We start from the raw sequence: 55,999 nt of genomic DNA, 5'->3' as shown, positions 1-55,999 counted from the left end.
TGGGCCGCGCGCGGGCGCGACGACCGGCCGGTGCGCGCGAACCGGATCCGCAAGTCCGTGGGCGCCGAGCGGACCTTCTTCGAAGACAAATATGGGGAAGGCGATCTCCTGGCGGCGCTGGAGACCGTGCTGGAGGCGCTGATGGAGCGCGTCCAGCGATCGGGCGCGGCGGGGCGCACCGTGACGCTGAAGGTGAAGTTCGCGGATTTCCGGCAGATCACGCGGGCGAGGAGCTTTTCCCTGCCGGTTTCCGCGCGCGATCCGATCGGCGAGGCGGGACGGGGGCTGCTGCGCGCGCTGCTGCCGATGCCGCAGGGCGTGCGGCTGCTGGGTCTGGCGCTGTCGTCACTGGAGCGGGATGGCGACGACGATGCCGAGCAGCTCGGGCTGGAACTCTGACCAGCTCCGCATTCCCGCGTGCGGTGGGACCCCATGCGTTCAGCGTTGCGGGCGCCGGGGGCGGAACGGCCAGTCCGTCACGCCGCCAGCATGGAGCGCCCACCAGATGATGAGCGGCTGTGCCAGCAGGCGGGGGACATGATACCACCAGCCAAGGCCGGTATCCGTGCCGAGATCGTTGATCGCATGCTGCACGTTCGCCGGCCACACGCAGAGCGCGTAGAGCGCGAGCATCACCCCCGCGAGCCGGCGGGTGCGTGGAATCATCAGCCCGATCGCGCCCGCCATTTCGCACAGGCCGGTGGCGATCACCGTTTCGCGCGGGAAGGGCACCCAGGGGGGCATGATCCGCAGGAAGATATCGGCCCGCGTGACATGGAGGATGCCGGCCGCGCCATAAGCGGCAGAAAGAAGCGCGCGGGAGAGGGGATGATCGAGGTGCTGCATGGCGTGGCATCCTGAGGGCGCAAACGGGGCGGCGGGGCCGTCACGCCCACCCCGCCGCCGCATGCTGCCCGAAACGGGCGCCATGATCCATTCTGCATATATGGCTTTCGCAAGTCCGCAAATTCGCATTTGAATGCGGCGGCCACAGGCTACAAACGGGCCTCCACGGTTTCCCGAGAGGTGTGTGATGCTGGCGATACTTCAGAAGCTGGAGGAGAAGCGGGCGCAGGCGGCGCTCGGCGGCGGGCAGGCGCGGATCGACAGCCAGCACAAGAAGGGCCGCCTCACGGCGCGCGAGCGGATCGACGTGCTGCTGGATCCGGGCAGCTTCGAGGAACTCGACATGTATGTCGAGCATAATTGCGTCGATTTCGGGATGCAGGATCAGGTGGTGCCGGGCGACGGCGTCGTCACCGGATCGGGCACGATCAATGGCCGGCTCGTCTTCGTCTTCAGCCAGGATTTCACGGTGTTCGGCGGATCGCTTTCGGAGCGTCACGCACAGAAGATCTGCAAGATCATGGACATGGCGATGAAGGTCGGCGCGCCGGTGATCGGCATGAACGACAGCGGCGGTGCACGCATCCAGGAAGGCGTGGCCAGCCTTGCCGGCTATGCCGAGGTTTTCCAGCGCAACGTGCTGGCATCGGGCGTGGTGCCCCAGATCAGCCTCATCATGGGGCCGTGCGCGGGCGGCGCGGTCTATTCCCCGGCGATGACCGACTTCATCTTCATGGTGAAGGATTCGAGCTTCATGTTCGTGACCGGGCCGGAAGTGGTGAAGACCGTCACCAACGAGGTCGTCACGCAGGAGGAACTGGGCGGCGCGATCACGCATTCCACCAAATCCTCGGTCGCGGATCTCGCCTTCGAAAATGATATCGAGGCGCTGCTGGCCACGCGGGACTTCGTTGATTTCCTGCCGCTTTCGAACCGGGAGGCTGTGCCCGAGCGGCCGACCCCGGATGCATGGGACCGGCTGGACGCAAGCCTGGATACGCTGATCCCGGACAGCGCCAACAAGCCCTATGACATGAAGGAGCTGATCCGGAAGGTCATCGACGAGGGCGATTTCTTCGAGGTGCAGCCGGGGCATGCCGGCAATATCCTGACCGGCTTCGGCCGGATCGAGGGGCGCACGGTGGGAATCGTGGCCAACCAGCCGATGGTGCTGGCGGGCGTGCTGGACATCAATTCATCGAAGAAGGCGGCGCGCTTCGTGCGCTTCTGCGATGCGTTCGAAATCCCGATCATCACCTTCGTCGACGTGCCGGGCTTCCTGCCGGGCGTGGCGCAGGAGCATAATGGCATCATCAAGCATGGCGCCAAACTGCTCTTCGCCTATGCCGAGGCGACCGTGCCGAAGATCACCGTCATCACGCGCAAGGCCTATGGCGGCGCCTATGACGTGATGAGCTCCAAGCATCTGCGCGGCGATCTCAATTATGCATGGCCCACGGCCGAGATCGCCGTGATGGGCGCGAAGGGCGCCGTCGAGATCATCTTCCGCAAGGATCTGGGCGATCCGGAGAAGATCGCCGCGCGCACGAAGGAATATGAGGAGCGCTTCGCCAACCCCTTCGTGGCGGCGAGCAAGGGCTTCATCGACGAGGTGATCATGCCGCATTCCACGCGGCGGCGGATCGCGCTGGGCCTCAGGAAGCTGCGCAACAAGCAGCTCGAAAATCCCTGGAAGAAGCATGACAATATTCCGCTCTGAGAGGGCAGCATGAAGCTCGGCCGTCTGAACCATGTCGGCGTGGCGACGCCATCACTGGAGGCGTCGATCGCTTATTATCGCGACGTGATGGGCGCGACGCTGACGCACGCGCCGTTCGACCTGCCGGCGCAGGGCGTGAAGGTATGCTTTGTGGATACGCCCGGCGAGAATGGCACGGCCGGCACGCAGATCGAACTGATCGAGCCGCTGGGCGAGACCAGCCCGATCCACGCCTTCCTCGCGAAGAACCCGGCGGGGGGCCAGCATCACATGTGCTATGAGGTGCCGGACATCCACGCCGCCAGGGCCTGGTTCGAGGGGCTGGGCAAGAAGGTGCTGGGCGAGCCGCGCATCGGCGCGCATGGCACGCCGATCTTCTTCGTCCACCCCAGGGACATGAACGGCATCCTGACCGAGATCATGGAAACGCCGAAAGACGGCGAGCATTGATGACCTGTAACCTCCGTTCGGTTCGCGCAGCTTCGAGCGAAGTCGAGAAGCGATCGTCGACAGCCCTTCCCGATGGCATTCCCGGCAAGCCCGAACTCCACTCGAGGCGAACGGCTGGGGGGAGTTCGCACGCATGACCCAAAAGACGCTCGCCGACTGGCAGGCCGCCGCCTCGAAGGAGGTGAAGGGCAAGGATCTCACCTGGAACACACCCGAGGGCATCGCCGTGAAGCCGCTTTATACCGAGGCGGACACGGAGGGCTGGGAGCCCGGCCTGCCCGGCTTCGCGCCGTTCACGCGCGGCGTGCGCGCCTCCATGTATGCGGGGCGGCCATGGACGATCCGCCAATATGCGGGCTTCTCGACGGCGGAAGAATCCAACGCTTTCTATCACCGCAACCTGAAGGCGGGGCAGAAGGGGCTGTCGGTTGCCTTCGATCTCGCGACGCATCGCGGCTATGACAGCGATCATCCGCGCGTGACCGGCGATGTCGGCAAGGCGGGTGTCGCGATCGACACGATCGACGACATGAAGATCCTGTTCGACGGCATCCCTCTGGATCAGATGTCCGTTTCGATGACGATGAACGGCGCGGTGATCCCGATCCTCGCCTTCTTCATCGTCGCGGGCGAGGAGCAGGGCGTGCCCCGCGCCCAGCTGGACGGGACCATCCAGAACGACATCCTCAAGGAGTTCATGGTCCGCAACACCTATATCTACCCGCCCGAGCCGAGCATGCGGATCATCTCGGACATCTTCGGCTATACCAGCCGTGAGATGCCGAAGTTCAACAGCATCTCCATTTCCGGCTATCACATGCAGGAAGCCGGCGCGACGCAGGTGCAGGAACTGGCCTTCACGATCGCGGACGGCGCCGAATATGTGAAATATGGCGTCGCCTCGGGCCTGGACATCGACAGGTTCGCCGGGCGCCTCAGCTTCTTCTTCGCGATCGGCATGAACTTCTTCATGGAGATCGCCAAGCTGCGCGCGGCGCGCGTGCTGTGGCATCGCGTGATGACGCAGTTGGGCGCCAGGGACGAGCGCTCGAAGATGCTGCGCACCCACTGCCAGACGTCCGGCGTCTCGCTGACCGAACAGGATCCGTACAACAATGTGATGCGCACCACGATCGAGGCGATGGCGGCGATGCTGGGTGGCACCCAGTCGCTCCACACCAACGCGCTGGACGAGGCGATCGCGCTGCCGACCGACTTTTCCGCGCGCATCGCCCGCAACACGCAGCTCGTGATCCAGGAGGAGACGGGCATGTGCAATGTCGTCGATCCGCTGGGCGGTTCTTATTATGTCGAGAGCCTGACGAAGGAACTGGTCGATCGCGCGTGGGAGATTATCGAGCGCGTCGAGGCCGAGGGCGGCATGGCCAAGGCCGTCGCCGCCGGCTGGCCCAAGGCGATGATCGAACAGGCTTCCGCCGCCACCGCCGCGCGGATCGACCGCACCGATCAGGTGATCGTGGGCGTGAACAAATATCGCAAGGATCAGGAAGATCCGATCGATATTCTGGACGTGGACAATCATGCGGTGCGCGAGGCGCAGATCCGCCGGATCGGGAAGGTGAAGGCGGCCCGCGACGAGGCGGCATACCGGGCGGCGCTGGACGCGCTGCGTGAGGGCGCGCGCGGCACGGCCAATCTGCTGGAACTGGCGGTGGACTGCGCGCGGGCACGCGCGACGCTGGGCGAGATCAGCCAGGCGATGGAGGACGTGTTCGGCCGCTACGGCACCACGCCGACGCCGGTGAAGGGCGTCTATGGTGGCGCCTATGCCGATGATGCGCGCTGGGCGAGCCTGAAGGATGGCGTGATCGCCGTGGGCCGCGGCAAGGGCCGGGCGCCGAGGATGTTCGTCGCCAAGATGGGGCAGGATGGCCATGATCGCGGCGCCAACCTCGTCTCCTCGGCCTTCGGCGATCTGGGGTTCGACGTGCTGGCCGGCCCGCTTTTCCAGACGCCCGCCGAGGCGGCGAGGATGGCGATCGAGGCGGATGTCGACGTGGTGGGCGCCTCCAGCCTCGCGGCGGGGCACAAGACCCTGATCCCCGAATTGATCGGCCATCTGCGCGATGCCGGGCGCAGCGACATCAAGGTGGTGGCGGGCGGCGTGATCCCCGCCCAGGATTATCAGGCGCTGCGCGATGCCGGCGTGCAGGCGATCTTCGGGCCGGGCACGAATCTGGTGTTCGCGGCGGAAGAGGTGTTGAGGCTGCTTGGCCACAACATGCCGCCCGAAGGCATCAGCGAGGCCGCCGAATGAACGCACCCACGACTTTCCCGACGCCGACGGACCGCGAGACGATCGCGGCGCTGTTCGATCTGCCCTTCACCGAACTGGTCTTCCGCGCGGCCGAGGTGCATCGCGCGCATCATGATCCGGCGCGGGTGCAGCGGGCGACCCTGCTTTCGATCAAGACCGGCGGCTGCGCCGAGGATTGCGGCTATTGCAGCCAATCCACGTTCGCGGAATCCGGGCTCAAGGCATCCAGGCTGATGGACGTGGACGCCGTGCTCGCCGCGGCGGCCGAGGCCAAGGCGGCGGGATCGGAGCGTTTCTGCATGGGCGCCGCGTGGCGCGAGCCCAAGGATCGCGACATGGCCGCGATCGAGGCGATGGTGACAGGGGTTAAGGCGCTCGGCCTGGAAACCTGCATGACTTTGGGCATGCTGACCGACGAGCAGGCCGATCGGCTGGCCGGCGCCGGCCTCGATTATTACAATCACAATCTGGATACCTCGCCCGAATATTATGGCGAGGTGATCTCCACCCGCACCTATGCGGACCGGCTGGAGACGCTGGCGCGCGTGCGGCGGGCGGGCATCAACACCTGTTGCGGCGGGATCGTCGGCATGGGCGAGACGCGCGCGGATCGCGTGGGCTTCCTCCACGCGCTGGCGACGCTGCCCGAGCCGCCCGAAAGCGTGCCGATCAATGCGCTGGTGCCCGTCGCCGGAACGGTACTGGGCGATATGCTGGCCGATACGCCGCTCGCCAAGATCGATGATATCGAATTCGTGCGCACGGTGGCGGTGGCGCGCATCCTGATGCCGCGCTCGATCGTCCGCCTGTCGGCGGGGCGCGAGAGCATGTCGGACATGACGCAGGCGCTGTGCTTCCTCGCGGGCGCCAATTCGATCTTCACCGGCGATCGCCTGCTCACCACCGGCAATGCCGGGGGCGATGCCGACGCCGCCCTGTTCGCGCGGCTGGGCCTCAACGCCGACACCATTCAAACGACCGCCGGGGCGGCCGGATAAGGACGGACATGTTCAATAAGATCCTGATCGCCAATCGCGGCGAGATTGCCTGCCGTGTCATCCGCACGGCCCGGAAGATGGGCATCAGGACGGTGGCCGTCTATTCGGATGCCGATGCGCGCGCGCCGCATGTGGAGATGGCGGACGAGAAGGTGCATCTGGGTCCGCCGCCGGCTTCCGAATCCTATCTGCTGGCGGACAGGATCATCGCCGCCTGCAAGGCGACCGGCGCGGAGGCCGTGCATCCGGGCTACGGCTTCCTTTCCGAACGGACCAGCTTCGCGCAGGCGCTGGCCGATGCAGGCATCGCCTTCATCGGGCCGCCGCCCCATGCGATCGCCGCGATGGGCGACAAGATCGAATCCAAGAAGCTGGCCAGGGAAGCCGGCGTCAATGTGGTGCCCGGCTTCGTCGGCGAGATCGAGGATACCGAGCATGCCGTGCGCATCGCCAACGAGATCACCTATCCGGTGATGATGAAGGCCTCCGCCGGCGGCGGCGGCAAGGGCATGCGCCTCGCCTTCAGCGAGAAGGATGTGCGCGAGAATTTCGACAGCGTGCGGCGCGAGGGCCTCAACAGCTTCGGCGACGATCGCGTCTTCATCGAAAAGTTCATCGAAAGCCCGCGCCACATCGAGATCCAGGTGCTCGGTGACAAGCATGGCAACATCCTCTACCTGAACGAGCGCGAATGTTCGGTGCAGCGCCGCCACCAGAAGGTGGTGGAGGAGGCGCCATCGCCGTTCGTGAGCCCCGAGATGCGCAAGGCGATGGGCGAACAGGCGGTCGCGCTGGCGCGGGCCGTGGGCTATCATTCGGCCGGCACGGTGGAACTGATCGTATCGGGCGCGGACAAGACCGGCCAGGGCTTCTACTTCCTGGAGATGAACACCCGCCTCCAGGTGGAGCATCCCGTCACCGAATATATCACCGGGCTGGATCTGGTGGAGCAGATGATCCGCGTGGCCTATGGCGAGAAGCTGGCCTTCACGCAGGAGGATATCGGCATCAACGGCTGGGCGGTGGAGAATCGCGTCTATGCCGAGGATCCCTATCGCGGCTTCCTGCCCTCCACCGGGCGCCTCGTCCGCTATCGGCCGCCGGAAACGAGCGAGACGGTGCGTGTGGACGATGGCGTGTATGAAGGATCGGACATTTCGATGTTCTACGATCCGATGATCGCCAAGCTCATCACCTGGGGCGCCACGCGTGAGAAGGCGATCGATGCGCAGATCACGGCACTCGACCGGTTCGAGATAGAGGGGATTGGCCACAATGTGGATTTCCTCTCCGCGCTGATGCAGCATCCGCGCTTCCGATCGGGCGACATCACCACCGGCTTCATCGCCGAGGAATATCCCGAAGGCTTCCGGGGCGCGCCGACGCCCGAGAAACTGACCGAGCGGCTGGCGGCGATCGCGGCGATCGCGGGATCGGCCGAGGCCGCCCGCGCGGCGGAGATCGACCAGCGGCTGAACGGCCCGATCGTTGCCAACGCCGAATGGGTCGTCACGATGGACGGCGCCGAGCATCATGTGCTGATCGCGGGCGAAACCGCGACGGTCGACGGCCATCCGATGACGATCGAGGCGCCCTACGTACCCGGCCAGCGGCTGGTGGAGGCGCGGATCGGCGACGAGACATTGTCCGTGAAGGTGGAGCGCACGCGCAGCGGCTGGACCTTCACGGCGCGGGGCAAGAGCCACAGATTGCGCGTGTTGCCGCCGCATGTGGCCGCGCTCGCCCGGCACATGATCGAGAAGATCCCGCCGGACATGTCGCGCTTCCTGCTCTGCCCGATGCCGGGGCTCGTCACGCGGATCGACGTGAAGGCCGGCGACAAGGTGGAGGCGGGCCAGCCGCTCGCCGTGGTCGAAGCGATGAAGATGGAGAACATCCTGCGCGCCGAGAAGGCCGGCACGATCAAATCGGTGGAGGCGAAGGCCGGCGAGAGCCTGGCGGTGGATGCGGTGATCCTGGAATTCGAATGATCGCCGCTCGCCCATCTCCGGCGCGGAAAGCGGCGCGCGCGCCGCGCAAAAGGGGTGCGATCCACGCTTCGGATTGATTCGCCCCGCTCCGGCAACGCTTAGTCACTGGAGCGGATCGATTTTCTCGGCCATGCTTTGGCATGATGAGGAAAATCGATACGTGACATCATGTTGGAAGTGGACAGCCGCAGCCGCGATTGTCGCCGCGGCGCCATCCCAGGCGGCGACACCGCGCGAATTGCTGGTGCAGGCGGCGTTTCAGACGACTGACGAGGATCAGGCGCTGCAACTCGTGAATCAGGCGATCGCGCAGGCCGAGGCCGGGTTGCAGGCGAACCCGCGCGATCGCGAGGCTTATTTCCAGCACGCCATGGGCATCGGCTATCGTGCCAAGCTCACCCGCAAGCCGGGCGACGCCAAGCAATCGCGCCGGATGCTGGAGCAATATGTGCTCCAGAATCCACGCGATCCGGAGGCGCAGCTGGCGATCGGCGGATGGCATCTGGATGCGATCGCAGATGGCTTCCTTGCCGCCACCGTGCTGGGCGCGAAGAAGGATATGGGCGTGACGGGCATCGATCGATCGGTGCAGTTCGGCGGCGACCGTGCCTTCTTCAAGGGATTTGCCGCGATGATGCATATCCGGCTGGAGCCGAAGAACGTGGCCGTGGCCCGCGGGCTGGCGGAGCAGGCCGCGCGCGCGCCGACGCCGACGCCGCTGGACCGGATCGCCAAGCGGGATGCGGAGGCGATGCTGATCCCGCTGCGGGCGGGCGACGGCAAGGCGGCCGCGCAACTGGCGCGCAGGCTGCTTCCCTTCGGCAGACTGGACGATTGATCGACGATCCGGGCGGGCGGGGAACTCCGGGCGTGACGGGCCATCGCAAAAGGGCCCGGACGAATTCTCGCCCGGGCCCTGCCACGCGGATACTGACGCTACGCTACCTTACGAAAGACCGTGATCCGGATCAGAAGAAGAAGCGGTTGTAGACGGTGACCACCCGCCCGCTGCGGATATCGACCAGCACGACATCGTTGCCGTAGCGGATCCAGCGACGGCCATAGGCTGCGGCCGGCAGGCGATAGCGATAGGGATCGATCCAGTAGCGGCGGTCATAATAGCCGCGATCGAAGCGATAGCCGGGTGCGATCGGGCGATAGGCATAGCCGCGCGGGCCGACATAAGCGGGGCCACGGAACACATCCGGGCTGCGACGGCGATAATCCTGCCAATCCTGGCGATATTCGCGGCGGGCATCGCGCACGTCGCGCTGCTCGTTGCGAACTTCGCGCGGGCTGGAGCCGTTGCGGATCGCGCGATTCACGTCGCGCTGTTCCTCGCGGATGTCGCGGCGATCATTCCTGAGTTCGCGATTCTGGGCCGAGGCGATGGTCGGCACCAGAGTGGCCGCCATCAGGCCGGCAATGATGAACTTGCGCATGGATTGCTCCTCTCATGTGGCGCTGTGGGCCTGTGGCCCCGCGCGCCGATATTCGGATCCCCGGAAGGCAAGGCACGGCGGCTGGGGAAGGGCCGCCGGCGTCTCGGGCTCAGGGCTGGCGGATCACCAGAAGAAACCCGGGATGACATCGACGACCCGGCCGCTGCGAACATCGATCAGCAGCACGTCGTCATAATAGCGGACCCAGCGATAGGGGCCGTAGGCGGGCGGCAGGCGATACGCCCACGGATCATCCAGCCAATAGCTCGAACCCCACAGCAGGCTCGGCAGGACGGCGCCGATCGAATAGCGGCGATAGCTGTAGCTCCAGCCGCGCGGCGCCTCATAGCGACCGATGCGGAACTGATCCCGATTATAATCGCGATAGCCGCGCCAGTCGTAGCGCTGGTCCTGCCGCCAGTTGCTGCCCACCCAGCGATCATTGCCGGGGCGGCCGCGATCGCCCCAGCGGGAGCGATCGTCATAGCGACGATTGTCTTCAAAGCGGCGGCGATCATCATTGCCGCGATAATCGGGGCGTGCGTCATAGCCGCGGCGATCCTCGCCACGCGCCTGATCGCGGCCGGCGAAACCGGCGCCCGAAGGACGGCCGCGATTGAAATCCTGCCCCGCATTGCCGGGCGCGCGATCGGGGCGCTGGGCGAAATCCGGGCGATCCGGCCGCTGCGACTGTTCCACGCGCTGCGGCTGACTGTTCCGGAACGCATCCGGGCCACGGCCACCCGCGAAGCCGCGCGGCGCGCCATCGCGATTCTGGTTGCCCTGGCGATCCATGTCGCCCGGGCCTCGCTGTGCGATCGCCATGGCCGGCAGGCTGATGCCGACCGCTGCGGCGAAAAGCAGCTTTCCGATCCTCTTCATCATCCCAAACTCCACGAGCGGCCGGCCGATCGCCGGAAGCTCGACGCAAGGATTGGGCGATTCGCCGTGAGCCGTTGCTGAATCCGTCCTTCAGCCTGCGGAAAGGTTCATGAACGATCCAGAAAGGCTGGCGGGGCGGGGTCGGTCGTGCGTTTCAGCGTTTGGCGGGCGGCGGCGGAGACAGTGCCGGGACGGCCGCCGCGGCATCGCGCGGATCGATCCCGGGCGGTGGCGCGGCGGCGATCGGATCCCCGCCGGCCGCCACCTCCGCCGCGCGGCGGATCGCCGCGCGAATCCGGGGATATGTGCCGCACCGGCAGATGTTCGTGATCGATTCGTCGATCTGATCGTCCGTGGGGCGGGGCGTCTTTGCCAGCAGCGCCGCGACCGCCATGATCATGCCCGACTGGCAATAGCCGCACTGGGGCACCTGGGCGGCAACCCACGCCTGCTGCGCGGGGTGACTGCGATCGCCGGTGAGCCCTTCGATGGTGGTGACGAAGGCGCCCTCGATCGATCCGATCGGCACCTGACATGAACGGCGGGCAACGCCATCGACATGTACCGTGCAGGCGCCGCACTGGCCCGCACCGCACCCATATTTGGTGCCGGTGAGATTCGAAGCGTCGCGTAGCGCCCAAAGCAGCGGGGTCGCGGGATCCATCTTGTAGTGGACGGGCTCGCCATTGACGGTGAAGCTGGTCATGCGCAGGGCTTTAGCCGCACTGTCTCACGCCGTCATGCCGCATCCTTCGGCGGGCTGCGAACGGGAGTGTTTCGCCGAAAGCCGCCATGGGTTGAAGACTCGGGGCATCGCTGCTAGGGGCGGCGCCTTCCGGCAAGGGCGTTTACGCGCCTGCGCCGAATCGTTTCAGACATCATGATGGCGCCGACGGACGCGTCGGGCATGTGGAGATCGTTCGGTTTATGCAGATCATCGTTCGCGACAATAATGTCGATCAGGCGCTGCGCGCGCTCAAGAAGAAGCTGCAGCGCGAAGGCGTCTATCGCGAGATGAAGCTGCGCCGCCACTATGAGAAGCCGTCGGAGAAGCGTGCGCGCGAGCGTGCCGCCGCGATCCGCCGCGCCCGCAAGCTGGAGCGCAAGCGCGTCGAGCGCGATCAGGCCCGGTAAGGCCTGATGTCGGAGGTTACCGCGGTTCCGCTGCGCCCGGTCAGCAAGTCTGGCCTCACGGCGCTGGGGGCGGGCATCGGCCTGCTCGTGCTCGTCGGTATCGGCGGGGCCTATATGACGACGCGCGCGCCCGTCATGCTTTCCATGCCGCCGGCGGAGTTCATGGCGGCGAATGCCAAGCATGCCGGCGTGAAGACGACGGCCTCCGGCCTTGAATATCAGGTGCTGGTGAAGGGCGATGGCCCCACGCCCACGCTCGCCGATGCGGCGCTCGTCGAATATAAGGGCAGCCTTACCAGCGGCCAGGTGTTCGATGCGTCCAAGCCCGGCCAGCCCGTGCCGATGCAGATCGGGCAGGTCGTGCCCGGCTTCGCGGAAGCGCTGACGCTGATGCCCAAGGGCGCCAAATATCGCGTCTGGATCCCGCCGCAGCTTGGCTATGGCGAGCGCGAGGCGGGACCGATCCCGGCCAACAGCGTGCTCGTCTTCGACATCACGATGCATGAATTCGCATCCGTGCCGCAGCCGAATGCCGAAATGATGAGCGCGCCGAACCCGGATGGCACCCCCGGCACGCCACCGCCGGTGACGGCACAGTAAGAGAAAAGCGGGGCTTCGGCCCCGTTTTTTGTTTCAGGGGCATGCCCGCAGCTTCCGGCGCGCGCCCGTGCGCCCTGCTCCTGCTTTCCGCATCGGCGAGAATGTCTATCGAGGGCGCAGGCGCGCAAAAAGCCATTGTGCCTTGCCGGTTCGCGGGACGCGTTTCGGAACACGGCCTTCGCGCCCCGTCCGTCCGCTGCCGATCCCGACGCGACAGACCCGAAACCCGCCTGGAAGCGACGGGACGCGCTGGCTCAGGCCGCGCCGGCCTCCGCCGCATTCTCCGCTTTCTGTTCGGCGCTCTTTTCCAGCAGCACCTTCACCATCGCCACGATCGGATCCGCGAGTGCGAGGCCGAGTATGCCGAACAGCGCGCCGAAGAGGAGTTGGGCGCCGAGGATCAGCGCAGGCGCCAGATCGACCGACCTTTTCGCCACCATCGGGACGATCAGATAGCCGTCGATCGTCTGGACGGTGGCATAGACGACGATCGCCCAGATCCCGGTGTTGAAGCCGGCGGAGAAGCCGACCAGCACCATCAGGATGCCGGAAACGATCGCGCCGATATTGGGCAGGAAGGCGAGCAGGCCGGTGAGGATGCCGAGCAGCGCCGCCATCGGTACGCCGCCCACCATCAGGAAGAACCAGGTGCCGACGCCTTCCACCGCCATGCCCAGCAGGCGGCCCGCCATCAGCAGGCGCAGCGTGCGGCCCATCTGCGCGGACGTGTCATAAAATTCAGCGCGCCGGGCCATGGGCAGCATCCAGGCGACGCCGCGCTCGTAGAGACGCGGTTCGATCGCGACGAAGATGCCGATGACGAGGATCATCGCGAGGCTGGAGATCGCGCCCAGCGCGGTACCGACGGCCGAGGTGAGCCGGCCGAGCGAACCCATCAGCTGCTTGCCGATCTCGTTGATCTGGCTGCCGTCATGGCTGACGATGCCCATCGCTTCGGCCCAGTGCATCGCCCGTTCCAGCTGCGTCTGGACGACCTGACGCAGCGATTCGAACTGGTCCGCGATCGTGGCTCCGGCGAATATCGCCGTCCAGACGATGAAGGCGAAGCCGGCGAGCGTGACGATCAGCAGGCGCCAGCCGCGCCCGATCGGCAGGATCCGGCCGAGCAGGCGCGTGCCGCCGTCAAGGATCGCGGCGAAGACGATGCCGCCGACGATCAGCAGCATCGGCTGGGCGAGGAACCAGAGCGCGACGACGGCCGTCGCCATGCCGATCCAGACGGCGGCGCGCTTCAGTTCGCGCGTCGTCAGCGGATCGCTGAAATCCGCGGGGCCGGGCGCCTCGCCGCGTGTGCCGCCCGGATCGTTCACTTGGCCGGGGCGGCCTTCGTCGGGTGCAGGTTGATGCCCGCGCGGCCGCCGCGCAGCGCCGTGATCCAGCTCAGCGGATTCCAGAGCTGGGTGGAGCCATCATAGGAGAAGGTGACGAAATCGGCGCGGCCGCCGATATTCTCCCACGGCAGCGGGCCGCCCAGGCCGAGCTGCCACGTCTCGTAGCGGCTGTCCGCGCTCTCGTCGCGATTGTCGCCCATCACGAAGACATGATCCTTGGGCACGGTCACGGGGCCGTAATCGTCGCCCGTGCCGGGCTGATAGCCGAAATCGACCGTATCGTAGCTCACGCCATTGGGCAGCGTCTCGCGGAAGATCGGCAGCTCGCAATATTCCTTGCCGTCCGGCCCGGTCTTGCGATTCGGGGCTTCCAGTGCGGAGGCGCAGGGCACGTTCGCATCGATCGGCAGCATCTTCACGCCCATCGGCACGCGCTTCACCGGCGTGCCGTTGATGGAAAGGATGCCGCGATTCACCTCGATCGTGTCGCCCGGCAGGCCGATCACGCGCTTGATATAATCGCTATTCTCGGTCGGCGGCTTCAGGATCACGACATCGCCGCGCGTCGGCATGCGCCCGAAGATCCGGCCCTTCATGAAGGGCAGGACATGGAAGGACGGCGACACATAGGACCAGCCATAGGGATATTTGGTCACGATCAGCCGATCGCCCTTGATGAGCGTGGGCATCATCGATTCGCTGGGAATGTAGAAGGGCTTGGCGATGAAGCTCCACACGGCAAGCACGCCGATTATGAGCCAGAAGATGCCCTTCAGCTCCGCCCACCAGTCCGTTTTCTTGGGATCCGGCTTGCTCTTGGCCGCCGGATTCGGGGTCACCGGCGCCGGGGCGGCGAGATCGGGGGAGGAATCGCTCAAAGCCGGTCCTTAAACTCTGCCCTCGCCCGGGCCTCTACAACGGCCGGGCTTCGAGGATGACGAACGCCTGCGCCCATGGATGGTCGTCGGTGAGCGTCAAATGAATGGCGATTGCGTGGCCCGGCGGGGTCAATGCGTCAAGCCTCGCCTTCGCCCCGCCGGTGAGGGCGAGGGTGGGGGCGCCCGAGGGCAGGTTCACCACGCCGATATCCTTCATGAACACGCCGGCATTGAATCCGGTGCCCACCGCCTTGGAGAAAGCTTCCTTGGCGGCGAAGCGCTTGGCATAGGTGCCGGCGCGCGTGACGGTGCGGCGCTCGGCCTTGGCCCGTTCGATATCGGTGAAGACGCGTTCGGTGAAACGGCGGCCGAAGCGGTCGAGCGAATTCTGGATCCGCTCGATATTGCACAGGTCCGAGCCGAGGCCGATGATCACCCGCCGATCCTCTCCACATTCCGCGGGGCGGGAATGAGCCCGTGGCTCATCGCGCCGCGTCCATCAGTTCGCGCATCCGGCGGACGCTGGCGTCGAGCCCCACGAAGATCGCCTCGCCGATCAGGAAATGGCCGATATTGAGCTCGGCCAGCTGGGGGATGGCGGCGATCGGCATCACATTATCATAAGTGAGGCCGTGGCCGGCATGCGGCTCGATCCCGTTCTTGACGGCCAGCGCCGCTGCATCGGTGATCCGGCGGAGTTCGGCCGTCTGCGTCTCGCCCTCGGCATGGGCATAGGCGCCGGTGTGGAATTCCACGACGGGCGCGCCGAGATGGATCGCCGCCTCGATCTGGCGCGCGTCGGGCTCGATGAACAGGCTCACGCGGATGCCCGCATCGTTCAGGCGGGCGATCAGCGGCTTCAGGCGATTATGCTGGCCGGCGGCGTCGAGCCCGCCCTCCGTCGTCACTTCCTCGCGCCGTTCGGGCACGATGCAGGCGGCGTGGGGGCGGTGGCGCAGCGCGATCTCCACCATCTCCTCCGTCGCCGCCATTTCCAGATTGAGCGGCAGCGCGATGCCGCCGATCAGCCGGGCGATGTCCGCATCCACGATATGGCGGCGATCCTCCCGCAGATGCGCGGTGATGCCGTCCGCGCCGGCCGCCTGCGCGATTTCGGCGGCACGCAGCGGATCGGGCGTGAGCCCGCCGCGCGCATTCCGCACGGTCGCGACATGATCGATATTGACGCCGAGGCGCAGCCGGCGCGTCATCAGGCGGCGGCCCGGCTGCCGGGCTTGATCGCCGGGATCGCGGCCAGCTCCGGCGGGAGCGCATCGGCCTCGTAGGTCGGCACGTCGAGGCGGATCAGCGGGAAGAAGGGCACGCCCAGATCGACCTTGCCGTTCGATCGATCGACCAGGCTTGCGGCCGCGATCACCTCGCCGCCCGCCGCCTCGATCGCCTTGATCGCCTCGCGCGATGAAAGCCCGGTGGTGACGACATCCTCCATCATCAGCACCTTCGCCCCCGGCTTCAGCGCGAAGCCGCGGCGCAGCTCGAACGTGCCGGTCGGCCGCTCCACGAACATCGCATCCAGCCCCAGCGCGCGGCCCATCTCATGCCCTGCGATCACGCCGCCCATGGCGGGCGAGACGACCGCGTCCAGCCGATCGCGGATTTCGGCGGGGATGCGGGCGGCGAGCGCATCGGTCAGCTTCGCGGCGCGGGCCGGGTTCATCAGCACGCGCGCACACTGCAGATAGCGGGGCGAGCGCAGGCCGGACGAAAGGATGAAATGCCCCTCCAGCAGCGCATCGGCCGCGCGGAATTCGGCGATCACCTCGTCTTCGGTCATGCTGTGGTCTCCTCGGGCGGGCGGGTGCGGCGCGCTCGCGCGGCGCATAGACGCACGCGGCCCGCCCCTCAACAGCTTGCATTTCTGCGCGATCCGGTGTTGAGACAGGGGAAATATTCGGCCGAAGGGGTATGGACGGCCCACGTCCATGCGAATCCGAGGCATCGCCGCTGAGCCATTGGCGTCACGGGGGGGAAAGACAGAGTGCTGAAGACCATACGGGCCTTGATCCTCACTCTGCTCGCCATGCTGGCGGGTGCCGGTGCGACCGGCGCGATGGCACAGGCCGCGCCTGCCGCAGCGCCCGTGCCCGCCGTCGCCGAAAGCGCCGCAGCGCCCGCCGCGACACCGCCCGCCGCAGCCCCCGCGCCGGCCAAGATTCCCGATATCATCCATGCCGCGCCCACGCCCGGCATCGGCCAGCCCACCGAATCGCTGCGCCTGCAACCGCAGATGACGCCCATCGGCGAGGAAGCCGTGCGCTTCCACGATTACATCCTCGTCCCGATGATGTTCGTGATGTCCATCTTCGTCCTGCTGCTGCTGATCTGGGTGATCCTGCGCTATCGCGCCGCCGCGAACCCGACGCCCTCGCGCACATCGCACAATACCGTGATCGAAGTGATCTGGACGCTCTTCCCGGTGCTGGTGCTGGTGTCGATCGCGGTGCCCTCGATCCGGCTGCTCGCGCATCAATATTCGCCGCCCAAGGCCGACCTGACCGTGAAGGCGATCGGCAACCAGTGGTACTGGACCTACCAATATCCCGATAATGGCGATTTCGAGATCGTCTCCAACCTGCTCAAGGAAAAGAGCGAGGTGAAGCCGGGCGCGCGCTATCGCACCGATGCGGACGGCCCCCGCCTGCTGGCGGTGGACGAGCGGATGGTGGTACCGGCGGGCGCAGTGGTGAAGGTTATCACCACCTCCAACGACGTGATCCACAGCTTCGCCATGCCCGCCTTCTGGGTGAAGATGGATGCCATTCCCGGCCGCCTCAACGAAACCTGGTTCAAGGTGGATCGCCCGGGCGTCTATTTCGGCCAATGTTCCGAACTGTGCGGCGCGCGCCATGCCTATATGCCGATCGCGGTGGAGGTGGTGACGCCGGCGCAATATGCGCAGTGGGTCGCCTCCAAGGGCGGGACGATGCCGGGCGCCAAGCCCGCCGCCGAGGCGGCCGCCCCGGCGGCCCCCGCCGCAACGCCTGCCGCGCCGGCCCCCGTCGCCGAGACGGCCCCCGCCGGGAATGGCACAGAAACCGCCGCTACGACCTCGCAGCCCGCCGCCGCGCAGAATTGAGGCTTCCGAAGAATGACCGACATCGCCGCGCATCCGAGCCACTTCCACGCCGACGAGGGCCACGAGCATCATCATGATGCCGATCACAAGCCGCCCTTCTTCGCGCGCTGGTTCATGTCGACGAACCACAAGGATATCGGCACGCTCTATCTGATCTTCGCGATCTTCGCGGGCATCATCGGCGGCGCCATTTCCGGCATCATGCGGGCGGAACTGGCCAAGCCCGGCATCCAGATCCTGACGATGGCGTGGCCGCTGGGCGTGGGCTCGGTGGCGACGATGGACGAGGCGCTGCACCACTGGAACGTGCTGATCACCGCGCACGGCCTCATCATGGTGTTCTTCATGGTCATGCCGGCGATGATCGGCGGTTTCGGCAACTGGTTCGTTCCGATCATGATCGGCGCGCCGGACATGGCCTTCCCGCGCATGAACAACATTTCGTTCTGGCTGCTCATCCCCTCCTTCACCCTGCTGCTGGGATCGAGCTTCGTCTCGGGCGGGACGGGGCCGGGCGCGGGCACGGGATGGACGGTCTATGCGCCGCTTTCCACAAGTGGCTCTGCGGGGCCGGCGGTCGATATGGCGATCCTTTCGCTTCACCTCGCGGGTGCCTCGTCGATCCTGGGCGCGATCAACTTCATCACGACCATCCTCAACATGCGCGCGCCGGGCATGACGCTGCACAAGATGCCGCTCTTCGCCTGGTCGGTGCTGGTCACCGCCTTCCTGCTGCTGCTCTCGCTGCCGGTGCTGGCCGCCGCGATCACGATGCTGCTGACGGACCGCAATTTCGGCACGACCTTCTTCGATGCGAGCGGGGGCGGCGATCCGGTGCTCTACCAGCACCTGTTCTGGTTCTTCGGTCACCCCGAAGTCTACATCATGATCCTGCCGGGCTTCGGCATCGTCAGCCACATCATCTCGACGTTCAGCCGCAAGCCGATCTTCGGCTATCTCGGCATGGCCTATGCGATGGTGGCGATCGGCGTGGTCGGCTTCATCGTGTGGGCGCACCACATGTACACGACCGGCCTGAGCGTGAACACGAAGATGTATTTCACCGCCGCGACGATGGTGATCGCCGTGCCGACCGGCATCAAGATCTTCTCGTGGATCGCGACGATGTGGGAGGGTTCGCTCTCCTTCAAGACGCCGATGCTGTGGGCGATCGGCTTCATCTTCATGTTCACGGTGGGCGGCGTCACGGGCGTGCTGCTGGCCAATGGCGGCATCGATAATTATTTCCAGGACGCCTATTACGTGGTGGCGCACTTCCACTACGTGCTGTCGCTGGGTGCGGTCTTCTCGCTCTTCGCCGGTTTCTATTACTGGTTCCCGAAGATGAGCGGCAAGATGTACAACGAGTTTCTCGGCCAGTTGCATTTCTGGGTGTTCTTCGTCGGCGTGAACGTGCTGTTCTTCCCGATGCACTTCCTGGGCATGCAGGGCATGCCGCGCCGCTACCCGGATTATCCGGATGCCTATGCCAAGTGGAACGCGCTTGCGAGCCACGGTTACGAGATCATGGCTGCCGGCATGCTGATCTTCTTCATCAATGTCATCTGGTCGCTGGCGGCGGGCAAGAAGGCGCCGGACAATCCCTGGGGCGAGGGGGCGACCACGCTGGAATGGACGCTTTCCAGCCCGCCGCCCTATCACCAGTTCGAGCAGCTTCCGCGGATCGACTGACCACCGGACGCGCGACGCGAAGAGGGGCCTCCGGAGCAATCCGGGGGCCTTTTCTATTTCGTTTTGTTACCGGAACGGGTCATTGGTCGAAACGACCATCGCGGTTTACGAGCCAGTAACCAATCCGCGCCTACGGCCCGGGCATGAGCTATCGCGTCCCCCGTTCCCGTGCCGCGGCGTCCTTGCTGATCCAGTTGCTGGCGACGATCGGAATCGTCGGCGGCCTTGTCGCCGCGCCGCCCGCAAACGGCCGGATGATGCTGGTGCCCCTTTCCGAAAGCGCCGCGCAGGGGATGGCGGCGGCGGCGATCGACAAGGGCGCGTCGCTGATCGGGCAGGGGCCGCTGCCCGGATCGATCGTGGTGGATGGAAATCGCGACGCGCTGTTCCGGACGCTCCTGAATCGCGGCGTCGCTCTCCTCGCCGCCCCCGTTACGGGATGCGGCCAGTGATCCGGCTGGCCACATCGGCGGGCGAAATGCCGCTGGAGGTGGCAACGCTGCAGAAGGTGGGCGTGCGTGCGATCGTGGCGGCCGCCTGGGTGATCCTTCTCGGACTGGCCATTGGCTGTCTGTTCACGCAGGCCGCGGACGGCTGGATCGTGCTGGCAAGCGGCCTGATCGCCAATTTCCTGCCGACCCGCGCCGCCCTGCGCGGGCGGTATGACGGCGCCACGCGGATGCAGGTGGGCACGCTGGCTTTCCTTTATCCGGCTCTCGGCGTGTTCATGCTGAGCGGCTACGCCTGGCAGCTCGACGCCCACATGTATTTCTTCGCGGCACTCGCGGCGTTGACCGTGCTGTGCGACTGGCGGCCGATCATCCTGGCCGCGACCCTGATCGCGCTGCATCATCTGGTGCTCGACAAGCTCGCCCCGAGCTGGGTTTTCTCGGGCGAGGGATCCTATGGCCGGGTGCTGTTCCATGCCGGCGCGGTCGTCTTCGAAACGAGCTTCCTCGTCTATGTCGTCCAGCAGCTTCGCAGCCGGATGATCCGCCAGCTTTCGGCACGCCAGGAAAGCGAGCGCTCCGCCGCGGAGGCGATCGCCGCGCGGGACGAGCTTCACGCCGCGATGCTCCAGGCGCGGGCGGCGGAGCAGATCGCATCCGACGAGCGCCATCGCCGCCACGCCGCCGAGGCCGCCGCCGGGGAGCGCCGTCGCAGCGACATGCTCGTGCTGGCCGAAACCTTCCGGGCTTCCGTGCTGGATGCGGTACGCTCTGTCGGCGTCGCTTCGGCCGATCTCGACACATCAGCCCGCTCGCTCGACGATATCGCCCAATCCGCCACGCGCGACAGCGAGGCCATGGCCCGCACCGCGCGCCGATCGCTGGAGGATGCGCGCCAGCTCGCGCTCCGGGTGCGCGAACTGGCGGGCTCCGTCTCGGCCATATCGGGGCGCGTCGGCGAACAGGCGCGGCTGGGCAGCGAGGCGCGCGCAGCCTCCGCCTCCAGCCACCGCACCGTGGCGGGGCTCGCCGATCACAGCGTCACGATCGGCGGCTTCGTCCAGTCGATCCAGCAGATCGCGCGGCGCACCAATCTGCTCGCGCTCAACGCCACGATCGAGGCGGCGCATGCCGGCGATGCGGGGCGGGGCTTCGCGGTTGTGGCGCAGGAGGTGAAGGCGCTTGCCCGCCAGGCCGGCGGCGCATCCAGCGAGATCCAGGCGCTCGCCTCCGCCATCGATAGCGGGGCGGGCGAGGTGAACGAGGCGCTGGCCGCGATCGAGGAGATGATCGCCCAGCTTTCCCGCGCCGCGGAAGCGATCAGCGAGGATGTGGCGCGCCATGGCCTTACGGCGCTGGCGGCCGAATCGATCGCGGACCAGACCGCGCTCAGCGCCGCCGACATCGCCGCCGAGGCCAGCGGCGCCGCGCGCGCGGCCGAAACCGCCGCCGCCCTTTCCGCGCAGGTGACGGGTGCCGCCTCGGGCCTGTCGGAAACGGCGCGCGCGCTCCAGGCCGCGACGGAGCGCTTCGTCGATCAGATCAAGGCGGCCTGAGCGCGCGCGGGCGCGCTTTTTCCCCATTCCCCACCGGGCGCCGACCGGGCAAATCATCGCGGGCGATGCCGGCGGCGGCGCTCTTTCGCGAATCCCCGCACGCCTGTATAGGCCGGGCCGATGCAATCCCCCGTTCTTGCCGCCACGCATCCCTTGCCTGCCGACTGGCGCGATTTCCTCGCCCTGACGAAGCCGCGCGTGATGTCGCTGGTGGTGTTTACGGGGCTTTGCGCGATGCTGGCCGCGCCCGCGCACGTCCACCCCGTGATCGGCTTCACCGCGATCCTGTGTATCGCGCTGGGCGCCGGCGCGAGTGGTGCGCTCAACCAATGGTATGAGGCGGATCTGGATGCGGTGATGAAGCGCACCGCCCGCCGCCCGCTGCCCGCCGGCCGCATGGATCGGCAGGCGGCCCTGCACTTCGGGGTCGGCCTCGGCAGCTTCTCCGTGCTGCTGATGGGGCTGGCCGTGAACCTGCTCTCGGCCGCGATCCTCGCCGGATCGATCCTGTTCTACGTGCTGATCTACACCGTCTGGCTCAAGCGCCGGACACCGCAGAATATCGTGATCGGGGGTGCCGCCGGCGCCTTCCCGCCGCTGATCGGCTGGGCGGCGGCGACGGGCCGCGTCGATGTGCTGCCCATCCTGATGTTCGCGCTCGTCTTCCTGTGGACGCCGCCGCATTTCTGGGCGCTCGGCCTGTTCGTGCGCACCGATTATGCGGCCGCGGGCGTGCCGATGATGCCGGTGGTGGCGGGTGCGCGCGCGACGCGGATGCAGGTGTTCCTTTATAGCCTGCCCATGGCGGTGTGCGCGGTGGTGCCCTGGCCGCTGGGCCTGACCGGCCCGATCTATGGCGGCGTGGCGGCCCTGCTGTCGCTGGTCTTCGTGGGGCTTGCCGCGCGGGTGGGGATCAGCCGGATCGAGGATCAGGCGCTGATGCGCGACGAGCGGCGCATGTTCGGCTTTTCCATCCTCTATCTCTTCGCGATCTTCGGCGCGCTCGTGGCCGATCGGATGCTGCTCGCATGACGCCCGAGCATCAGCGCGAATATCAGGCGCGCCAGCGGGCGCGGGCCAAGGTGATGGCGCTGATCCTGGGGGCGCTGGTGATCCTGTTCTTCGCCATCTCGATCGCGAAGATGGCCTGATGGCGGGGCAGGCTTCGCTGCCGGGGCGGGGCAAGGCGCGCACGCTTGCGGGCACGTTGCTGATGCTCGCCGCGATGACTGCGCTCGGCTTCGCCAGCGTGCCGCTCTACCGCATCTTCTGCGAGGCGACCGGCTATAACGGCACGGCGAAGAAGGAACTGAACGCGATCGCGCCGGGCGAGGTGGTCGGCAAGATCGTGAACGTGCGCTTCGATGCCAATGTGAAGCCCGGCATGGGCTGGAGCTTCGAGCCGGACGATAAGGTGAAGCGCGTGGCCGTCGGCGCGCGGCAGATGGCCTTCTTCACCGCCGTGAACAATACGGACCGGACGATCACCGGATCGGCGGCCTTCAATGTCAGCCCGCCACAGGCCGGCCAGTATTTCACGAAGATCCAATGCTTCTGCTTCACCGAGCAGACGCTGAAGCCGCACGAGCGCGTGCGCATGCCGGTGATCTTCTTCGTCGATCCGCAATTCGCCAAGGATCCGGACACGCGCGACATCAGCGAGATCACGCTGAGCTATACATTCTTCCCCGTAGCATCGTCGAAAGTGACGGGCTAAGGAGGGCTATAAAATCTAGGAATGGGGATCCGAAGCATGGCCGGCGCGAAGAGCCACGATTATCATATCCTGCCGCCGGATCCCTATCCGATCCTTTCCGCCTTCGCGGCGCTGATCCTCGCATCGGGCGGGATCATGTACATGCACAACATCGCTTATGGCGGCTTCGTCGCGATCGGTGGGCTGATCTGCGTGCTGGCCTGCATGGCGGGCTGGTGGGGCCGCGTGATCGGCGAGGCCAAGGCCGGCGATCATACACCGGTGGTGGGGCTTCACCTGCGCTACGGCATGATCCTGTTCATCGCCTCGGAGGTGATGTTCTTCGTCGGCTGGTTCTGGGCGTGGTTCGATTTCTCGCTCTTCCCCTCGACCGTCGATGCCGTCGGCGGCGTGTGGCCGCCCAAGGGCATCGAGGTGATCAACCCCTTCGCCTTCCCGCTGCTCAACACGCTGATCCTGCTCTGCTCGGGCACCACCGTCACCTGGGCGCATCATGCGCTGCTGCATGGCGATCGCAGGGGCCTGATCCAGGGGCTGTGGTGCACCATCCTGCTGGGCGCACTCTTCTCGACGATCCAGGCCTATGAATATGCCCACGCGCCCTTCGCCTTCAAAGGGCTGAACTATGGCGCCGCCTTCTTCATGGCGACGGGCTTTCACGGCTTCCACGTGCTGGTCGGCACGATCTTCCTGATCGTGAACCTGATCCGCGCCTACAAGGGCGATTTCACGCCCAAGCAGCATTTCGGGTTCGAGGCGGCCGCCTGGTACTGGCATTTCGTCGACGTCGTTTGGCTGTTCCTGTTCGTGACGATCTACGTCTGGGGCGGCTGGGGCGCGCCCATCCACGCCGGCTGAGCCGATCGGGGCCGATCCGGTGACGGAAGCCTTCGAACTCGCCCAGATCAATGTCGGCCGGCTCGTGGCGCCGGCCGAGGATCCCAGGGTGGCCGAGTTCATGGGCGCTCTCGCCGCCGTGAACGCCATGGCGGAGGCGGCGCCCGGCTTCGTCTGGCGGCTGAAGGACGAGGCGGGAGACGGCGCGACCGACATCCGCCCCGCGCCGGATCCGCAATTCATCACCAACATGTCCGCCTGGCGGGATGCGGACGCCCTCTTTGCCTTCGTCTATCGCAGCGCGCACACGCCCTTCATGGCGCGGCGGCGGGAATGGTTCGATCGGTTCGAGGGTGCCTATCAGGCGCTCTGGTGGGTGCCGGCCGGGCATCGGCCCAAGATCGAGGAGGGGCTTTCGCGTCTCTGGCTGCTCGATCGCTACGGCCCTTCGGACAAGGCCTTCACCTTCAAGGCGCGCTTTCCCGCGCCGGGCGCGCCGGGGCTGCCCGTGGACATGCGGCCCGATCCCTGGTGCGTCGGCCGCGCCTGAGCCGCCTTTCATGCCCACTCCTGCCCCCCTCGATGCCGGGATCCGCGGCCTCTGCCCGCGTTGTGGCGCGAAAACCCTGTTTTCCGGCCCGATCCGCTTTGCCGACCGCTGCGCCGCCTGCGGGCTCGACATCGCCGGCTTCAACGTGGGCGACGGACCGGCCGCCTTCCTGACGCTGGTGATCGGCGCGATCGTGGCGGCTGCGGCGATCATGCTGGAGCTGGCCGTCTCGCCGCCCTGGTGGGTCCATGCCCTGCTCTGGCCGCCCGTGACGCTGGGCCTGATCCTGGGATGGCTGCGCGTGGCGAAGGGCGCGCTGCTCGCGCTGGAATATCGCAATGCCGCGCGCGAAGGGCGGATCGCGGATCGATGATGCGCCGCATCCCGGTTGTCCCCACCATCCTCGTCATGCTGGCCGTGGCGGCGATGATCGCGCTGGGCGTGTGGCAGCTCCAGCGGCGGCACGAGAAGGAAGCGTTGCTGGCTCTTTACGCGGCGAATGTCGCCAGGCCGCCGGCCGCCTTCGCGGCGCTCTGGCCGATCGACGATCACAGCCTTTTTCGGGAGGCGAGCGCGACTTGCCTGGAGGTGACGGGCTGGAAGGTGCAGGCGGGCCATGGCGCGGCGGGCCAGACCGGCTGGAGCCATATCGCGGCCTGCCGCACGGGCGCCGAGGGTCCCGGCATCAATGTCGACATGGGCGTCTCTCCATCCGCCGATGCGCCGAAAGGCTGGACGGGTGGCCCGGTGCGCGGGCGCGTCGTCTGGACGCCGGACGGATCGCCGCTGGTGGCGCGGCTCTTTTCGTCGCCCGCGCCCAGAACCCCGTTGATCGTGAGCGAGACGCCCGCGCCCGGCCTATCCCCCACCGCGCCGCCGGATCCCGGCAGCGTGCCGAACAACCATTTCGCCTATGCGGTGCAGTGGTTCCTGTTCGCGGGCGTGGCGGTGATCATTTACGGCGTGGCGCTGTGGCGGCGTAAGGCGGCCGCACCGGCCGGGGCCTGATTCCGGATCGGGGCGCCGCCTTTCCGCAACAGCAAGGGGGCGACATGGGCCACGGGGCGCCGGATATGCTTCCCTCCGGCGTCCGCAGGGACTAAGCACCGCGCCCCATGCGATATGTGAGCACCAGGGGGAGCGCGCCGGCGCTCGATTTCGAGGGCGCGACGCTGGCGGGTCTGGCCAGCGACGGCGGACTTTACGTGCCGGAGGCATGGCCGCGTTTCTCGAAGGACGAGATCGCGGCGCTGGCCGGCCTTTCCTATGCCGATACGGCCGTGGCCGTGATGGCGCCGTTCGTGGGCGATGCCCTCACGCGCGAAGAGCTGCGCGAATTGTGCGTGGCCGCCTATGGCCGCTTCGATCATGCGGCGGTGACCCCGCTGGTGCAACTGGATGAGCGCAACTGGCTGCTCGAACTGTTCCATGGGCCGACGCTGGCCTTCAAGGACGTGGCGCTGCAACTGCTGGGCCTGCTGTTCGAGCGCTTCCTTGCGACGCGCGATACGCATCTGACGGTGGTGGGTGCCACGAGCGGCGACACCGGTTCCGCCGCGATCGACGCGCTGGCGGGCCGTGCGAAGGTGGATATATTCATGCTCCACCCGGCGGGGCGCGTCTCCGACGTGCAGCGCCGCCAGATGACGACGGTGCTTTCGCCCAACGTCCACAATATCGCGATCGAGGGCAGCTTCGATGATGCGCAGGCGATGGTGAAGGCGATGTTCGCACACCAGGGCTTTGCCGGCCGCTTCGCGCTCTCGGCGGTCAATTCCATCAACTGGGCGCGGCTGATGGCCCAGATCGTCTATTATTTCTATGCGGCGGTGCGCCTCGGTGCGCCCCGGCGACAGATCGCCTTCTCGGTGCCGACCGGCAATTTCGGCGATGTCTTCGCCGGCTATGTCGCGGCGCAGATGGGCCTGCCGGTGGCGAAGCTGCTGGTGGCGACGAACGTCAACGACATTCTCCACCGCGCGCTTTCGGCCGGCGACTATTCGGTGGGCACCGTGACGCCCACGGCCGCGCCATCGATGGATATCCAGGTCAGCTCGAATTTCGAGCGGCTGCTGTTCGATCTGCACGATCGCGACGGGCTGGCGCTCGCCGCCACGATGCGCGGCTTCGAGGAGACGAAGCGGCTGGCCATTCCGCAGGCGATGGTGGGGCGCGCGGCCGGCCTTTTCGCCAGCGCGCGGATCGATCCGGACGGCATGGCGCTGGCGATGCGCAAGGCCTGGCAGGATTCTGGCGAACTGCTCGATCCGCACACCGCGATCGGTCTGGCGGCCGCGCATGGCGCGGATCTGGCGGCGGACATTCCGATCGTCACGCTGGCGACGGCGCATCCGGCCAAGTTCCGCGATGCCGTGGAGCGCGGCACCGGGCAGCGGCCGATCCTGCCGATCCGCATCGGCGATCTCTTCGATCGCGAGGAGCGTTACGAGACGCTGCCGGCCTCGCTGGAGGCGGTGGAGGCCTATATCGGCGAGCGGGCCGTGCCCATCGCCGTGGGGGCATGAGCGCACGCATTCACCGTCTCGCCAACGGCCTCACCCTCGCGGTGGAGCCGATGGCGGGCGTCGAGACGGTTGCGGTGGGCCTCTATGCCGATGCCGGATCGCGCTCCGAGCCGGAGGGGCTGGCCGGGCTCGCCCACATGGTCGAGCATATGGTGTTCAAGGGTGCGGGCATGCGCAATGCGCGCCAGATCGCCGAGGTGATCGAGGACAAGGGCGGATCGATCAACGCCTGGACGACGCGTGACCACACCGCCTTTCAGGCGCGGATGCTGTCCGGCGACATGGCGCTGGGGCTGGAGGTCATCTCCGACCTGATCCGCGCGCCGCATTTCGACAGCGAGGAACTGGAGCGCGAGAAAGGCGTGGTGCTGGCCGAACTGGGCGAGGCGCGCGATACGCCGGACGACATCATCTACGATCATCTTCAGGCGACGGCCTTTGCCGGGCAGACGCTGGGTGAGCCGGTGCTGGGCCATGAGGAAACCATCGCGGCGATCGATGCGGCGGCCCTGCGCGGCTGGCTGGAGGGCCAGTATCGGCCGGAGGGGCTGGTGCTGGCGGCGGCCGGCAAGGTGGACGAGGACGCGCTGCTGAAGATCGCGGAGGCGCGCTTCGGCGATCTCGCGCCCGGTGCCGCGCCCCGTCCCGCCGCGGCCATCTTCGCGGGCGGCGCGCATCATGACGTGCGGCGCTTCGATCAGTTGCATGTCGCGCTGGGCTTCCGGGGTGTCGGGCTGCATGACGATGCGCTCCATGCGCTCTCGCTGTTCGCCAGCGCGGCGGGCGGGGGCATGTCCTCGCGCCTGTTTCAGGAGGTGCGCGAGGAACGCGGCCTCGCTTATTCCATCTATGCCTGGGCGCATGCCTATGCCGAAACGGGGCTGTTCGGCGTCTATTGCGCGGCCGGACGCCGCGATGCCGCCCGCGCGCTGGCGCTGACGCGCGAGGTTCTGGCGCGGACGGCGGAGACGCTGGACCAGGCCGAGCTGGATCGCGCGCGCGCGCAGGCCAAGGCCGGGCTGCTGATGGGGCTGGAATCGGTCGCCACCCGTGCCGACCATCTTGCCCGCCAGATCCAGATCCATGGCCGGATTGTGCCGCCGGCCGAATCCGTGGCGCTGCTGGATGCGGTGACGGTGGCGCAGGCGCGCGCGGCGGGCGCGGGCGCGCTTTCCGGCGGCGAGGCGCTGGCCACGGTGGGCGGCAAGCTGGCCAAGGCGGCGTGAACGATCTCCTCACTCTCGTGACCGAACCCTGGGCCGATTATGGCCTCGTCGATTCGGGCCATGGCCGGAAGCTGGAGCGCTATGGCCGCTTCCGCTTCATCCGGCCCGAGCCGCAGGCGATGTGGGCGCCAGCCTCGATGAGCTGGGAGGCGGACGGCGATTTCATCGCCGCTTCCGACGATGAGGGTGGTGGCAAATGGCATCTCTCGCGCGATGTGCCGCGTGGCGGCTGGCATGTGCGCTGGGAGGAGGTGCGCTTCCTCGCCCAGAATACGCCCTTCCGCCATCTCGCCTTCTTCCCCGACATGGCGCCCCAATGGGAATGGATGCGCGAGCGGACCGACGAGGGAAGCGAGATGCTCAACCTCTTCGGCTATACCGGTGTCGGTAGCCTCGCGCTTGCCGCGAAGGGCGCGCGCGTCACCCACGTCGATGCATCGAAGAAATCGGTGGAAGCGGGCAAGGCCAACGCCTTTCTGTCCGACATGGCGGATCGGCCGATCCGCTGGATGGTGGACGATGCGGTGAAATTCGCCGCGCGCGAGGTGCGGCGCGGGCGGCGCTATGACGGCATCATGCTGGATCCGCCCAAATTCGGGCGCGGGCCGGATGGCGAGGTGTGGCGGCTCGAGGAGCATCTGCCGGGCCTGATCGCGCACTGCCGCCAGCTGCTCGACGAAAATTCCCGGTTTCTGGTGCTTACGGTCTATGCGGTGCGCATGTCCGCGCTCGCCATCGGCACGTTGCTGGAGCAGGCGCTGGGCGATCTTGGCGGCAAGGTGGAGGTCGGCGAGATGGCGGTACGCGAGGAAGCGCGCGGCCTTCTTCTGCCCACCGCGATTTTTGCACGGTGGAGCCGATAACAGGCCAAAGCCAGTCCAAAAGCCCTTTTTGTCAATCCTTAAGCCTGCCTTAACCCTCTTCCGGGGGCGGAACGACTGCGGGCTGCTCCCGACTTGGCCGGATGTATCGGCCATTGTTGTGGGGAGTTCCGTATGCGGCGTCTGTTGCTTTCCAGTTTCGTGGCCCTGCTGGCGGTGACGCCGGCAGGCGCCGCCACCACGCTCCAGTATGGCGCGGCCAATTTTACCGATGCGATAGGCCCCGGTGCGTCCGACGTCGTCCTGCTCGACACGGACGGTCTTGCCGGGGCGGAGCAGATCCGCTGGGGCGATTCCGGCCCCATTTCCGCCAAGTCCGGCCTGCGCTTCGCCACGGCCCCGGCGCAGACGATCAGTCAGGGCGCGCAGTTCACGCTCGGCACGCTCACCTATTTCAACAATGTAATCTCGGCCGGCACGCAGGTCACGTCGGTCGATCTCGGCATTTCGGCCCTGCTGGGAATAGACGGATCGCCGCTGGCGGCGGGGCCGTTCGTCTTCACCATCAACGTCGACGAAACGCCGAATAGCGGGCCGCTTCAGGGTTGCCCTTATTATTCGCAGATCGCCTGTTCCGATCAGATCAGCATCATCACCGGCGCGGCATCGCAGACGTTCGAACTCGGCGGCCAGACCCTGACCCTCTATCTGGATGGCTTCCTCGATCGAAACGCCGTCCCCCGATCGAGCTTCATCGCGCAGGAGGAGCAGAGCACGACGGCCACGCTCGTCGGGCATTTCGATCTCGCCTCGGCCGTGCCCGAGCCGGCGAGCTGGGCGATGATGGTCGCGGGCTTTGGCCTCCTCGGTGGGGCGATGCGCCGGCGCGAGAGGCTCGTACCCATCCGGTTAACCCTCCCCCCCGCCTGATCGCAGGAGGGTCCTTCGGGGCGGGATGGTTATCCAGCGGCCTTCCCGCCCCGATTTTTTCCGGATCGGCGAATTCCGGGGCTCGCCTTGCCGCGCTGTGCGGGCCGGCAGGCGATTCCTCCCGCCTCGAAATCGTCCTAGCTGCGGCCCGCCTTCAGGGCCGCGCCCGTAACGAAGGGCGCACCGGCGACGAGCAGCAGGCATGTCGCGGCCAGCAATTTGGTGGCGCCCGCTCCGCCCTCGCCCAGCGCGCCCGCCCCGAAGATCAGCAGCGGAATGGCCAGCGGCAGCATGACGATGCCGGCGAGCGCGCCCGCACCGCGCAATCCCGCCGTGAGCGCCGCCGTCGCCAGCGCCAGCGCGGCGAGGCCGGGCGTGCCGAGCGCCAGCCCCGCCTCCAGCCGCAGCACCATCGCGCCATCCAGCCCCAGCAGGGCCGCCGCCGGCAGCGTTGCCACCATCAGCGGAGGCCCGAAGGACAGCCAGTGCGCGACGAGCTTCGCCACGCCGATCGCCTCCTCGCTGATCCCGCGCGCGACGAACTGATCGATCGTGCCCGAGGCAAGATCGGGCGCGACCAGCCGCTCCACCGGCAGGAGCGCGGCGAGCAGAGCCGCCGTCCACAGCAGGCCGCCGCCGATCCGCGCGAGCAGCGCCTTGTCCGGGCCGATCGCGAAAGGCAGCAACGTCGCCACCAGCAGATAGAAGAGCAGCGGCAATGCCGCGCCGCCCTGCGCCCAGGCGAGGCGCAGATCGCGCGCGCCGATCGCGACCAGCGCCTTCACAGCCGGATCTCGCGCGTGGGCGAAAGGCCGATCGGCTGGTGGCTGGCGGCGACGACGATTCCGCCCTGATCGAGGTGGATCGCCATCGCCCGGCCGAGCCGGTCCAGCGCGGCGGCGTCCAGCCCGTTGCCCGGCTCGTCCAGCAGCCAGATGTCCGCCCCGCTCGCGATCGTGCGGGCCAGCACGGCGCGCTTGCGCTGCCCGGTGGAAAGCATGGCGACCGGCACGTCCTCCAGCGGCGCGAGATCCATCGCCGCGAGCGCGCCATCCAGCGCCTCGCTTTCCGCCCCGTCAATTCGTGCCCAGAAGGCGAGGGCGGCGCGCAGCGGGCGTTCCATGTCCAGCGCGGGCGCCTCGGCGGCCAGAGCGATCCGCCCCTCGCGCTCGATCCGGCCCGCCGCCGGCGCCAGCAGGCCGGCGATCAGCCGCAGCAGGCTGGATTTGCCCGCCCCGTTCGGCCCGGCGACGAGCAGGGATTCCCCCGGGCCGAGCGCGAAGCCGAGCCCTTCGAACAACAGCCTGTCTCCGCGCAGGCAGGCGATATCGCGCAATGCCAGACGGGGCTTTGCGAGAGACGTGGCGGAGGGGCGCACGCTCATTCGGGCGCGGACCCCGCCTCTTGCTCCAGCGCGTGCATCTGATCGTCCGACAGGCCGAAATGATGGCCGATCTCGTGGATCATGACATGGGCGACCAGCGTTTCCAGCGTCTCCCCGCCTTCGGCCCATTCGTCGAGGAGTGGGCGGCGATAGAGATGGATCATATCCGGGAGCGTGCCGCTGTCGTCGATCGACTTGGTGCCGATCGGCCGCCCGGAATAGAGCCCCGAAAGCTGGAAGGGATCCTCCAGCCCGAGCGCGTCCAGAGTCTCGTCGTCGGCGAATTCCTCGATCCGGAGCACGACATTGCCGAGATGCGCGCGAAAGGCGGCGGGCAGGCGATCGATCGCCTCGCGCGCGATCCGTTCGATCGCGGCGGCATCGGGCGCCATGGTTTGACCTCGGCTCGTCATCTGCGCGACATAGGCAAGCGGCGCCGGGTGCGCCAGCGGGAGAGAGTGGCATGACGATCAGGCGCCTGAACGAGGCCGAACGGGCCGTCGCCCTCGGGGACCTGCCCGAATGGACCCTGGATGCGGAGCGTGACGGGATCCGCCGCCGCTTCGTCTTCACCGATTTCGTCGCGGCCTTCGGCTTCATGGCGAAGGTGGCGCTGCTCGCGGAGCGGGCCGATCATCATCCCGAATGGTCGAACGTGTGGAACCGGGTAGAGATACTCCTCACCACGCATGATGCCGGGGGCCTTTCCCAACGCGACGTGGCGCTCGCCGCCGAAATCGACGCGCTCCTTGGCTGAAGGCGCGCCAGCGCTTTCCTACGAGGGGGTGCGCCGCGTCCATGGCGGGCAGGCGGCGATCGACGATGTTAACCTTTCGATCGCGGCGGGATCGTTCGTCGCGCTGGTCGGGGCGTCCGGCTCCGGCAAATCCACGTTGCTGCGCATGGCGAACCGGCTGGAGACGCCGGATGCGGGGCGCGTGCTGCGTGACGGCGTGGATATCGCCGCGCTCGATCCGGTCGGGCTGAGGCGCGCGACGGGCTACAGCTTCCAGAATGTCGGGCTGTTTCCGCACATGGATGTCGCCGAGAATATCGCGCTGCCCGCGCGGCTGGCGGGGGGAAGCCGGGTGGATGTGGCGGCGGCGCTAGAGCGGGTGGACCTGCCCGCCACCTATGCCTCGCGCAGGCCGGCGCAGCTTTCCGGTGGCGAGCAGGCGCGCGTCGGCATTGCGCGCGCGCTGGCCGGTGGCGCAAGGCTGCTGCTGATGGACGAGCCTTTCGGCGCGCTGGATCCGGTGACGCGCGATCGGCTGGGGCGCACGGTGCGCGACCTGCACGACCGGATCGGGCTGACCACCATCCTCGTCACGCACGACATGGCCGAGGCGCTGCTGCTGGCGGATCGGGTGGTGGTGATGGCGGTCGGGCGGATCGCCGGCGATGCCACCCCGCGCGAAATGCTGGCGGGCGAGGCGGGGGAGGCGGCGGCCGCCCTGGTGGCCGTGCCCAAGGCGCAGGCCGATCGGCTGCGGGCGATCGGCGGGTGAGGGCGGCCTTTCGGGGATGGGCGTGGCGATGATCGCCGCGATCGGCCAGCTTCCGCCGCTCATCGCCAGCCATGTGCTGCTGGCGGGTGCGGCGATGCTGCTGGCGCTGCTGATCGGGCTTCCGCTGGGCCTGTTCGCGGCACGCCGGCCGCGCATCGGCGGCGCGATCCTGGCGGCGGCGGGCCTGATCCAGACGATTCCCGGCCTCGCTCTGCTCGCGCTGTTCTATCCCGTCCTGTTATGGCTTTCGTCGTTCGCGGGCGGGCGGATACCGGCGCTGGGCTTCCTGCCTGCCCTGCTGGCGCTGGCGCTCTATGCCCTGCTGCCGATCCTGCGCAACGTGGTGGCGGGGCTCGGCGGCATCGACCCCGCCGTTTTGCAGGCGGCCGATGGCGTGGGCATGACCCCTGGCCAGAAGCTGCACCTCGTCGAGCTGCCGCTGGCGGCACCCGTGGCGATGGCGGGCATCCGCACGGCCGCCGTCTGGACGATCGGCGCCGCCACGCTTTCCACCACCGTCGGCTATCCCAGCCTGGGCAATCCGATCTTCTCCGGGCTTCAGACCGAAAACTGGTCGCTGGTGCTGGCGGGCTGCCTGGGTGCCGCGGGGCTCGCCATCGCGGCGGACGGAATCCTCGCTCTGATCGAGCATGGGCTCTCCCGGCGGCGGCGCGCGCCCCTGTTTCTGGGCGTGGCGCTGCTGCTGATCGGTTTTGCCGCGGCGCTGGCGCCGGCCTTCGCGCCGCGCGAGCGAACGGTGATCGTCGGCGCCAAGAATTTCTCGGAACAGTTCATCCTCGCCCGGCTGATCGGCGCGCGGCTGGAGGCGGCGGGCTATCGCGTCTCCTATCGCGAAGGGCTGGGCTCGGCCGTGGCCTTCCGCGCGCTGGAGCAGGGCGATGTCGACGTCTATGTCGATTATGCGGGCACGCTGTGGACGGGCGCGATGGCGCGCACCGACATGATCCCGCGCGATCGCATGCTCGCCGAGATGGCGCGCTGGATGGCGGAGGGGCCGAAGACCGCCATTCTCGGGCCGCTCGGCTTCGAAAATGCCTATGCGCTGGCGATGCGGCCCGGAGCCGGGATCGCAAGCCTCGCGGATCTCGCCGTCCGCGCGCCGGCACTCTCTCTCGGCGCCGACCTCGAATTTCTCGACCGCCCCGAATGGCGGGCGATCCGGGATGCCTATGGCCTGCGCTTTCGCGAGCAGCGGGCCTATAATCCCACCTTCATGTATCGCGCGCTGGCGAGCGGGCAGGCGGATGTGATCTCGGCCTTTTCGTCCGATGGCCGGATCGCGGCCGATCGCCTCGTCGTGCTGGCGGATCCCAGGGCGGCGATGCCGCGCTACGACGCGCTTTTGCTCTTGAGCCCCGCGCGGGCGCGTGACGCCCGCTTCCGCGCCGCGCTCCGGCCGCTGATCGGCGCGATCGGGGTGGAGGCGATGCGCCAGGCCAACTATCTCGTTGATCGCGATGCCGGCAAGGCGACGCCGGAGCAAGCGGCCCGCCGGCTGGAGACGGAGCTGGCCAAGCCGCGTCCGTAGCCGCCGGGGCCGCTTGCCCTGCCGGCGGATACGCGGCCGGCGGCGCCCTCTGCTCCCCTCAGAGCTGGAAGCGGGCCGTCACCCGGATGTCGCGGCCCGCCAGCGGCGCATAATCCTTGAGGAAGGAGGCGGCGCGGCGCGCATTCACATCGAACAGATTGTTCGCCGAAAGGATGATGCTCGTGCCCTCGTGGCCGACGAACGGGTGGAAGCCCACCGATGCGTTGACGGTCGTCCAGCCCTTCGTCTCGGTCTCGAAATCGGCGGTGCGGCTCTGCTTGTTCGCCCATTCGACTTCGGCGCGCCCGAACACGCGGCCGCCCTTGGCCTCGACGCCGCCGAGCAGGCGGAGCGGCGGGATGCGGGGCGCGGGGCCGACGTCCAGGATCTGCGCGTTCACATAATCGGCAAGGCCGTCCAGCGCGATCGTCGTGTCGCCAAAGCGGGCGAGATCGATCGAACCCTGCGCCTCGAAGCCATAATAGCGGGCCTTGCCCTGGCGTGTTTGGTAGACAGGCAGGCCATCTTCCAGATCGCCGGTGGGGAGATCGTCGATATAGTTGGAGAAGCGGGTGTAATAGGCCGAGCCTTCCAGATCGAAGCCATGGCCGTGAACGTGGAGCACGGCCTCCGCGCCGTTCGCCTTTTCCTTGCGCAGGCCCGGATCGCCGATCTCATAGGCCTCGGTGCCGGCATGAGGCCCGTTGGCATACAACTCCTCGGCCGAAGGCGAGCGTTCGGAATGGGAGAGGTTCACGCCGATCCGCACGCCATCGGTGACAGCCCACGATCCGCCGAGCGATCCGGAGAAGAGATCGAAGCTGTCCTTGGCGACAAGGAATTGCGGCTGATCCGGCCGCGCCTTGGCCTCCACGATCGAATGTTCGTAGCGGCCGCCGGCTTCGATCTTGAACCTGCCATAATCCAGCTGCTGGAGCGTGAAGATGCCCTGCTGGTCGGTCTGGTTGCGGGGCAGGAAGGCCTCGTCGCCGACGACGTTGAAATCGCGATAGAGGAATTGCGCGCCCGTCACGCCGCGCCACGCGCCATGCTGCGCCTGGGCCAGTTCCAGCCGGCCTTCCATCCCCTGATTGTAGAAGGCGGTGCCGATCGAATTGTCTTCTTCCAGCTCGTAATGGCGATAGCGCGCCGCGCCGAGGCGGAAGCGGATCGCCTCCAGCACATTGCCGCCCGTATCGATTTCGGCGCGGGCATCGATCCGGTCCTGCGCCACGTCGATGCGCGGCGCCTCCTGCTCCTCGCCCAGTTGGGTCGCGTAGCGGATCGGCACGCCATAGAGGCTGTCATAATGGCTGTAGGAAAAGCCCAGGCTGCCCGTTTCGGTGATGATCGTGGCGCCGACGCCGACATCCCACGTCTTGGCCTGCGTATTCGGCAGCTTGTCCTTCACGGCGGCGTTGGCGGCGAAATCGATCTCGCCATCCGGATCGCCACCGGCCCGCGCCGTGGCGAGTGCCTGGTTGCGCAAGGCGGGAGTCAGCGCATAGCCGCCGATGCGCAGGTCGCCCGTCTTGAGATAGCTGCCGTCGACATGGAGGACGAGATTGTCGGCCGCCTTCACGTCCGCCGCGACACCGCCCGAGCGCTCGTTGGCGGCGCTGCCATAGGTGCCCTGCGCCTGGAGGCGATAGCCCGCTTCCGGAATACTGCGCGGAATGCGCGTGTCGATGACGTTGACGACGCCACCGATCGCCTCCGATCCATAAAGGAGCGCGGAGGGGCCGCGCACCACCTCGATCCGCTCCGCCAGCAGCGGATTGATGACCACGGCGTGATCGACGCTGGCGGTGGAGGCATCGAAGCTGCCGACACCATCGGTGAGCACGCGGACGCGATCGCCCTGGAAGCCGCGCAGGATGGGGCGCGAGGCGCTGGGGCCGAAGGAGGAAGCGGAGACGCCGGGCGTCCGCGCCAGCGTCTCGGCGATGGTGGGCTTCAGATTCTGAGCCAGTTCGGTCCCGGAAAGGACCGAGACGCCGGCGATCACATCCTCTCGCGAACGGGAGAGCGGAGCGGTGATGACGATATCCGGCGAGGTCGTGGCGCCGCTGGACGACGACGCCGCATCCTCGGCCAGAGCGGGCACGGCACCGAGCATCGCCACACCACCCAGCAGACCCACCTTCATCATTCGCATGCGTTTCTCGCTTCCCTGAAATCGGGGCGGACTCATAGCGCGATGATATATTGTATCAATGCTTTTTCTCGCAGTTGCACAACGGCTCGCCGCAGCAAGCTAAACCTCAGATGAACGCGTGGCGGCGCCTTGGATCTGCAGCGGGTGCAAACGTGGGGCCCGATCGCGCCATGACCGCCCTGTTCGGCATTCACCGGCCGGTGCGCTCCGCCGCCCGTGATCCCGCCCCGTGGACAGAGCCCCGGAACGGATCCGGGCTGACGGGCGGGTGCAGGCGCCGGACCGGTTCGAACGGAGGAGCGGCGGCGCCTCCTCATTCCTCCATCTGATCGATCACGAAAGCGAAGGCTTCGGCGCGCTCGCGCAGTGCCTCATACCGGCCCGATTTGCCGCCATGGCCGGCACCCATGTTGATCTTGAGCAGCAGCAGCGCATCATCCGTCTTGGTCGCGCGCAGGCGGGCGGCCCACTTGGCGGGCTCCCAATACGTGACGCGCGGATCGTTGAGGCCGCCGGTGATGAGCATCGGCGGATAGGCCTTCGCCGCGACATTCTCGTACGGACTGTAGCTGAGGATCAGCCGGAACGCCTCCGGATCGGTGATCGGATTGCCCCATTCGGGCCATTCCCCGGGCGTGAGGGGCAGGCTTTCATCCTGCATCGTGTTCAGCACGTCCACGAAGGGCACGTCCGCCACCACGGCGCCCCACAGATCGGGATCGGTATTGGCTACGACGCCCATCAGCTCGCCCCCGGCCGAGCCGCCATTGATGGCGATGCCGCCCGCCTTGGCGAAGCCGGCCGCGATCAGGCCCTTCGCCACATCCGAGAAATCATGGAAGGTGTTCCAGCGCTCCGTGGCCTTGCCCTGCAGATACCAGCCATAGCCGAGATCGTCGCCGCCCCGGATATGCGCGATCGCATAGGCCCAGCCGCGATCGAGCAGTGATAGCCGCCCGGTGGAAAAGCTGGGCGGGATGGCATGGCCGTAGGCGCCATAGGCGTAGAGGAAGAGCTTGCCCGATCCATCCTTCGGAAAGCCCTTGGGATAGACGATCGAGACGGGGATCGCCTTGCCGTCGCGAGCGGGAAGCATCAGCCGCTCCGTGGCATAGAGCGCGGGATCGTAGCCCGATGGCACCTCCTGCACCTTCAGCACCTCCAGCCGGCGATCGGAGGCATGATAATCATAGACGGTGGATGGCGTGACCATCGAGGAATAGCCGATCCGGTAGGCGGCCGGATCATATTCGGGATTGTGGCCAAGCCCGGCGCTGTAGCTCGCTTCCGGAAAGGCGATGCGATGCGTGTTGCCCGCATAGGTGCGCAGCAATATCTGATCGAGTCCGTCGATCCGCGCGGCGATGGCGATGTGTCGCGCGAAGCTGGCGATGCCAGTGAGATAGGTATCGTCCGATCCCGCGATCACCGTTTCCCACGCCTCCGGCGCGGCCGGATCGGCGGAGGCCAGGCGGAAATTCACATGATCGTCGTTCGTAAGGATCCAGAGCTTTCCGTGGGCGCTGTCCACCGAATATTGGCGCTTTACCCGACGGGGCGAGATCAGGATCTGCGCGGCGGCGGGATCGGCGGCGGGAACGATGCGCACCTCGCTCGTCTGATTATCCCCCGTCGCGATCTGGAGCCACTGGCGATCCTGCGTGCCGCCCACCGCGACGCGGAAGCCCTCGTCCGCTTCCTCATAGAGGGTGGTGGCATCGGCAGGATCGGTGCCGAGCCGGTGGAGCCGGGCGCGATAGCTGCGCCAGTTATCGTTCACCTCGGTGAAGAGGATCGCCTTGCTGTCGCTTGACCAGACGACGCCGCCATTGGTGACGGTGCTGACCGTCTCGATATCCGTGCCCGTCGCCAGATCGCGGATGCGCAGCGTGAAGCGTTCGGCGCCGCTTTCGTCCGCCGACCAGGCGAGCAACCGGGCATCGGGGCTGATCGAGAAGGCGGCGAGGCGGAAATAGGCCTTGCCCTCGGCCTCGGCCGCCTCGTCCAGCAGCAGCTGATCCGGCCCGCCGGCGACGGGCCTGCGCCAGCGGCGCGGATACTGGCTGCCGGCCTCATAGGCCCACCAGGTAAGCCAATCGCCATCCTTCTGCGGCACGGAGGAATCATCCTCCTTCATCCGGCCCTTCATCTCCTGGAAGATCGCCTCGACCAGATCGGCGCGCGGGGCCATCGCCGTTTCGAAATAGGCGTTCTCCTCGCGCAGATAGGAGAGGATCGTCTCGTCCTTCACCTCCGGATAGAGCGGATCCTTCAGCCAGTGCCAGGGATCGTCCAGCGTGATGCCGTGGACGGTCGTCTCGTGGGGGATGCGATGGGCGCGGGGCGGGGAGGGGAGGTTTGCGGTCCTGATCATCGCCCCTTTTCTGGGGATCGGCGCGCCCGCCCGCAAGGCCGGGCATGGCGCCGTGCAAATAGTGGCTTGCGCCTGGCCGCGCCGCCCACGATCCTGCCGGAAGGCGGGAGCGCCGGGGCGGGCGCCCCGGACACGGCGCCGATGCGTGGAGGGATGAATGCCGGATCGTGAGCCCATGCCCGAAAGCAGCCGCTTCAGCCGCGAACTGCTCGATCTGTTCGATGCCTTCGTCCATGGCGGGATCAGCCGGCGCGGCTTCATCGAGAAAGCGGCCGCCTATACCGGATCGGTCGCCGCGGCGACGGGCGTGCTGGCGGCGCTCAGCCCCGATTTCGCTGCGGCGCAGGTGATAGCGCCCGCCGACAAGCGCATCATCGTGACGACCGAGACGATCGCATCGCCCGCCGGCAACGGCACGATCAAGGCCTATGTGGCCAAGCCCGCCGGAACGACGGCGGCGAAGCGCAAGCCGGTGGTGCTCGTCGTCCACGAAAATCGCGGGCTCAACCCGCATATCGAGGATATTGCCCGCCGCCTCGCCGTGGATGGTTTCATCGCGGTGGCGCCGGACGCGCTGACCTCGCTGGGCGGCTATCCCGGCACGGAGGATGCGGCACGCGAGCTTTTCCCCAAGCTGGACCAGGCCAAGGTGCAGATGGATTTCCTGGCCGCCGCCGCCTGGGCGCAGAAGCTGCCCGACGGCAATGGCAAGCTGGGGGCCGTGGGCTTCTGTTATGGCGGCGGCATCGTGAACATGCTGGCCACGAAGATCCCCACGCTGGCCGCCGCCGTGCCCTTTTACGGCGCGCCGCCGAAGCTGGAGGACGTGCCCGCGATCAAGGCGGAAATCCTCGTCCAGCACGCCGGCAACGATGCGCGGCTCGTGGGCCTGTGGCCGGATTATGAGGCGGCGTTGAAGGCGGCCGGCGTGAAATATGAGGGATATGTGTATCCCGGCGTGGAGCACGGCTTCAACAACGACACGACCCCGCGCTTCAACAAGGCGGCGGCGGACCTGGCCTGGGGACGGACGATCGCCCTGTTCAAGCGGACGCTGGCATAAGCGAGGCGGCCGGGGACGACGAAACCGCACGCGCGAGGAGGCCGGTTGGCACGGCATCGGCCGCCGGCCAGGCGCGATCGGGGCCAGTGCGATCGGGCGCTGCGTGACCGGGGCCCGCGCGCTCCGCCATCGCCCCGCTGATCGCGGCGAAGAGGCGGAGCGCGGCCTCGAATTCGGGGCGCCGGGGGCTCACTCGGCCGCGAGCGCCTTGGTCTTGCGGCCGGGCTTGGCCTTGGCCGCCGGTGTGGCGGCTGCGCCCGCCGGCTTCGCCTCCAGCAGGGGGGCCAGATATCTGCCGGTGTAGGAGCGGGGTTCCTTCACCACATCCTCCGGCACGCCGACAGCGACGATCTCGCCGCCCTTGTCTCCGCCCTCGGGGCCGAGATCGATGATCCAGTCCGCCGTCTTGATGACTTCGAGGTTATGCTCGATCACGACGACCGTATTGCCCTGCTCGACGAGGGCGTGGAGCACCTCCAGCAGCTTGCGCACGTCCTCGAAATGGAGGCCGGTAGTGGGCTCGTCGAGAATGTAGAGCGTGTTGCCGGTGGCTCTCCGGGACAGTTCCTTGGCAAGCTTCACGCGCTGGGCTTCGCCGCCCGAAAGCGTGGTCGCCTGCTGGCCGACCTTGACATAGCCCAGGCCCACCTCCGCCAGCATCGCCATCTTGTCACGGATGCCGGGAACGGCCTTGAAGAATTCGACTGCATCCTCGACCGTCATGTCCAGCACGTCGGCGATGCTCTTGTCGCGGAACTTCACCTCCAGCGTCTCGCGATTGTAGCGCGCGCCGTGGCAGACATCGCAGGTGACGTACACGTCCGGCAGGAAGTGCATCTCGATCTTGAGCACGCCATCGCCCTGGCACGCCTCGCACCGGCCGCCCTTCACGTTGAAGGAGAAGCGACCGGGCTTGTAGCCCCGCGCCTGCGCCTCGGGCAGGCCGGCGAACCAGTCGCGTATCTGGGTGAAGGCGCCAGTATATGTTGCCGGGTTCGAGCGCGGGGTGCGGCCGATCGGCGACTGATCGATATCGATCACCTTGTCGAGATTCTGGAGCCCCTCGATCTTCTCGTGGTGGCCGGCCAGCATGCGCGCGCCGTTCAGCTGGCGCGCCGCCGAGGCGAAGAGCGTGTCGATCGTGAAGGTCGACTTGCCCGAACCCGAGACGCCGGTGATGCAGGTGAAGGTGCCGAGCGGGATCGAGGCCGTCACGTCCTTCAGATTGTTGGCGCGCGCGCCCCTCACGGTGAGCTTCCTGCCGGAGCCCTTGCGGCGCTTGCCCGGCACCTCGACCATGCGGCGGCCGGAGAGATATTGCCCGGTGAGGCTTTCCTCGCTGTTGAGGATATCCTCCAGCGTGCCTTCGGCGATGATGGTGCCGCCATGGACGCCCGCACCCGGCCCCATGTCGATCACATGGTCCGCCGTGCGGATCGCATCCTCGTCATGCTCGACGACGATCACTGTGTTGCCGAGATCGCGCAGACGCTTGAGCGTGACGATCAGGCGATCATTGTCACGCTGGTGCAGGCCGATCGAGGGCTCGTCCAGCACATAGAGCACGCCCGACAGGCCGGAGCCGATCTGGGAGGCCAGGCGGATGCGCTGGCTCTCGCCGCCGGAAAGGGTGCCGGAGGTGCGATCGAGATTGAGATAATCGAGGCCGACATTGTCGAGGAAGCCGAGCCGCTCGACGATTTCCTTGAGGATGGGCGTGGCGATCTGCTTCTGCTGATCGTTCAGATGGTCGGGCAGCGCGCGGAAGAAGGCGAGCGCGGGGCCGACGGCGCGGCGGGTGCTCTGCGAGATATCCTCGCCGGCGATCTTCACGGCGCGGGCCTCGGGCTTGAGGCGGGCGCCCTCGCACACCTCGCAGGGGGCGGAGGACTGATATTTGGCCAGTTCCTCGCGCATCCACGCGCTTTCCGTGGCGACCATGCGGCGCTCGAGATTGCCGATCACGCCCTCGAACGGCTTGGTGACGGTGTAGCTCTTCTTGCCGTCCACGAAGGTGAGCGGGATGGCCTTGCCCTTCGTGCCGTGGAGGATGGCGCTCCGGTCTTCCTCCGGCAGCTCATTCCACGGCGTTTCCAGCCTGAAGCCGTAAGCCTTGGCAAGGCTGCCCAGCACCTGCATGTAATAAGGGCTGGGCGGATTGGACTTGGCCCAGGGCACGACCGCGCCCTGCTTGATCGAGAGCGTCTCGTTCGGAACGACGAGCTGCGGATCGAAATAGAGCTTCTCGCCCAGGCCGTCGCAGGCCGGGCAGGCGCCCTGCGGCGCGTTGAACGAGAAGAGGCGCGGCTCGATCTCGGAAATGGTGAAGCCCGAGACGGGGCAGGCGAATTTCTCGGAAAAGGTGATGCGCTCGGACACGCCGGGCGGAAGGGCGAGCGCCTTGATGCCTTTCTTCAGGCCCTCGCTGGCGGCGGTGGCATTGGCATCCGCATCGCCCACCAGATCGGCATAAGCGAGGCCCTCGGCCAGCTTCAGCGCCGTCTCGAAGCTCTGGGCGAGGCGGGTTTCAATGCCTTCGCGCACGACGAGGCGATCGACGATGATGTCGATGTCATGCTTGTATTTCTTGTCGAGCGCGGGGGCTTCCTCGATCTCGTGCGTCTCGCCGTCGATGCGGACGCGGGTAAAGCCCTCCTTCTGCCACTGGAGCAGCTCCTTCCTGTATTCGCCCTTGCGGCCGCGCACGACCGGGGCGACCAGCAGGAAGCGCGTGCCTTCGGCCAGCTGCATCACGCGATCGACCATCTGGCTCACCGTCTGCGCCGAGATGGGCAGGCCGGTGGCGGGCGAATAGGGGATGCCGACGCGCGCCCAGAGCAGACGCATATAATCGTAAATCTCGGTGACGGTGGCGACCGTGGAGCGCGGATTGCGCGACGTGGTCTTCTGCTCGATCGAGATGGCGGGGCTGAGGCCCTCGATATGCTCGACATCCGGCTTCTGCATCAGCTCCAGGAACTGGCGCGCATAGGCGGAAAGCGATTCCACATAGCGGCGCTGGCCCTCGGCATAGATGGTATCGAAGGCGAGCGACGATTTGCCCGAGCCGGACAGGCCGGTGATGACCGTCAGCGTCTCGCGCGGGATATCCACGTCGACGCCCTTGAGATTGTGCTCGCGCGCGCCGCGCACTTTGATGTGGGTCAGCATATGGAGCACCGATGCTGGGAGATGCGAGTCAGGGACATGGGAAGTGTTCTATATCCGTTCCGGATGGGGCGCCAGACGGGATGTAGGAAGCGGCGGCCGCGCCTGCCACCGGTGCGGGCGGCCAAAAGATGCATCCGTTTTCGAGCAGGTCTCCGCCGAAAGCGTGGTTCGCCACTCTAATCTTGCGCCTTCCTTCGGGGGAGGGGGCATGTCGAAGCTTTTCTACGGGGACAATCTGGAGGTGCTGCGCGCGCATGTCGCGGATGCCTCTGTCGATCTGATCTATCTGGATCCGCCGTTCAATTCGAACGCCAGCTACAACATCCTGTTCCGGGCGCCGAACGGGGCGGGCGCGGATGCCAGCATCGAGGCGTTCGACGACACTTGGGCGTGGGGGCCGGCGGCGAGCGCGGCGCTGATGGACATCACCGAAAGCGGCAATCACCGCCTGCACGTGCTGATGCAGGCGATGCGGACCGCGATCGGCGAGAATGCGATGATGGCCTATCTGGCGATGATGGCGGTGCGGCTGGTGGAACTGCATCGCGTGCTGAAGCCGACGGGGAGCCTCTATCTCCACTGCGATCCGACCGCGAGCCACTATCTGAAGCTGGTGCTGGATGCGGTGTTCGGACCCGAGAATTACCGGAACGAGATTACGTGGAAGCGAACCACGACGCACAGCGACAGCAAGACGTGGAGCAAGATCACCGACATTATATTGTTTTATACGAAGTCGCCGGAATTCATCTGGAACACGCCGCGCGAGATACATGACGAAGCCTATGTTACGGCGAAGTACAGGTTGAACGATCAAGACGGAAGGGGGCGCTATCGGCTAGATAATATGACCAGCCCAAGTCCCCGGCCCAATATGATGTATGAATGGATCGGCTTTCCGTTCCCGCAAATGGGCTGGCGTTACAAGCGCGAGACAATGCAGCGGCTGCATGACGAGGGGCGGATTTGGTATCCGGTTGACCGTGACGGAAAGCCGGATACCCGGCGTAGACCTCAGTTGAAGCGCTATCTGGAAGAGATGGCTGGTGGCGTAATCGGATCGGTGTGGACCGATATCCCGCCCCTAAACTCCCAGGCGCAGGAGCGTCTCGGTTATCCCACCCAAAAGCCGATCGCCTTGCTGGAACGCATCATCTCCGCCTCCTCGAATCCCGGCGACGTCGTCCTCGATCCCTTCTGTGGATGCGGGACGGCCGTGGATGCGGCGCAGAAGCTGGGGCGGCGGTGGATCGGGATCGATGTGACGCATCTCGCGATCGGCCTGGTCGAGAAGCGCCTGCGTGACGGCTATGGCGATCAGGTGCGGTTCGAGACGATCGGTAGCCCGCGCGATCTCGCCTCGGCCCAGAGGCTGGCGCAGGACGATCCCCATCAGTTTCAGGCGTGGATCACGCTCAGGCTGGGCGGCTGGCCGTGGATGGGCGGGCGCAAGGGCGGGGACAAGGGCGTCGACGGCTATTTCTATTATGTCGGGGCGGACGGAGCGACCGAGACGGGCGTGATCTCCGTGAAGGCAGGCGGACACATCAATCCCGCCATGGTGCGCGACCTCGGCCGCGTGATGCAGCGGGACGGGCACAGGCTGGGCCTGTTCGTGAGCGCGAGCCCGCCGACGAAAGGCATGACGGACGAGGCGAACAGCCACGGCCTGATCGAGACCGAATTCGGCCGATATCCCGCGTTGCAGATCTTCACGCTGGCCGAACTTTTCCAGGATCGGCATCCCCGCCTGCCCCCATTGGTGAGCCCGCATCGCCGCGCGGCGCGCGTGGAAACCCGCGTGAGCCATCAGGCGGGCGCGCAAGGTAACCTCATCTGAGAGCGAGGCAGCACCCATACGGAAGGGCGTGTCGGGCGGCGGGGCGTTCCGCTCCATTATGGTTAATGTTCCGCTTAGGAAATGAAAGGTCCGATCTACGCTGTCGATCATTTCCGGGGGGAGATGATCGATGCGTTCAAGGATCTTTCTGTTGCTGGGGGCGCTTTCGCCCGTGATGCAGGGCTGCGCCGTCTACAGCTTCGCGGCGCCCGATGTGGACACCGCCTATGCGATGGAAAACAAGGGCGTATCGCCCATGGACTGCAAATATCCGCGCAAGCTGAATGGTGGCCCCAGGGTGAAGGGGCCGGGCGATCGCGAACCGATCACCCACACGTTCGACGGCGCCAACCATCTGATCGACAATTATCTGATGGTCTATCGCTGCGCCTCGCGCCATGTCGCCAACGGGCGCCAGCATTTCGAGGTGCCGGCGCTGGCGCTCGCGCTCGGCGGGGCGACGGCGGCGGCCTTCGGCGCGCCTTCCGGCGTGGCGATCGCCACCGGCGCGGCGGGCGCCGGTCTTACGAGCACGAAATCCTATTATGCCCCGCGCGACAAGGGGCCGATCCTGGCCGCTTCCGTCGATGCGCTGACGTGCGTGAAGAGCGAGGCGAGCGGGCTGGATGCCTATGCGGCGAGCGTGATCGACAAGGCCGCCCAGAACAAGCCGGAGGGCACCGAGGCACACGAAATGGTTTCGCCCACGGCCGAGAGCGGCGGCGCCACGATCGCCGTGACGGCGGTGGACCAATATTTCACGCTGATCGAGACGGCGCTGTTCTCGGTCGAGAATATCGCGGCGCAGCGGCTGGGCAGCGTCGGCAGCTATGCACCCGACGCGCTGATTTCCGAGATTACGGCGCTGGCCGCCCAGCAGAAGGCGCTGAAGGACCAGAAGCAGGCGGATGCGGGCGACGGCGGCAAGACGGAGGAGCAGAAGGCGGCCGACGAAAAGGCGGGCAAGATCATAGCGGCCGCCGGCGACGCCGCGACGATCGACGCGCTCAAGACCGAGACGCCCGAGCCGAGGAAGCTGGGCGACACCGAATCGGCGCTGATGACGACGCAGGCCTTCGAACTGGCGCTGAAGGATTCGACCCAGAAGAAGCTCTTCTCCGATAAATTGAAGAGTGGGCTGCTGGGCCCCAAGACCGTGATCGCCGAGGAAAAGGGCAAGCTCGTCGAGCGCCCACTCACCAGCGCGGAAAGCACGGCCATCGCGGCGAAATCAGAGGGCCAGGGCGCCCGGGAAGCCGTCTCCTCCGTGCTGCTCGACATCACCGCGATGCAGCCCAAGCTGCAGATGTGCGTGATCCGCGCGAAGCTCTGATAAAGCGCCTCTCGCCGCACGGCGGGAGGCGGCTTTTCTCTGCCGGGCGCGATGGTGGCCGAACGATCGGCGCCGTGGAACCGGAAGTCGCGCGCCGCGCGTTGACACCCGCGCGCGGCTCACCTATCTGGCGCGCCTCCGCTGACGCTGCCCTGTCGTCTAAAGGTAAGACCACGGACTCTGACTCCGTTAATTGAGGTTCGAATCCTCACGGGGCATCCAGCGGATCCTTCTGAAAATCGATGTTGCGGGCGTGGACCTCTTTCGGGAGGAGGTTCCCTTTCCGGAAGGAAAGCGCCGGATGCGCACGGGCGGCGGGCCGCGCCGGGGCGGGATTCCCGAAAATGCGGGAAATCGTGCAAAACGCCGGCCGCGTCTTGTGCGGGGGCGGGGGCATCGTCATCCTTCGCTCATGCTTCGCACCCCGCTCCTCGCCGCCGCCCTTCTCGCCTCCCTCTCCGCGCCGGCTCTCGCCGCGCCGGCGGCCGCCGATCCGGCGATGGCGCGCGCGCTGAGGATCATGGCCTCGACGCCGATGATCGACGGCCACAATGACTGGGCGGAAAGCCTGCGCGGCAAGGATGGCGACAAGCGCTGGACGATGAAGCTCGACAGCCTGCCCGGCTATCATACGGACATAGACAGGCTGCGGCAGGGCCATGTGGGCGGCCAATTCTGGTCCGTCTATGTGAGCGCGGGCCTGCCCGAGCAGGAACAGGTGATCGAGACGCTGGAGCAGATCGATCTCGTCCGCGATATCGTCGCGCGCTATCCGCAGACGTTCGAGCTGGCGACAACCGCCGCCGATGTGCGCCGCATCCACAAGGCCGGGCGGATCGCCTCGATGATGGGCGTGGAGGGCGGTGGCCAGATCGACCAGCGCTTCGCGGTGCTGCGCGCCTATCGGGCGCTGGGCGCCTCCTACCTCACGCTGACCCACGCCGTCACGATCGACTGGGCGGACAGCGCCACCGACGATCCCAAGCATGGAGGGCTCACCCCCTTCGGCAAGGCGGTGGTGCACGAACTGAACCGGCTGGGCATGCTGGTGGACCTGAGTCACGTTTCCGAAGGCGTGATGAAGGATGCGCTGGCGACGACGAAGGCGCCGGTGATCTTCTCCCATTCCAGCGCGCGCGCGCTGGACGATCATCCCCGCGACGTATCGGACGAGGTGCTGAAACTCGTCGCGCAGAATGGCGGCGTCGTGATGGTCACCTATGCGCCGGCCTATGTTTCGGATGCCTATCGCCGCTGGAGCGCGGACCGCTCGGCCGAGCGCACCCGGCTCAACGCGCCGCCCTTCGGCGGGCTGCTGATTGGGCAGCCGGACAAGGCGGCGGCGGCCATGAAGGAATGGGAGAAGGCCCATCCCATGCCCGAAGTGACGCTGGGGGAAGTGGCCGACCATATCGAGCATGTCGCCAAGGTGGCGGGCGTCGATCATGTGGGCGTGGGATCGGATTTCGACGGGGTGAGCGATCTGCCGACCGGGCTGAAGGACGTTTCCACCTATCCCGCGTTGCTGGCCGAACTGATCCGGCGCGGCTGGAGAGACGCGGACGTCGCGAAGCTGGCGGGCGGCAACGTGCTGCGCGTGATGGAGGGTGCGGAGAAGGTCGCGGCCGCGATGAAGAACGAGCTGCCGGCGACGGCGACGATCGAGATGCTCGACAGGAAGTGAGCCGCGCGCCCGCGCCGGTCAGATGATCCCGGCGCGGACGGCGATCACCGCCGCATGCACCTTGTTCTTCGCCTCCAGCTTGCGGGCGGCGTTCGACAGGTGAAACTCCACCGTGCGCTGGCTGATCTCGACGATCCGCGAGGTTTCCCAGGCGGTTTTCCCGATGCTGACCCACCTGAGGCATTCGATTTCGCGGCCGCTCAGGCGGCTGGCGATATCGGGCACGACCCGCTCGGGTGGCGGGGGAGCCGCGGGTGCCGGATCGAGATCGCCCCGGTGAAGATCGGTAGTATCCGTGACGCAGCCGATGGCGCGGCGATGATGGTGGGAATCGACGATCAATGACGCAACCGAGCGCCACCAGCGCACTTGCCCGTCCGAGCGCACCACGCGGAAATCGACATGATATTGCTCGTCCAGCTCGATCATCGCGTTGACGCTTTCGGGATCGATCGCGGTGGCCCGATCCACATCGTCCGGAAAGATGAAGGGCCTGAAGTCCGCTATCGAGCGCATCATTCCCGGCCCGATGCCCAGCAGATCATGCCATGTCGCGTCGCATTCCAGTATGTCCAGATCGATATTGTAATCCCACAGTCCCGCTTTCAGATTTTTCAGGTGGGATATTAGAAGGAGCAAATCAATATCCATCAAAATCCTCAAAGTTCAAACTTTGTTCGCCGCCCTCTCAATTTGGAAAATAACATATCGTTAGAGTGCTAATCGATTTTCAATTCTAATTGTCAGACAGTACAATAAACGCGAACAGGCATTCATTAGTTCCCTCGTAAATTTACGAGTTTAACACAAATTTACAATTGCTGTAGGGCGGAATGACATCGCCGGAGAATAGATAAAGACGCCAGGGGTGATCGCTGAACAGGATTGTTCAAATGACGCTGGATGACGTCCGTACGATTTCAGGAGAGGGCCTGATCGCGCTGCATGGTGCGAAGACAGAGCAGATGATTATCGATCTTCTCATAGAAGTTCTTAAGAAAGGACGCGATGAGGTCAATGTGATCGAGCAGAAACTGCTGCAGGTCCAAATAATTTCCGAGAATCGCAGAAGAGATGGGAAGGTGGTGTGAGCCCCCCCAAGGCCGAATTGCTCAAGCGCGACGAACAGGAGAGTGGCGATCCGGCGAGCTGTCGGCCCCGATCCGCGCGGTGCGAGGCGATCAACCAGAGGCTTCTCGCCGAGCGCAGGGCCGATACGCTGGAATGCGAGCGGGTGGCCATTTCGAATGCGGTGCGGATCGCCCATCTCGTGATCGCGCTGAAGAATGGCGTGGCCGATCCGGAATTGCTGGCCGAACGCATCCGGCGCGGATGAACGGCGCATCCCCCGCAAGGCCGGGCTGGATGGACTGCGGTTTCCGTGCGGAAACGTCCGAAGCCCCCAAGGATGAGCGGCCTGGACGATATCGATCCGATCCGGCGCCGCTTCACCGGGCGGGAGGGGCGCCGACGATTCGGCCCGTCATCCCCAAACGTATCCGGGATGACGGGAGACGATGATGGGAGACCGGGCCTATAATTTGTAGCCCACCTGCATCGTGAAGGTGCGCTGTGGGAAGGGGTGGAACAGGTAATATTTCCTGTTGTTGAGATTATCGACGCCGACGCTGAGCGACCATCTGGGCGTGACATCGAACAGGGCGCGGGCATCCATCACGAAATACCCCTCAAAGCCCATATAGGTATGGCCGATCGGATCGCTGTTATCGATCGTGCCCCACAGGCGGCTGGAATAGCGACCCGCCAGCGTGAGCGCGACGGGGGGGGCCGGATGCCAGGTGGCCGCCGCCGTGAGCTTCCACTTGGGCACCTGCGGCAGGCGTTTGCCGACCGAGGCGGGCAGGGCGGCGTTGGCGCGCGTTTTGGCATCCGTGAAGGTGGCGCTGCCGAGCAGATCGAAGCCCGGCAGCACATCCCGCCGATCGAACGACGCCTCCACGCCGCGCGCGCGCGTGCGATCGATATTCTGGACGAAGGTGGCGAGCACGGTGGTGCCGTTGAGCGGGCCGGTCTGGGAAACGAGCGCGTCCTTGATCACCTCGTTGAACAGGGCGAGGCGGATCGTGCCGCGCTCATCATGCTTTTCCAGTGCCAATTCCTCCGATTGGGCGCGCTCCGGCTTCAGATTCGGATTGGGCGTGGCGGGCACGGGCGTCGTCACGATCTGATAGAGTTCGCCCACGGTGGGGAAGCGCGAGGCTTGGCCAAAGGAAGCGCGCGCTGTCCAGCCCGGGATCGGCGTCCAGGCGAGCGTGGCCTTGGGCGAGAAACGGCTGGCGGTGCGGGTCGGCTGGATCGTGCTGATCGCGGGCGAGCGCGAGAAGTTCACGCCATCATAGGCCCGCCACCATTCGTAGCGACCGCCGATCGTGAGCGTCAGCTCCGGGCGGATGTCCCACGCATCCTGCAGCCACAGGCCTGTGGTGCGCGTCTTGCCGAGCGATTGCAGGTCGAGCGCGCCTTCGCTGCCGGCGCGCCAGTCGCCCGTCAGGTAGCGGCTGCTCCTGATCTCGAAGCGATCATAATGGGCGCCGAAGCCAAGCCGATGGCCCCCGCCCAGGAAAAGGCCGCCATTGGCATCCAGCGTGCGCCAGCCCGTGCCATCCAGACGCAGGATCGTGCCCGCGCCGCCGGAGAGGGCGGAGGGCGGCGCGGTGGTGGGGGTGCGCTGCACATCCCTGTCATAATCGAACAGCGTGCCGACGATCTGCCAGTCGAACGGCCCTTCCGAACCGCTGGCCGTGAGGCTGTGCGAGAAATGGCGCTGTTCGCGCGTATAGATGCCGCTGGCGAAGGCGGTGGCGGCCAGCGTGTAGGCCCGGCCATCGATCGTGTAACTGCCCGACCAGGCCGGCGCGCCCGCCGCGGAGAGATAGGTTTCGGCGGACGAGCGCGTCTCGTCGAGCAGAAGCCCGCCGACATAGGTGAGGCGGATCGCGGGCGTCACATCCAGCGCGGCCTTCAGCTTGTAGCGATCCTGATGCTGTCGCTCGATCCCGCTGGCGCCCAGTACGCGGATCGCGGCGCCGGTGCGGTTCACATCCGCGACGGCGCCCGTGGCGGGCGTCCCGGCGGTGGAGGTGGCGGCGGGCACGGCGGCGGTTACATAGAGCAGGGGCTGGCTGTCGCTCTCGACATGATCGACGCTGGCAAACAGGCTGAGCGGGCCGAAGCGATCGCCGATCGTGCCGCCGATCTGGCGCGCGGGCAACGTATCGCGCGTGGCATATTGGCTGTATTTCTGCACGCTCATGCCGGCGGTGACGGTGCCTTCCAGATGATCGGGCAGGCGCGTGGTGATGTTGACGACGGCGCCGATGCTGTTGCCCGGATAGGCGGCGGAGAAGGGGCCGTAGATCACGTCGATCTTCGCGATCTCCTGTGGGGAGACGAGGCTCCAGCGCGGCGAGGCATTGGTATTGTTGTTGCCGATCAGCGCGGACAGCAGCGCGCCATCGGCATAGACTAGGCTGCGCGCGCTGGCGCCGACCCCCGAGGTGCGCGTGGCGAGCGGCGATTGCGTGTCGCCGATATGGCGCTTCCGCACGAACAGGCTGGGCAGATATTTGAGCGTATCCTCCACATTCACCGCGTTGACGGTGGTGCGGATGCGCGCCGCATCGATCATCAGGGGGGCGGCGGGCATGTTCTGGATCGTCGCGGTTTTCTGCGCGCCGGTGACGAGGATGTCCTGCGCCTGATCGCCTGCGGCGGACGCGTCGGCGGCGGTGGCGTCCGTGGTGGCGGCGAAGGCGGGCGTGGCGACGGCAGCGAGCATGGCGGCGCCGAACAGGCGCGCGCCGGCGCCGGCGAGGGCGCGGGGGGAAACAGACATGGATATCCTTCCGAATCGGGAGAGGGCGGCCGCGCGGGGCCGCCGGATCAGGCGATCAGAAGGTTACGGGTGGCCCTCGGGACGGGGGCGGAGGGGCGGCGAGGCCGCGACCGGGCGACACGGCGCGCGCGACGAGGATGGGCAGGGCGACGGTTGCGAAGAACGGCGCCGCAGGTTCGGCGAGTGGTTCGGCGAGATCCAGCGCGCCCGCCAGGCCGGCGAAGGCGCATTCGCGATTCGAGCTATCGCCGCCATCATGGTCGCGCCCGTGCGAGCCCATATCGGCCATCGCCATATGGTGCATGCCGTGCGCCGCGGGCGCGGCCGGCATGGGTGCCATGCCGGAGCATGGGACGAGCTGCGCGCCGCCGTGAGATCCGGCTTCCCACATGAAGCCGGTGGGCACGAGCAGGCGCATGGCGAGCGCGAGCAGCAAGGCTGCCAGCCCAAGCCGCCACGGCGCGGAGCGTGTCACGAGGCCCCTCATCCCGCCCAGTGTGTCGTTTCGGGCGCGATGCGGCAAGGAATTTTGAGGAAAGCGGCCGAAAAAGCAGAAAGGGCGCCGCCATGTGATGGCGACGCCCCTGTCTGTTGCGGGATTCGGTCTCGAAAGGCGCTGGTGGCTTCGAGAAAAGAACGCCACGACATCGGATACGGCCGGCTGCGCCGGCCCTGTCGCCCGTCATGGCGGGTCCCGGAATTGCTTTCGCAATTCCGGATCGTCCGTTTCCTTAGCGCTTCGAGAACTGGAAGCTGCGGCGGGCCTTCGCCTTGCCGTACTTCTTGCGCTCCACCGCGCGGCTGTCGCGGGTGAGGAAGCCGGCTGCCTTGATCGGCGCGCGCAGGACCGGCTCGTAGCGGGTGATCGCCTGGCTGATGCCATGCTTCACGGCGCCGGCCTGGCCCGAGAGACCGCCGCCCGTGACGGTGGCGATCACGTCATACTGGCCTTCACGCTCGGAGATGCCGAACGGCTGGTTGATGACGAGGCGCAGCGTGGGGCGCGCGAAATAGACTTCCTGATCGCGACCGTTGATCGTGATCTTGCCGGTGCCGGGCTTCAGCCAGACGCGGGCGACGGCATCCTTGCGGCGGCCGGTGGCATAGGCACGGCCGAACTTGTCCAGCTGCTGCGGGCGCAGCGGCGTGGTGGGAGCGGCGGGCTCCGCGATCTGGCCGGCCATATAGGCTTCGGCCGTGGCGTCGGCGTCAGCGGCGACCGGGGTGGAAACCTGTGCCGGAGCCGGGGCTTCCTGACCCGTCAGCGCCGCGAGATCGGCGAGGGACTGGCGATTGTCGGACATTATGCGCCCACCTTGTTCTTGCGGTTGAGGCTCGCGATATCGAGCACTTCCGGGTTCTGCGCGGTATGATCATGCTCCGCGCCCTTGAAGACGCGCAGGTTGCGCATCTGCTGGCGGCCCAGCGGGCCACGCGGGATCATGCGCTCAACAGCCTTCTCGAGCACGCGCTCCGGGAACTTGCTGTCCAGCACCTTGGCGGCGGTGATGCCCTTGATGCCGCCGGCATAGCCGGTGTGCTTGTAATAGACCTTCTGGCCCAGCTTCTTGCCGGTGAAGCGCACCTTGTCCGCATTGATGACGATGACGTTGTCGCCGCAATCGATGAAGGGGGTGAAGCTCGGCTTGTGCTTGCCGCGCAGGATGTTCGCGATGATCGTCGCGACGCGGCCGACGACCAGGCCGTCCGCATCGATCAGATGCCATTTCTTTTCCACCGTGGCGGGCGTCGCCACCTTGGTGGTCTTGGTCAGCGCCTTCATGGGCTTAAGTCCTCGATTTCGATAGAGGATCGCGAACCTTGGCCCGGCGCCCCTCAAAACAAGCAGGCGCCGCCCCGCGAGGGACAGCGCCAACGGCCGGCCAAATGCTGTGAGAGGGCGAAAAAGTCAAGCGAAACAGGGTGTTTCGTGAAAGGTATTGGGATACCGCGTTGATCGCGCCGGTGCCTCCGTACCTTTCCGGATCGGAAGTGGCTGAATCTCGCGGCTTTCCTCATCACCACCCGGATATAGGGGCGATGGAAGGGCTGCGGGATCGGCCGGGAAGGCGCGCGCCTGTTGAGCCAGAGCCGGGCGAATCAGCGGTGCGGGGGCTGGCCGAGGCGATGGGCCGACCAGATCAGGGCCGCCAGCAGCACGGCGGCCCCCGCCTGATGGGCGACGGCCAGTGTGATATCCACGCCGCTCAGCAGCGTGGCGATGCCGAGCCCGATCTGAAGCGCGACGATCGCCAGCAGCAGCTGCGCGCGGCCGGGCGCGCCTGCCCGCCATGTCGCGCGGGCGACGAGGAGGATCAGCGCCGCGACGACGAACGCCCACCAGCGATGCACGAACTGCACGACGACGGGATTGGAGACGAGATTGGCGATCGCGCCCGTGCCGGCCTGCCAGCCACCCTCGGGAAAGAGGCTGTCGCCCATCAGCGGCCAGGAGGCGAAGGCATATCCGGCCCGGAGCCCGGCGGTGAAGGCGCCGAGCGCGAGCTGGACGACGAGTGCGAGGATGGCGAGAGCGGGCAGCGCCTTCATCCGCGCGCGCCGGGTGATGCCGCCGCGCGCGAGCGCGAACAGATCGAGCGCCGTCCAGATCAGCACGCCATAGATGAGCATCGCCGCGAGCAGGTGAATGGCGAGGCGGATGTGGCTGACTTCGGTCCGCTCGGTGAGGCCGGAGGCGACCATCCACCAGCCTATCAGTCCCTGTAACCCGCCCAGCGCGAAGATCAGCAGGGTGCGCCAGCCATAGCCGCGCGGAATCCATCGCTTCCACCAGAAGACGAGCAGCACGAGCGCCAGCACCGTGCCGATCGTGCGCGCCAGCAGCCGGTGGCAATATTCCCAGAAATAGATGTGCTTGAAGCCTTCCAGCGTCATCTGGCTGTTGAAGGCCCGATATTGGGGAATCGCCTTGTAGCCTTCGAACTCGGCTTGCCACTGGGCATCGGTCAGCGGGGGGATCGCGCCCCGGATCGGCTTCCATTCGGTGATCGAAAGGCCGCTCTCCGTGAGCCGGGTGATCCCGCCGACGGCGACGATCGCGAAGACGAGCGCGGCGACGACGAGCAGCCAGAAGCCGAGCGCGCGGGGGCGGGGACGGGCCGGGGCGGTGCGGGCGAACATGCGTGCGGGCTAGGAGCGTCGCGCGGAGGCGTCAATTCGCGAAGGGCTGGCACCTTCGGCCGCGCCGTTCGCCCGGATATCGAGATTCGGGACGATTCCCGTGACGGGCAGGCGAGGCACCGGATCACCGCGCTTGCCGCGCGCGCCCGCCAATCCTAATTTGGGGGCATGGCTCATGTTCATACGGTCCATACCGGCAGCGCGCTCGGGGAAGCGGCACGGGCTTCGCTCGAGGCATCGGGCGAACAGTGGACGGCGATGCGCGCCGATGTGTTCGAGGCGCTCTCCGGCTTCGAGAAGCCCGCCAGCGCCTATGATATCGCAGAGGCGGTGAGCCGGGCGCAGGACCGGCGGGTGGCGGCCAACAGCGTGTACAGGATCCTCGATCTGTTCGTGCAGAAGAACCTCGCCCAGCGGATCGAGAGCGCCAACGCCTATGTCGTCAACGCGCATCCGGCGTGCCGGCACGACTGCATCTTCCTGATCTGCGATCAGTGTGGCCGGATCGCCCATGTCGACGATGATCGCCTGACGAAGGATGTGCGCGGCGCTGCGACGAAAGCGGGATTTTCCCCCGAACGGCCCGTGATCGAGGTACGCGGTCGCTGCGCCGATTGCGCGGCATGAGCTGCCGGCTGCCCACGGGGTAGAAATGCCGGAACGGGACGCCTAAGCAATCGGGCTCATCGAAAGTTGCTTATCCATGACTGATCGCCCTTCCACACCCCTGCTCGATACGATCGAGACGCCGGTCGCGCTGCGGGCGCTGGACGCGGGCCGGCTGGCGCAGGTGGCGGATGAACTGCGCGCCGAGACGATTTCTGCCGTGTCGACGACGGGCGGGCATCTGGGCGCCGGTCTTGGTGTGGTGGAGCTGACGGTAGCGCTGCACTATGTGTTTGAGACGCCGCGGGATCGTTTGATCTGGGATGTTGGTCACCAGGCGTATCCGCACAAGATACTGACG

At 66.8% G+C, this 55,999-nt stretch carries 57 protein-coding genes and 1 tRNA gene (1 of these 58 cut by a window edge); 36 read left to right on the top strand and 22 right to left on the bottom strand.

All coding sequences use genetic code 11. The features are described 5' to 3' along the window. Positions 1 to 399: the 3' end of a DNA polymerase IV gene (gene dinB, locus DI605_RS00290; RefSeq protein WP_293967624.1), read on the top strand. The gene continues 702 nt to the left of window position 1, outside the view; the window shows 399 of its 1,101 coding nt (coding positions 703-1,101); its start codon lies off the left edge, out of view; its stop codon occupies positions 397 to 399. 39 nt (positions 400 to 438) lie between these two features. Here dinB and DI605_RS00285 read toward each other — a convergent pair whose 3' ends face one another. After that, entirely contained in the window at positions 439 to 846 is a 408-nt protein-coding gene (locus tag DI605_RS00285; RefSeq protein WP_293967622.1) for a DoxX family protein, read from the bottom strand. A gap of 187 nt (positions 847 to 1,033) precedes the next feature. Here DI605_RS00285 and DI605_RS00280 point away from each other — a divergent pair, with 187 nt between their 5' ends. The 6 genes from DI605_RS00280 (at position 1,034) to DI605_RS00255 (ending at position 9,121) form a co-directional block, all read left to right on the top strand. After that, the gene (locus DI605_RS00280) at positions 1,034 to 2,566 is read left to right on the top strand and encodes an acyl-CoA carboxylase subunit beta (RefSeq protein WP_293967620.1); all 1,533 of its coding nucleotides are present in this window, start codon (positions 1,034 to 1,036) and stop codon (positions 2,564 to 2,566) included. 9 nt (positions 2,567 to 2,575) lie between these two features. Further along, positions 2,576 to 3,016, top strand: a complete 441-nt coding sequence (gene mce / locus DI605_RS00275; protein ID WP_293967618.1) for a methylmalonyl-CoA epimerase — start codon at positions 2,576 to 2,578, stop codon at positions 3,014 to 3,016. A 52-nt stretch (positions 3,017 to 3,068) separates the two neighbouring features. After that, a complete protein-coding gene (scpA, locus tag DI605_RS00270) occupies positions 3,069 to 5,294 on the top strand; it encodes a methylmalonyl-CoA mutase (RefSeq protein WP_293968834.1) in 2,226 nt (741 codons plus the stop codon). Further along, positions 5,291 to 6,292 (top strand): biotin synthase BioB, encoded by a 1,002-nt coding sequence (bioB, locus tag DI605_RS00265; RefSeq protein WP_293967616.1) that lies wholly within the window; start codon positions 5,291 to 5,293, stop codon positions 6,290 to 6,292. The genes scpA and bioB overlap by 4 nt, the downstream gene beginning before the upstream one ends. A gap of 8 nt (positions 6,293 to 6,300) precedes the next feature. Next, positions 6,301 to 8,283: an acetyl/propionyl/methylcrotonyl-CoA carboxylase subunit alpha gene (locus DI605_RS00260; RefSeq protein WP_293967614.1), complete on the top strand. Its 1,983-nt coding sequence runs from the start codon at positions 6,301 to 6,303 to the stop codon at positions 8,281 to 8,283. Between the two features lie 160 nt (positions 8,284 to 8,443). Further along, positions 8,444 to 9,121 carry a hypothetical protein gene (locus tag DI605_RS00255; protein WP_293967612.1) on the top strand — a complete coding sequence of 226 codons (678 nt, stop codon included), beginning with the start codon at positions 8,444 to 8,446 and terminating at the stop codon, positions 9,119 to 9,121. Positions 9,122 to 9,251: 130 nt separating this feature from the next. On the opposite strand, the gene DI605_RS00250 is transcribed toward DI605_RS00255, so the two are convergent. The 3 genes from DI605_RS00250 to DI605_RS00240 form a co-directional block, all read right to left on the bottom strand. Beyond that, a complete protein-coding gene (locus DI605_RS00250; RefSeq protein WP_293967610.1) occupies positions 9,252 to 9,725 on the bottom strand; it encodes an RcnB family protein in 474 nt (157 codons plus the stop codon). Between the two features lie 123 nt (positions 9,726 to 9,848). After that, positions 9,849 to 10,607, bottom strand: coding sequence for an RcnB family protein (locus DI605_RS00245; RefSeq protein WP_293968832.1), 759 nt, complete (start codon positions 10,605 to 10,607; stop codon positions 9,849 to 9,851). A gap of 154 nt (positions 10,608 to 10,761) precedes the next feature. Beyond that, on the bottom strand, positions 10,762 to 11,313 hold the full coding sequence (locus DI605_RS00240) for a (2Fe-2S)-binding protein (protein WP_293967608.1): 552 nt from the start codon (positions 11,311 to 11,313) through the stop codon (positions 10,762 to 10,764). Between the two features lie 221 nt (positions 11,314 to 11,534). Between DI605_RS00240 and rpsU the strand changes: the two genes are divergently transcribed. After that, positions 11,535 to 11,741, top strand: coding sequence for a 30S ribosomal protein S21 (gene rpsU / locus DI605_RS00235; RefSeq protein WP_171742965.1), 207 nt, complete (start codon positions 11,535 to 11,537; stop codon positions 11,739 to 11,741). Between the two features lie 6 nt (positions 11,742 to 11,747). After that, the gene (locus DI605_RS00230; RefSeq protein WP_293967604.1) at positions 11,748 to 12,341 is read left to right on the top strand and encodes an FKBP-type peptidyl-prolyl cis-trans isomerase; all 594 of its coding nucleotides are present in this window, start codon (positions 11,748 to 11,750) and stop codon (positions 12,339 to 12,341) included. Positions 12,342 to 12,595: 254 nt separating this feature from the next. Here the strand turns inward: DI605_RS00230 and DI605_RS00225 are convergent, their stop codons facing one another. The 5 genes from DI605_RS00225 to pyrE are packed head-to-tail and all read right to left on the bottom strand — an operon-like array spanning position 12,596 to position 16,366. Further along, entirely contained in the window at positions 12,596 to 13,672 is a 1,077-nt protein-coding gene (locus DI605_RS00225; RefSeq protein ID WP_293967602.1) for an AI-2E family transporter, read from the bottom strand. Beyond that, positions 13,669 to 14,571, bottom strand: coding sequence for a signal peptidase I (lepB, locus tag DI605_RS00220; protein ID WP_293967600.1), 903 nt, complete (start codon positions 14,569 to 14,571; stop codon positions 13,669 to 13,671). Before lepB ends, DI605_RS00225 begins: the two co-directional genes overlap by 4 nt. Before the next feature lie 34 nt (positions 14,572 to 14,605). Further along, positions 14,606 to 15,007, bottom strand: coding sequence for a holo-ACP synthase (acpS, locus tag DI605_RS00215; RefSeq protein WP_293967598.1), 402 nt, complete (start codon positions 15,005 to 15,007; stop codon positions 14,606 to 14,608). Between the two features lie 46 nt (positions 15,008 to 15,053). Next, positions 15,054 to 15,782, bottom strand: a complete 729-nt coding sequence (locus tag DI605_RS00210; protein WP_293967596.1) for a pyridoxine 5'-phosphate synthase — start codon at positions 15,780 to 15,782, stop codon at positions 15,054 to 15,056. Further along, complete coding sequence (gene pyrE, locus DI605_RS00205) at positions 15,782 to 16,366, bottom strand: orotate phosphoribosyltransferase (protein WP_293967594.1); 585 nt, start codon at positions 16,364 to 16,366, stop codon at positions 15,782 to 15,784. The genes DI605_RS00210 and pyrE overlap by 1 nt, the downstream gene beginning before the upstream one ends. Positions 16,367 to 16,612: 246 nt before the next feature. On the opposite strand from pyrE, the gene coxB reads away from it, so the two are divergent. The 15 genes from coxB (at position 16,613) to DI605_RS00130 (ending at position 29,971) form a co-directional block, all read left to right on the top strand. Then, positions 16,613 to 17,668 carry a cytochrome c oxidase subunit II gene (coxB, locus tag DI605_RS00200; RefSeq protein WP_293968830.1) on the top strand — a complete coding sequence of 352 codons (1,056 nt, stop codon included), beginning with the start codon at positions 16,613 to 16,615 and terminating at the stop codon, positions 17,666 to 17,668. A 12-nt stretch (positions 17,669 to 17,680) separates the two neighbouring features. Then, on the top strand, positions 17,681 to 19,360 hold the full coding sequence (gene ctaD / locus DI605_RS00195; RefSeq protein WP_293967592.1) for a cytochrome c oxidase subunit I: 1,680 nt from the start codon (positions 17,681 to 17,683) through the stop codon (positions 19,358 to 19,360). 143 nt (positions 19,361 to 19,503) lie between these two features. Next, positions 19,504 to 19,812 carry a hypothetical protein gene (locus DI605_RS00190; protein ID WP_293967590.1) on the top strand — a complete coding sequence of 103 codons (309 nt, stop codon included), beginning with the start codon at positions 19,504 to 19,506 and terminating at the stop codon, positions 19,810 to 19,812. Then, positions 19,809 to 21,365 (top strand): methyl-accepting chemotaxis protein, encoded by a 1,557-nt coding sequence (locus DI605_RS00185; protein ID WP_293967589.1) that lies wholly within the window; start codon positions 19,809 to 19,811, stop codon positions 21,363 to 21,365. The genes DI605_RS00190 and DI605_RS00185 overlap by 4 nt, the downstream gene beginning before the upstream one ends. A 120-nt stretch (positions 21,366 to 21,485) precedes the next feature. Further along, positions 21,486 to 22,397 (top strand): heme o synthase, encoded by a 912-nt coding sequence (locus DI605_RS00180; RefSeq protein ID WP_293967588.1) that lies wholly within the window; start codon positions 21,486 to 21,488, stop codon positions 22,395 to 22,397. Further along, positions 22,394 to 22,516, top strand: coding sequence for a hypothetical protein (locus DI605_RS00175; RefSeq protein WP_293967586.1), 123 nt, complete (start codon positions 22,394 to 22,396; stop codon positions 22,514 to 22,516). Before DI605_RS00180 ends, DI605_RS00175 begins: the two co-directional genes overlap by 4 nt. Continuing rightward, positions 22,516 to 23,082 carry a cytochrome c oxidase assembly protein gene (locus DI605_RS00170; RefSeq protein WP_293967584.1) on the top strand — a complete coding sequence of 189 codons (567 nt, stop codon included), beginning with the start codon at positions 22,516 to 22,518 and terminating at the stop codon, positions 23,080 to 23,082. The genes DI605_RS00175 and DI605_RS00170 overlap by 1 nt, the downstream gene beginning before the upstream one ends. Before the next feature lie 36 nt (positions 23,083 to 23,118). Continuing rightward, positions 23,119 to 23,940, top strand: a complete 822-nt coding sequence (locus tag DI605_RS00165; RefSeq protein WP_293967582.1) for a cytochrome c oxidase subunit 3 — start codon at positions 23,119 to 23,121, stop codon at positions 23,938 to 23,940. A 19-nt stretch (positions 23,941 to 23,959) separates the two neighbouring features. After that, positions 23,960 to 24,469, top strand: a complete 510-nt coding sequence (locus DI605_RS00160) for a DUF3291 domain-containing protein (protein ID WP_293967580.1) — start codon at positions 23,960 to 23,962, stop codon at positions 24,467 to 24,469. 10 nt (positions 24,470 to 24,479) lie between these two features. Then, positions 24,480 to 24,842 carry a DUF983 domain-containing protein gene (locus DI605_RS00155; RefSeq protein WP_293967578.1) on the top strand — a complete coding sequence of 121 codons (363 nt, stop codon included), beginning with the start codon at positions 24,480 to 24,482 and terminating at the stop codon, positions 24,840 to 24,842. Next, positions 24,839 to 25,477 carry an SURF1 family protein gene (locus DI605_RS00150; protein ID WP_293967575.1) on the top strand — a complete coding sequence of 213 codons (639 nt, stop codon included), beginning with the start codon at positions 24,839 to 24,841 and terminating at the stop codon, positions 25,475 to 25,477. Before DI605_RS00155 ends, DI605_RS00150 begins: the two co-directional genes overlap by 4 nt. A 107-nt stretch (positions 25,478 to 25,584) precedes the next feature. Beyond that, on the top strand, positions 25,585 to 26,994 hold the full coding sequence (gene thrC / locus DI605_RS00145) for a threonine synthase (RefSeq protein ID WP_293967572.1): 1,410 nt from the start codon (positions 25,585 to 25,587) through the stop codon (positions 26,992 to 26,994). Further along, positions 26,991 to 28,220: a pitrilysin family protein gene (locus DI605_RS00140; RefSeq protein WP_293967569.1), complete on the top strand. Its 1,230-nt coding sequence runs from the start codon at positions 26,991 to 26,993 to the stop codon at positions 28,218 to 28,220. Before thrC ends, DI605_RS00140 begins: the two co-directional genes overlap by 4 nt. Beyond that, complete coding sequence (locus DI605_RS00135) at positions 28,217 to 29,083, top strand: class I SAM-dependent methyltransferase (protein ID WP_293967566.1); 867 nt, start codon at positions 28,217 to 28,219, stop codon at positions 29,081 to 29,083. The genes DI605_RS00140 and DI605_RS00135 overlap by 4 nt, the downstream gene beginning before the upstream one ends. 132 nt (positions 29,084 to 29,215) lie before the next feature. Then, complete coding sequence (locus DI605_RS00130) at positions 29,216 to 29,971, top strand: THxN family PEP-CTERM protein (RefSeq protein ID WP_293967563.1); 756 nt, start codon at positions 29,216 to 29,218, stop codon at positions 29,969 to 29,971. Between the two features lie 137 nt (positions 29,972 to 30,108). Here the strand turns inward: DI605_RS00130 and DI605_RS00125 are convergent, their stop codons facing one another. Genes DI605_RS00125 through DI605_RS00115 form a run of 3 tightly spaced genes read right to left on the bottom strand, consistent with a single transcriptional unit; the run spans position 30,109 to position 31,747 of the window. Then, positions 30,109 to 30,747, bottom strand: coding sequence for a heme exporter protein CcmB (locus DI605_RS00125; RefSeq protein WP_293968828.1), 639 nt, complete (start codon positions 30,745 to 30,747; stop codon positions 30,109 to 30,111). Positions 30,748 to 30,752: 5 nt separating this feature from the next. After that, complete coding sequence (gene ccmA, locus DI605_RS00120) at positions 30,753 to 31,355, bottom strand: heme ABC exporter ATP-binding protein CcmA (protein WP_293967560.1); 603 nt, start codon at positions 31,353 to 31,355, stop codon at positions 30,753 to 30,755. Next, a complete protein-coding gene (locus DI605_RS00115) occupies positions 31,352 to 31,747 on the bottom strand; it encodes a metallopeptidase family protein (RefSeq protein WP_293967557.1) in 396 nt (131 codons plus the stop codon). Before DI605_RS00115 ends, ccmA begins: the two co-directional genes overlap by 4 nt. A 71-nt stretch (positions 31,748 to 31,818) precedes the next feature. On the opposite strand from DI605_RS00115, the gene DI605_RS00110 reads away from it, so the two are divergent. From DI605_RS00110 to DI605_RS00100, 3 genes are read left to right on the top strand one after another with little or no spacing between them, the layout of a single operon-like run. Beyond that, the gene (locus DI605_RS00110) at positions 31,819 to 32,112 is read left to right on the top strand and encodes a 4a-hydroxytetrahydrobiopterin dehydratase (protein WP_293967555.1); all 294 of its coding nucleotides are present in this window, start codon (positions 31,819 to 31,821) and stop codon (positions 32,110 to 32,112) included. After that, the gene (locus DI605_RS00105) at positions 32,105 to 32,863 is read left to right on the top strand and encodes an ATP-binding cassette domain-containing protein (RefSeq protein WP_293967552.1); all 759 of its coding nucleotides are present in this window, start codon (positions 32,105 to 32,107) and stop codon (positions 32,861 to 32,863) included. The genes DI605_RS00110 and DI605_RS00105 overlap by 8 nt, the downstream gene beginning before the upstream one ends. Before the next feature lie 28 nt (positions 32,864 to 32,891). Next, a complete protein-coding gene (locus DI605_RS00100) occupies positions 32,892 to 34,412 on the top strand; it encodes a glycine betaine ABC transporter substrate-binding protein (protein ID WP_293968826.1) in 1,521 nt (506 codons plus the stop codon). 58 nt (positions 34,413 to 34,470) lie between these two features. Here the strand turns inward: DI605_RS00100 and DI605_RS00095 are convergent, their stop codons facing one another. Both DI605_RS00095 and DI605_RS00090 read right to left on the bottom strand, forming a co-directional pair. Continuing rightward, positions 34,471 to 36,561 (bottom strand): TonB-dependent receptor, encoded by a 2,091-nt coding sequence (locus DI605_RS00095; RefSeq protein WP_293968825.1) that lies wholly within the window; start codon positions 36,559 to 36,561, stop codon positions 34,471 to 34,473. A gap of 322 nt (positions 36,562 to 36,883) precedes the next feature. After that, positions 36,884 to 38,944 carry a S9 family peptidase gene (locus DI605_RS00090; protein WP_293967549.1) on the bottom strand — a complete coding sequence of 687 codons (2,061 nt, stop codon included), beginning with the start codon at positions 38,942 to 38,944 and terminating at the stop codon, positions 36,884 to 36,886. Positions 38,945 to 39,101: 157 nt separating this feature from the next. On the opposite strand from DI605_RS00090, the gene DI605_RS00085 reads away from it, so the two are divergent. Then, the gene (locus tag DI605_RS00085) at positions 39,102 to 40,007 is read left to right on the top strand and encodes a dienelactone hydrolase family protein (RefSeq protein ID WP_293967546.1); all 906 of its coding nucleotides are present in this window, start codon (positions 39,102 to 39,104) and stop codon (positions 40,005 to 40,007) included. Positions 40,008 to 40,196: 189 nt separating this feature from the next. Here DI605_RS00085 and uvrA read toward each other — a convergent pair whose 3' ends face one another. After that, positions 40,197 to 43,178: an excinuclease ABC subunit UvrA gene (uvrA, locus tag DI605_RS00080; RefSeq protein WP_293967543.1), complete on the bottom strand. Its 2,982-nt coding sequence runs from the start codon at positions 43,176 to 43,178 to the stop codon at positions 40,197 to 40,199. A 208-nt stretch (positions 43,179 to 43,386) separates the two neighbouring features. Between uvrA and DI605_RS00075 the strand changes: the two genes are divergently transcribed. The 3 genes from DI605_RS00075 to DI605_RS00065 all read left to right on the top strand — a co-directional run bounded on the left by DI605_RS00075 (position 43,387) and on the right by DI605_RS00065 (position 46,573). Beyond that, positions 43,387 to 45,018, top strand: coding sequence for a DNA methyltransferase (locus tag DI605_RS00075; RefSeq protein ID WP_293967540.1), 1,632 nt, complete (start codon positions 43,387 to 43,389; stop codon positions 45,016 to 45,018). 130 nt (positions 45,019 to 45,148) lie between these two features. After that, positions 45,149 to 46,351, top strand: coding sequence for a hypothetical protein (locus DI605_RS00070; RefSeq protein WP_293967537.1), 1,203 nt, complete (start codon positions 45,149 to 45,151; stop codon positions 46,349 to 46,351). A 148-nt stretch (positions 46,352 to 46,499) separates the two neighbouring features. Beyond that, a tRNA-Gln gene (locus tag DI605_RS00065) sits at positions 46,500 to 46,573 on the top strand. Here DI605_RS00065 and DI605_RS00060 read toward each other — a convergent pair. Continuing rightward, positions 46,560 to 46,754, bottom strand: coding sequence for a hypothetical protein (locus DI605_RS00060; RefSeq protein ID WP_293967535.1), 195 nt, complete (start codon positions 46,752 to 46,754; stop codon positions 46,560 to 46,562). The genes DI605_RS00065 and DI605_RS00060 overlap by 14 nt on opposite strands. Positions 46,755 to 46,763: 9 nt before the next feature. Between DI605_RS00060 and DI605_RS00055 the strand changes: the two genes are divergently transcribed. Beyond that, the gene (locus DI605_RS00055) at positions 46,764 to 48,035 is read left to right on the top strand and encodes a dipeptidase (protein WP_293967532.1); all 1,272 of its coding nucleotides are present in this window, start codon (positions 46,764 to 46,766) and stop codon (positions 48,033 to 48,035) included. Between the two features lie 18 nt (positions 48,036 to 48,053). On the opposite strand, the gene DI605_RS00050 is transcribed toward DI605_RS00055, so the two are convergent. Continuing rightward, on the bottom strand, positions 48,054 to 48,674 hold the full coding sequence (locus tag DI605_RS00050; RefSeq protein ID WP_293967529.1) for a LuxR C-terminal-related transcriptional regulator: 621 nt from the start codon (positions 48,672 to 48,674) through the stop codon (positions 48,054 to 48,056). 254 nt (positions 48,675 to 48,928) lie between these two features. Here DI605_RS00050 and DI605_RS00045 point away from each other — a divergent pair, with 254 nt between their 5' ends. Beyond that, positions 48,929 to 49,126, top strand: a complete 198-nt coding sequence (locus DI605_RS00045) for a hypothetical protein (protein ID WP_293967527.1) — start codon at positions 48,929 to 48,931, stop codon at positions 49,124 to 49,126. Continuing rightward, positions 49,123 to 49,371, top strand: coding sequence for a hypothetical protein (locus DI605_RS00040; protein ID WP_293967524.1), 249 nt, complete (start codon positions 49,123 to 49,125; stop codon positions 49,369 to 49,371). Before DI605_RS00045 ends, DI605_RS00040 begins: the two co-directional genes overlap by 4 nt. 198 nt (positions 49,372 to 49,569) lie before the next feature. On the opposite strand, the gene DI605_RS00035 is transcribed toward DI605_RS00040, so the two are convergent. From DI605_RS00035 to DI605_RS00015, 5 genes are all read right to left on the bottom strand, one after another. After that, a complete protein-coding gene (locus tag DI605_RS00035) occupies positions 49,570 to 51,891 on the bottom strand; it encodes a TonB-dependent receptor (RefSeq protein ID WP_293967521.1) in 2,322 nt (773 codons plus the stop codon). Between the two features lie 55 nt (positions 51,892 to 51,946). Continuing rightward, positions 51,947 to 52,366, bottom strand: a complete 420-nt coding sequence (locus DI605_RS00030; RefSeq protein ID WP_293967518.1) for a hypothetical protein — start codon at positions 52,364 to 52,366, stop codon at positions 51,947 to 51,949. 256 nt (positions 52,367 to 52,622) lie between these two features. Further along, entirely contained in the window at positions 52,623 to 53,195 is a 573-nt protein-coding gene (gene rpsI, locus DI605_RS00025) for a 30S ribosomal protein S9 (RefSeq protein ID WP_293967516.1), read from the bottom strand. After that, entirely contained in the window at positions 53,195 to 53,674 is a 480-nt protein-coding gene (gene rplM / locus DI605_RS00020; RefSeq protein WP_293967513.1) for a 50S ribosomal protein L13, read from the bottom strand. Before rplM ends, rpsI begins: the two co-directional genes overlap by 1 nt. 317 nt (positions 53,675 to 53,991) lie before the next feature. Next, positions 53,992 to 55,032: a COX15/CtaA family protein gene (locus tag DI605_RS00015; protein ID WP_293967511.1), complete on the bottom strand. Its 1,041-nt coding sequence runs from the start codon at positions 55,030 to 55,032 to the stop codon at positions 53,992 to 53,994. 168 nt (positions 55,033 to 55,200) lie between these two features. Between DI605_RS00015 and DI605_RS00010 the strand changes: the two genes are divergently transcribed. Together DI605_RS00010 and DI605_RS00005 are read left to right on the top strand one after the other, a co-directional pair. Further along, positions 55,201 to 55,659, top strand: a complete 459-nt coding sequence (locus DI605_RS00010) for a Fur family transcriptional regulator (RefSeq protein WP_293967508.1) — start codon at positions 55,201 to 55,203, stop codon at positions 55,657 to 55,659. A 76-nt stretch (positions 55,660 to 55,735) separates the two neighbouring features. Further along, positions 55,736 to 55,999 (top strand): 1-deoxy-D-xylulose-5-phosphate synthase N-terminal domain-containing protein (locus tag DI605_RS00005; protein WP_293967505.1); only part of this gene is annotated, 264 nt, incomplete at its 3' end.

It is taken from the genome of Sphingomonas sp., from assembly GCF_003248515.1.
Taxonomy (GTDB): Bacteria; Pseudomonadota; Alphaproteobacteria; order Sphingomonadales; family Sphingomonadaceae; genus Sphingomonas_I.
Note: the sequence above shows the minus strand (reverse complement) of the source record. Positions and strands in the feature narration are given on the sequence as shown.

Bases quoted from the DNA above. Each gene is read 5' to 3' on its own strand.
- rplM (WP_293967513.1), bottom strand. From the start codon at position 53,674: ATGAAGGCGCTGACCAAGACCACCAAGGTGGCGACGCCCGCCACGGTG.
- ctaD (WP_293967592.1), top strand. From the start codon at position 17,681: ATGACCGACATCGCCGCGCATCCGAGCCACTTCCACGCCGACGAGGGC.
- mce (WP_293967618.1), top strand. From the start codon at position 2,576: ATGAAGCTCGGCCGTCTGAACCATGTCGGCGTGGCGACGCCATCACTG.
- DI605_RS00085 (WP_293967546.1), top strand. From the start codon at position 39,102: ATGCCGGATCGTGAGCCCATGCCCGAAAGCAGCCGCTTCAGCCGCGAA.
- DI605_RS00090 (WP_293967549.1), bottom strand. From the start codon at position 38,944: ATGATCAGGACCGCAAACCTCCCCTCCCCGCCCCGCGCCCATCGCATC.
- uvrA (WP_293967543.1), bottom strand. From the start codon at position 43,178: ATGCTGACCCACATCAAAGTGCGCGGCGCGCGCGAGCACAATCTCAAG.
- DI605_RS00230 (WP_293967604.1), top strand. From the start codon at position 11,748: ATGTCGGAGGTTACCGCGGTTCCGCTGCGCCCGGTCAGCAAGTCTGGC.
- DI605_RS00055 (WP_293967532.1), top strand. From the start codon at position 46,764: ATGCTTCGCACCCCGCTCCTCGCCGCCGCCCTTCTCGCCTCCCTCTCC.
- DI605_RS00180 (WP_293967588.1), top strand. From the start codon at position 21,486: ATGCAATCCCCCGTTCTTGCCGCCACGCATCCCTTGCCTGCCGACTGG.
- DI605_RS00070 (WP_293967537.1), top strand. From the start codon at position 45,149: ATGCGTTCAAGGATCTTTCTGTTGCTGGGGGCGCTTTCGCCCGTGATG.
- DI605_RS00260 (WP_293967614.1), top strand. From the start codon at position 6,301: ATGTTCAATAAGATCCTGATCGCCAATCGCGGCGAGATTGCCTGCCGT.
- DI605_RS00015 (WP_293967511.1), bottom strand. From the start codon at position 55,032: ATGTTCGCCCGCACCGCCCCGGCCCGTCCCCGCCCCCGCGCGCTCGGC.
- DI605_RS00165 (WP_293967582.1), top strand. From the start codon at position 23,119: ATGGCCGGCGCGAAGAGCCACGATTATCATATCCTGCCGCCGGATCCC.
- DI605_RS00060 (WP_293967535.1), bottom strand. From the start codon at position 46,754: ATGACGATGCCCCCGCCCCCGCACAAGACGCGGCCGGCGTTTTGCACG.
- DI605_RS00045 (WP_293967527.1), top strand. From the start codon at position 48,929: ATGACGCTGGATGACGTCCGTACGATTTCAGGAGAGGGCCTGATCGCG.
- DI605_RS00115 (WP_293967557.1), bottom strand. From the start codon at position 31,747: ATGGCGCCCGATGCCGCCGCGATCGAACGGATCGCGCGCGAGGCGATC.
- DI605_RS00140 (WP_293967569.1), top strand. From the start codon at position 26,991: ATGAGCGCACGCATTCACCGTCTCGCCAACGGCCTCACCCTCGCGGTG.
- DI605_RS00170 (WP_293967584.1), top strand. From the start codon at position 22,516: ATGGCGGGGCAGGCTTCGCTGCCGGGGCGGGGCAAGGCGCGCACGCTT.
- DI605_RS00175 (WP_293967586.1), top strand. From the start codon at position 22,394: ATGACGCCCGAGCATCAGCGCGAATATCAGGCGCGCCAGCGGGCGCGG.
- DI605_RS00095 (WP_293968825.1), bottom strand. From the start codon at position 36,561: ATGAAGGTGGGTCTGCTGGGTGGTGTGGCGATGCTCGGTGCCGTGCCC.
- DI605_RS00110 (WP_293967555.1), top strand. From the start codon at position 31,819: ATGACGATCAGGCGCCTGAACGAGGCCGAACGGGCCGTCGCCCTCGGG.
- DI605_RS00075 (WP_293967540.1), top strand. From the start codon at position 43,387: ATGTCGAAGCTTTTCTACGGGGACAATCTGGAGGTGCTGCGCGCGCAT.
- pyrE (WP_293967594.1), bottom strand. From the start codon at position 16,366: ATGACCGAAGACGAGGTGATCGCCGAATTCCGCGCGGCCGATGCGCTG.
- DI605_RS00245 (WP_293968832.1), bottom strand. From the start codon at position 10,607: ATGAAGAGGATCGGAAAGCTGCTTTTCGCCGCAGCGGTCGGCATCAGC.
- DI605_RS00155 (WP_293967578.1), top strand. From the start codon at position 24,480: ATGCCCACTCCTGCCCCCCTCGATGCCGGGATCCGCGGCCTCTGCCCG.
- DI605_RS00190 (WP_293967590.1), top strand. From the start codon at position 19,504: ATGAGCTATCGCGTCCCCCGTTCCCGTGCCGCGGCGTCCTTGCTGATC.
- DI605_RS00280 (WP_293967620.1), top strand. From the start codon at position 1,034: ATGCTGGCGATACTTCAGAAGCTGGAGGAGAAGCGGGCGCAGGCGGCG.
- coxB (WP_293968830.1), top strand. From the start codon at position 16,613: ATGCTGGCGGGTGCCGGTGCGACCGGCGCGATGGCACAGGCCGCGCCT.
- DI605_RS00100 (WP_293968826.1), top strand. From the start codon at position 32,892: ATGATCGCCGCGATCGGCCAGCTTCCGCCGCTCATCGCCAGCCATGTG.
- DI605_RS00250 (WP_293967610.1), bottom strand. From the start codon at position 9,725: ATGCGCAAGTTCATCATTGCCGGCCTGATGGCGGCCACTCTGGTGCCG.
- thrC (WP_293967572.1), top strand. From the start codon at position 25,585: ATGCGATATGTGAGCACCAGGGGGAGCGCGCCGGCGCTCGATTTCGAG.
- rpsI (WP_293967516.1), bottom strand. From the start codon at position 53,195: ATGTCCGACAATCGCCAGTCCCTCGCCGATCTCGCGGCGCTGACGGGT.
- DI605_RS00240 (WP_293967608.1), bottom strand. From the start codon at position 11,313: ATGACCAGCTTCACCGTCAATGGCGAGCCCGTCCACTACAAGATGGAT.
- DI605_RS00285 (WP_293967622.1), bottom strand. From the start codon at position 846: ATGCAGCACCTCGATCATCCCCTCTCCCGCGCGCTTCTTTCTGCCGCT.
- DI605_RS00210 (WP_293967596.1), bottom strand. From the start codon at position 15,782: ATGACGCGCCGGCTGCGCCTCGGCGTCAATATCGATCATGTCGCGACC.
- bioB (WP_293967616.1), top strand. From the start codon at position 5,291: ATGAACGCACCCACGACTTTCCCGACGCCGACGGACCGCGAGACGATC.
- DI605_RS00010 (WP_293967508.1), top strand. From the start codon at position 55,201: ATGGCTCATGTTCATACGGTCCATACCGGCAGCGCGCTCGGGGAAGCG.
- rpsU (WP_171742965.1), top strand. From the start codon at position 11,535: ATGCAGATCATCGTTCGCGACAATAATGTCGATCAGGCGCTGCGCGCG.
- DI605_RS00130 (WP_293967563.1), top strand. From the start codon at position 29,216: ATGCGGCGTCTGTTGCTTTCCAGTTTCGTGGCCCTGCTGGCGGTGACG.
- DI605_RS00035 (WP_293967521.1), bottom strand. From the start codon at position 51,891: ATGTCTGTTTCCCCCCGCGCCCTCGCCGGCGCCGGCGCGCGCCTGTTC.
- ccmA (WP_293967560.1), bottom strand. From the start codon at position 31,355: ATGAGCGTGCGCCCCTCCGCCACGTCTCTCGCAAAGCCCCGTCTGGCA.
- DI605_RS00150 (WP_293967575.1), top strand. From the start codon at position 24,839: ATGATGCGCCGCATCCCGGTTGTCCCCACCATCCTCGTCATGCTGGCC.